Consider the following 57,671-nt stretch of genomic DNA (forward strand, 5'->3'; position numbering starts at 1 on the left):
AGCGGCATCTTTATCAAGATCACCTGCAGCAATGGCTTTTTTCAAACGTGTTAGTTCACTGCTTGACTGGGTTAAATCAACATAGATTGGGTCTAATTGAGTAATGGTTGCTAATGCAGTTGCTTGATTTGCACTCACAAGGGCACCGGCAGTGACATCTGATTTACCAATTTGGCCACTAATTGGCGCTAACACTTTGCTGTAGTTTAAATTGATTTCAGCGGTTTTAAGCTGCGCTTGAGCTGTCAGTAAGTCAGCTTTTGCACCTTTGTATGCTGCATCAGCTTCGTCGTAATCTTGTTGGCTTACTGCTTTGATGCTCAATAGCTCTTTATAGCGTTCTGCTTTTGCCTTGGCATTTGCAATACTTGCTTGAGCTTTAGTAATAGCGGCTTTACTAGTTGCTACTTCAGCTTCAAATGTAGATGGGTCAATCTGATATAAAGCTTGGCCTTTTTCAACCTCAGCACCTTCAACAAACATACGAGACTGAATAATACCGTTAACCTGCGGACGAATTTGCGCAATACGTGAAGCAGCCACACGACCTGGCAATTCTTTAGTTAGTGTAAGTGGTTTACTTTGCATCTCAATAACGCCAACAGGAACAGCTTGAGCTGCCTGCGTTTGCCCTTGAGCCGATTCTGATTGGCCGCAGCCTGATAATAAAACAGCACCAGCCAAAGCTGACACTGCAAAAAATGGAATGCGAGAGCGCTGCATGTGTAGTTCCTTAGTTTAGAGTGAACGATCATTCTAAACTAAAAAAGGCACAGATCAACCATCTTTAAAGAACTTTACATTAAATAAAATGCTTGCTTTAAAGCATGAATTTTGTGCAATAAATAAATTGCTAATTGAATTATTACGAACGTAACTGAGAAAGTTGTTTTAAAACTATTAGTTATGCGAATTGAAGTTATATCAATTCGCAGATTATTCGCCTAAACACATGCCCATTGCGCGGGCACTTGTTATTAAAGAATGTTCTAGAGGGATGACGCGATATTCAGAAGTAGCTTCTTTTAAACTGATTGGTTTAATTTCACCGTCTTTACTGACAGGAATAAAACCAAACTGACCTTGCTTTACTAGCTCGAATGCTTGCACCCCAAACTCTGCCGCAAGCACCCTATCAAACGCATTAGGTGTGCCTCCACGTTGAATATGCCCTAATACGGTTACTCTTACATCAAGATCAAGCGCCACACGTATTTGTGAAGCAAGCTGCTCAGCAATGCCACCAAGCACTGGGTTTTCGTAACCAAGTTCATTTGATTGTTTACTAACAACACCACCAGCAACAGGTTTTGCTCCTTCTGAAATGACAATGTTGGCAAATCCATGGCCTTTATCAAATCGTGATGTTAGTTTGGCTTTAATAGCTTCAATATCGTAAGGAATCTCTGGAATAAGTGCGACTTCTGCGCCAGCTGCAATAGCAGAGTGCAAACAAATCCAACCGGCATCGCGCCCCATTACTTCAGTCACAATCACTCGGTTATGACTTTGCGCTGTTGGTATTAAACGATCAATGGCTTCGGTGGCGGTATCGACAGCAGTCTGAAAACCAATTGTGTAATCAGTGCCATATAAGTCATTATCAATAGTTTTTGGCACGCCTACGATATTTAAGCCATGTTCAAATAAGTGCTGAGATACCCTATGTGAACCATCACCACCAATATTTATAACGGCATCAAAACCAAGTTGTTTAATAATACTGATTAACTCATCAGAGCGGTCTATAAACACTTGTTCACCCGCTATTTCAGCAGGAAATGCGGTAGGATTCCCTTTATTAACAGTTTCGAGAATTGTTCCACCACGAACATGAATACCCGCCACTACTTCACTGGTTAAGTGTATAATATCATTTGGCTTTTCAAGCACACCACAATATGCTCTTCGGCTACCATACACCTGCCAATTGCCATCATGTTCGGCTGCTTTAACCACCGCTCTGATCACCCCATTGAGCCCAGGGCAATCACCCCCACTTGTTAATAGCAGTAATTTTTTCATTGTGTTACCAACTTCGTTCACTGATTAATTACAGATTAGCTTATATGTTGAAGTTTCGCGTATGACTTACATCAACTAAAACTTGGTTTTTTATGCGTAGAAAAAAGCGCAACAAATAGCACTAGTAATACATACTTAGGCAAACTAGTCAGTAAAGTGTTGTTATCAATATTTGCAGAAAAGGTGTTAACAGCAAAATATAAATGGAGCGCTAAAAATGGTGTCAGCAATATAAAGTATGAATACGCTTTATCTTTAAGGTACAGGGACTTACTAATGAGTAAAAATACTAAGAGTAACGCTAATAAAGGAAGACCTAAAGTAACGATATCAACCATTGATAAAGCAAAGTTAGGTGACACGTCATAAAGGGTTGAAAGTACTTCGGTTGGAATCGCAATAGCCGAGCCATAACCTATGACTGGTATAGATAAATAGGCAAATAAACAGCCAAAAATAAATAAAAGTAGTACGTTATATTTCATAACCCCATTCCATGGTTTGTTCATTATTAGTCTTACGCTAACTAATAATGAACAAATAATCCACTACTTTTTCAGTACCTTACATCGTTAAAATGTCTTAACTTTAAAAGCTAAGTTTTCTACCGCACAGCCTGTACTACTGGTGTTTACACGGTAATAATGAGTATTGTCAGTGGCATTTAAGTCCAATAAAAACTCATCGTGCTGAGCGACTGCTTGTTGTTCTTGAGTTAAACACATAGCTTGTACAAGCGAACGTAATTTAGCATCTGAAAAAATAGTGCCAAAACGCTGCATTGGCAGTGGCGGAATTTTAATACTAGGGAGTGCATTATCAACAGTTCGTTTAGCTAGAGTAAAACCATCCTTTGTTACATCAATAACTGCACCAGCAGGCCAATAACTGATTGCTCCGTTGTTTTTAGCGTCAGATTTAACATGCACGACACCGCTTTTACCAATCACCGTCATTAGTGCGGTTTCACCAGCTCGAATTGATACAAGGGCGGTGGTCTCATCAATGCCAAAGCCATGCTGTTGCCCGGTATCTGCTAGTAATCTTGCCAAACGCATTGTTCTGTTGCGCTCGCTAAAGTGTGTATCAAGAACACCATAAGTAAAGCTGCCAAGCCCACCTTGTTTTTCATAGGTAAGACTATCAGCCGAAATCTTATCACCGCATTCATTTTCACAGCGCTCACTCGGCGCAGACACCGCAAACGAGCCTTCTCTCATTGCCGCTAAACTTGTACCATTTGAAATCATCGGCACTGTGCCGTAGGCATTTTTACCACCACTTTGCACCGCTGTACCTGCGCTTGTGCCAACAAGTAATGGTCTTTGTAAAATTGCGTGAGTCCAAGGATATTGCTTACCGTTATCATCAAACAGTACTTTTCTGGTTAAACTCTGATCGCCACCGTTAAACATAATCCCCGTGGCATTTACAATTAGCTCAACTAAATGATCGACCCCTTTATCACAAAGCGCTTTTTCGGCCTTAATTCGATCAGGGTAAATTGTCTCACGATTAAAAACGCCGATAGAGTCAGTGCGTAAAGAATCCAAACTCTCACATTGCTTACTGGTAATCGCTTTTGCTAAGGCGGGGGTTAGAGGTAACCAGCTTGATTCTACACCCTTAAAGTCTAATAGCCCTTCATAAAAGTCAGCTGATTCATATGGGTCTCTGCTTGAAGCCGTTACCGCTAAAATTGTTGGTGATTCTGTGGTTGTTTTTAATGAAGCAGCAACAAAGTCTAAAATATCATTGGCTGCACGTTCGTTATTATCACTTGTACTAACCTGCTCTTTTTGGCGGGTAGAATCTGTATTTAATACAGCGACTTCAAGTGAGTCTATGACAAAGTTGTATTCTGAATCAGTGAGTTTGTTTAGTAACTTGTTATCTAAATCACGCCATGCCCATAAAATATCACTTTTGGTGATCACGCCTGACTTTTCACGTGCAATCTGTGCTAATACCTTAAGCGTTTGCTGACGATTTTTTTTATTCTTTGTTGGCCAATTTGTCTTTATTGCAGATAAAGCATCATTATTTAATCGATATTGATTAGTTTGTTTACCACTAATCTGTTTATTAGAAAGACAGTTTTTAGGGCTCATACTTGAGCAGGTGGTCAAAGATCCGCCGACTAAGACCAACGTTTGCTGTTGATCATTTGCATAGACTTTGCTGCCAAATGATGCGAAAAATAAACCAAATACCAAAGAAAAAGCTGAAGTTTGATATTTAGTCTTTTGCTCCTTAAGGATGTTCATATTGTTACACTCTTGTAAAAAAATATTAGAAAATTGCTTGCGCAGCTTTTTGTTGCTTGCTATAAAAAAAAGGAACATTTAAAAACGCGAGTAAGCTAGCACTGTATAGCTAGCTTTGTCAAAAGACCTTACGGATTGGAATTATGTTGAAAAACGCATTATCGCTTTGCACATATTTCTACTCACCACACTACCTTTCGGAGTGGTTTGACGAGTAGCCACACCTCACTTCCTGTGAGGGGCTAGTTGTGTCTATAACCCACTGCCCTGTCTAAAAATTATAACAATTATTCAAAACGTCACGGTTTTGCCGTGTGTTTTTTAAGACAAAGGTAAATCAATATGTTTCGTCAGTTATCAATTGCTGTAGCAATCAGTGCTGTGCTGTGCCCAGTACAAACTGTGTATGCTCAAAACGACCAACAATCAGAAAAAATTGAACGAGTAGAAGTAACAGGATCACGAATTAAAGGGGTTGATTTAGAAGGAACCATACCGCTTACAGTGCTTGACCAAGATGCTATCAAGCGCTCAGGAGCGAACACTATTCATGAATTATTAAAAGATTTATCCGTTTTTAAAGGCGGATCCGGTACCTTTTCAACATCAGAAAGTGGTGGTACATCAACCTCAACGCCAGCGGGTCAATCCGCTGCAAGCTTAAGAGGTATGGGCCCCTCAGCCACATTAACACTCATTAATGGCCGCCGTGTTGCACCTAGCTCGTTCGCAGCAGGCACTGAAAACTTTGTTGATGTGAACTCAATTCCACTTGCTGCAATCGAGCGCATTGATATTTTAGCCACTGGCGCATCAGCAATTTATGGTGCTGATGCTGTCGCTGGTGTTATTAACTATATTCTCAAAGATGACTATCAAGGAGCCGAAGTAAACACTTCTTACACCAATAGTTTTGACAGTCATGACGAAGCTAAGAAGCAACTTAACTTAGTCTACGGAACCAATATCGGTGAAAGTAACTTAACGATATTTGCTGATATATACGACCGCAATGCCTTTAAAGCGACAGACAGAAGATATACCGCAACTCCTAATTTAGTGAATGGTTACTCATATTTACCGAAACTTGAGAACTCACCAAACATTTATTACTTCAGTAGCCGAGATGGCAATGAACTACCAGCGCCAAACTGTAAAACCGAGCTTGTCACGACTGAGTATGGTGAGCAAATTTGTGCTTACTATGCTAATCAAGATGATTACCTAGAAACCCCATTTGAAAGCCTTTCAACTGGCTTTATGTTTAACAGCAGCTTAGGTGATTTAGATTGGCATACCGATTTCTTCTATAGCCAAACTAAATCAAAAGCCTATTCATCACCTGCACCAATCAATCAAATAAACGACGATGATGGTCCTTATATCATAGAAGATGCGCTATTCATTTATGATAACGCTGATGGCAGTAACGACCTTATGGACCAGCTTTATATTGATCCATTTACCACTCAAGCAGGACGAGAAGTGTATGGCTTTGCATTTGATGCACGTTTTAATTCACCGCGTACAGTTGAAGTTGAAACTAAAAACTTTCGCTTAGTCAGCAGCCTAGCTGGTTACATTGGGGACTGGAGTTGGGAGTCAGGTGTAACATTTTCTCGTTCTAAGTCAGAGCAAGAAGCGATTGATGGAATTTACAACCGCTACCAATTTCATGCTGCAATCACTGGTGAATTATGCTCTGACGGATCATTAGCTACATACGATGGAACACAGCTCAATTGTGCGCTAGGTCAGTTAATGCCATTCTACAACCCTTTTTTACAGTGTGATGCTAATAATGATGCGGTGCTTGAACTTGCAAAAGCAAACCCAAGTAGAAGTGGTGAAAGTACAGTTTACGGATGGGATTTAAACTTTAATGGCGACTTATTTACATTTAATGAGTTACCCATTTATGCTGCATTTGGTATTGAGGCTCGCCGAGAAGAGTTAAAAGATATTCCGTCTTTAGACTCTCAAGCGCGTGCTGAAAATGGTTATTTAGTTGATGTTTTTGGTTTTGGCTCGAGCTTATCAGAAGCAGACCGTACGCAATACGCTGCATTTGTAGAGTTGAATATGCCAGTTACTGAGCAGCTAGAACTGCAAGTTGCTGGTCGTTACGATCATTACGATGACTTTGGTGGAACGTTTAACCCTAAAGTGGGTTTAAGCTACCGCCCTTCAGATTCTCTAATTATTAGGAGCTCTTGGTCAACGTCGTTTAGAGCACCTTCATTAACTCAAGCTGGCGTAAAATTACGTACCACACAATCAAGCTTTGATTGCGGCGCAAATCAGGCAGTTGCAGACTTATACTGTATGGGTGATGGTACAGAAGTCAGTGTTAACAGCCTTGAACTTGGGAATCAAGCACTCAAAGCCGAGGAATCTGAAGCGCTCAGCATTGGCTTTGCATGGAGTCCATCTGTAAATATCAATCTAACTGTCGATTATTGGCATTTTGATCATGAACAGGTCATCGATACCAATATGACTGCCGTGCTAGATAGAGCAATTACGGATGCTTCTCTTCGTCACTGTGGCTTAGTACCACAAGGGCAACAAGGTATTTCGTACGAGCAACAGCTGTGTGAAGTAACCGATAATGCTGGCCTTAATATCGAAAGTGATGGCGCTAATCTTTCAGAGATCCTAACAAACTACATTAGTGAGTTTAATCCGCGCGAAGATGAGCTATTCCTGCCACTTTTTAGAGACCATGTTATTCCACTGGAAAATACTGGCACACAAACCTTAGCGGGAATTGACTTTAAGTTCGATCATCGTTTTCTTTTTGCAAAAGGTAATTTAACACTCGCTTTCGATGGTACACACTATTTAGAGTTTGAGCGAAACAAACCTGGTTCAGATACAATCGAAAAGTTAATCGGCACTTATCGCTACCCTGAAAATGTAGGCAGATTCTCTATCGATTGGGATGCCGAGAGTTATTACATAAATCTAGGTGCCAATTATACCAGTAGCTATGAGGATGATATTGAAGGGCTTCGTGGCCGTGAAATAGACGAGCTAGCAGTACTTGGCGAGCTTAATGATGAGTTAAAACGCGATGTTGATGACTGGCTAGTATGGGATTTATCAGCCGGATATTTTATCAATGATTCATTATCAATCCGTGCTCGTATCGATAATATCTTCGATAAAGAACCGCCTAAACTATATGGTTCAAGCCGAGGTTTTGATTCTATAAACCATAATGCTTATGGCAGTCGCTATACGTTAAGTTTGAGCTATCGCTTTTAGCAAGGTATGGGCGGCTTAATAGTCGCCCACACTTTTGAGCTTACGTTATCTTAAACTAACGACTCTCAGTATTAATCTTTGTTAGCAAGGGCTACAATACCTTGCTTATCTTATAAACGTCGAAAGACCTTTAAGTGACTTTATGAAAAACAAACAGTTTGCGATGCCAGATGCGAGCATCATTTTGTTGTGCGTCGCAGTTATCGCCTATTTTGCCTGCCTATTTATAACCCCCGGTGTGTTTAATGCCGAAAAAGATAGCCGTAGCGTTGAACTATCACAATATCAAACAGCCTCAGATCATACCCCGCCAGCATTTTTTGCAGAAGGTGGTGAAATTGGCCTAGCTAATGTGTTATTTGAAGGGTTAGTGTCAGGTGATAAGTATGGCGCAGCGATTGGTGTAATGGCGTTTATTTTAATCACTGGCGGTGCGTTTGGGATTATCTTAAAAACCGGTGCAATCAATAACGGCATAATGGCACTGATCAACAAAACACAACATATTGAGTGGGTATTCATTCCTCTCTTGTTCGTGCTTTTCTCTTTAGGGGGTGCTGTTTTCGGCATGGGTGAAGAAGCCATCGCCTTTTGTATTGTGTTATTCCCGATTATGAAACAACTTGGTTATGACGCAAAAGTAACGGTATTAACAACCTATGTTGCTACACAAATTGGCTTTGCTACCTCATGGATGAATCCATTTAGCATTGCCATAGCTCAATCAATTGCTGAAATTCCCGTTTTTTCTGGCGCAGGGTTCAGAATGGTTGCTTGGCTTGTTTTTACTTCATTTGGCCTTGTATTCACCATTCGCTATGCCAATTCTATCAGAGCAACTAAACAACAATCTAACCAACACAAAGACAGTGCAATAAATTTAGATAACGCAGATAAACTAATCTTACTTACTTTTATTGCTGGCATTGTTTGGGTTATTTGGGGCGTGATGGCTCGGCAGTATTATATTCCTGAATTAGCAGCGCAATTCTTTTGCCTAGGTATTGCTTGCGCTGTAATAGCCAGCCTATTCAAAAAACAAACTGCCAATGAAAGCGCAAACGCATTTAAAGAAGGTGCCCAAGAGCTCTTACCTGCAGCGCTTTTGGTTGCTTTGGCAAAAGGCGTTATTTTAATACTTGGCGGTAGCGATTTAACGTCGCCTTCAACCCTTAATACCTTGCTGTATTATAGTGCCACCAGCATCTCAGTTGTGCCCGATTATATTGCTGCTTGGGGCATGCTATTATTTCAAAGTGTATTTAACTTCTTTGTTTCGTCAGGTTCAGGACAAGCAGCCATAACAATGCCGCTAATGTCGCCGCTCGGTGATTTGTTAAATATCTCACGTCAAATTGTGGTGTTGGCATTTCAGTTGGGTGATGGTTTAACGAATATTTTTATTCCTACTTCTGCTAGTCTCATTGGCTGTTTAGGTATTGTTAAATTAGATTGGAGTGAATGGGCACGTTTTATTTGGCGCTTCACTTTGGCTTTGTTTGGCCTTGCCAGTGGTTTTATTTTTCTCGCACACTTTATTAACTATCAGTAAAAGATTTAATTATGTTAACACTTATAAAAGGCGCAGACGTTTTCGCCCCCTCACCTTTAGGCATTCAAGATGTTCTTATTGCTGGCACAAAAATAGTTGATATACAGCCTGAAATAACTATCGATACCTATCAGGGGATTACCACGGTCGATGGCACTCATTGTATTTTGGCCCCGGGGTTTGTAGATTCACTCGTTCATATAACTGGCGGAGGCGGCGAAGCTGGCTTTGCAAGTAGAACACCAGAAATGAACCTGACTGATGCAACACTGCATGGTACAACAACCGTTATTGCAGCTCTTGGCACTGACTCAAGTAGCCGAACTCATAGTAATTTAATTGCTAAAGCAAAAGAGCTGAAAGAGCTTGGGCTCAACGTTTTTTGTCATTCGGGATCATATCATTTACCTGCGAAAACACTGACAGGCTCAATCACCAGCGACTTAATGTACATAGATGAGTTTATTGGCGTGGGAGAAGTTGCTATATCGGATCATCGTAGCAGCCAACCCACTGTGCAACAGCTGGCAGAGCTTGCCGCTGAGGCAAAAGTGGCTGGCATGTTAAGTGGTAAAAAAGGCACTGTCAGCATTCATGTTGGCCCTGTTGACACACATTTATCGTTATTACATGAGGTTGATAAGCTAACCGATATTTCACTGGCACAATTTTACCCAACTCACATGAATCGTAATATCGACTTACTTAATGCTGGGGTTGATTTTTGTAAAGCCGGTGGCACTATCGATTTTACTACAAGTACAACCGAGTATGACCTTGCTCATGGTGAATACTCTGCCGCACACGCACTAGCTTACTGCCTAGAGAATAAAGTCGACCCAACAAAACTAACCATGAGCTCAGATGGCCATGCAAGCCTTCCTATTTTTGACAAAAGCTTTAACCTGCTTGGCCTTGAAGTAGGTAAAGAGTCCACATTGCATAGCTCGTTTGTAGAAGCAGTGCAAAAATACAATGTTTCGATTGAACACGCTTTAATGGCTGTTACATCAAACCCTGCGCAGATACTGGGTATAAATAAAGGTGTAATTAAGCAAAATGCAGATGCCGACCTTGTGTTACTTAATAAAACAACGCTTGCGCCAACAGAATGCTGGTCAAAGGGTGTTCATATGGTAAGCAAAAGCAAAGCACTTGTTAAAAGCACCTTTGAATAAGGCCGCAATCGGCGGCCTAAACAGTATCCGAAATTCGAGTAACAAGTAGTTGCTCGACTTTCACCCCTTCAACATCAACAACCTCAAACTTATAGCCAGCATAGTTTATAAACTCGGCGCGTTTAGGCAGGCGTTTCATGGTGTAGATCAAAAACCCTGCGACTGTTTCGTAATGAGACTGTTCAGGGAACTCTTCAATTTCAAGTACCTTAGCAAGCTCAACCACAGGTGTTAAACCATCGACCAGCCAAGATGAATTATCACGTTGAATAATTAACTCTTCACCCTGGTGGCTAATTAAGTCGCCCATAAATCCTTTCATTAAATCTTTAACAGTAACAATACCTACCATTAGCGCGTACTCATTAACCACTACGGCAAACGGCTCTGCCGCTTTTTTAAAAGTATTTAGCGCCTCGGAAAGACTCAATGTTTCTGGCAAATAAAAAATATCTTGGCTTATTAATTCATTATCGATTTCGGCAGTTTGCCCTTTTAGCACCTTGCGTAGGATATCTTTTGATTCAACCGAGCCAATTAATTTATCTAAACTACCATCACAGACTAAAAAGTGATTATGAGGGTGCTCAATAATTTTGGTTGCAACTTCTTGAGCATCGGCTTTTACATCAAAAAACACAATTTGATCGCGAGGAGTCATCACACTCGATAAAAAACGTGCTTCTAAATCAAATACATTGCCAATTAGCTCATATTCTTGTTGCTGTAAGCTGCCGTATTCTGCCCCTGCATCCATCATCGCAACGATGTCTTCTGTGGTGACAATATCTTCTCGTTCAGCGGGTACTTTAAACGCGCGTAAAACCAAATTAGTTATACCATTAAAGAAAACAACAAAAGGAGTGAGCGCAAAAGTCACCCAGCGCATAATGGACACCACGTTTACCGCAACCGCCTCTGGCATAATCATGGCTAACCGTTTAGGTAATAAGTCAGCAAATAAAATAAACAAAGAGGTAATACTCAAAAACGAAATTAAAAAGCTGATTTGACTCAATAACGGGCCTTGATAAATCATGCCTAAGATTTGTTCTATGTAAGGAGATAATGCTTGCTCACCAACAATACCACCTAGAATGGCAATTGCGTTGAGGGCAATTTGTATCATGGCAAAAAATGCCCCAGGTTGCTCTTGCAAGCTAAGCACTGCTTGGGCTTTTTTGTTGCCTTCGTCCACCATCACTCGTAATTTGATCTTACGAGATGCCGCAATCGCAATTTCGCTCATTGCAAACAATGCACTGATCAAAATTAAAATCATGATAATGAGTAAATCACTCATTGTAGCTCCTAATAATTAAGCGCATTCAGAGTGTTGAATGCAAACAACTTTTTGCTCGTTTAGGCTACATAGAGTTTGGCGAGAATGGACAAAAAGCAGCTGATTATAGCCACTTTGTAGTAATCAACAAGTGCTATTTTTAATCGTTTGCAGCAAAGCCTTTATTTAATTTTTCAAGAGTCACAGGATTGATATTTTTATTGCAGGCAAAGTATAACTGAGGTGTGCCAACGGGCAGTTTAAATATCGGTTTTAAATCTTCAAGGGTGCTGTCGTTATCGCGCTCATATTTAAATTGCTCATCACTAAGGATAACTAAATCTATACTTGAGCGTCTGCTTTTCAGTACATCGTAAATGTTGTCAAAACTATCAAGTAAGATCAGCTGATTACGCTCATCAAAGCCGTTTTCTTTTAGGTAAATGTGTGAATAGTTATTTTTTAATACTGCAATTCGGTATTTCTTAGCTTCATCTATGTTAGCTATAGTTACTTCCTCAGATTTAAACGAATAAAATGACGCCGAAAAGCCACCAATTTTCGCTACCCAAGTGAACTTATCTTCGCGTGCCGGAAGCCTTGCCATAGAAAAGATGCAGGTATTGCTATCACGCAATGCAGCGTTATATGAAATTGACCAAGAATTTACTGACAGCTTATAATCTACGTCACTTTTTTCTAAACCTGATTTAACTTTATCAACCACAGTGCCAGTTAATACGCCATTTTCATCTAGGTATTGAAAATTAGGAAAGTTTTCAGTCACCACAGTGATCGCTGCAAAACAAGGTTGCAGAAAAAGCAGCAATGACAGGGTTAAAATTGTGCGCATGATGAGCGATACCAAATAAATTATAATTATTTTTTATAATAATATAGCTCGAAGTTGCAGATATTGAAATATTATTTAGTAAAAAGGAATGAGCGGAAACAGGGTGTTTCCGCTCTAGAGTCAATTACTTATTCATTGCATTAATCAAAAACGCTGAGATTTTAGCGCCTTCTCTTAGCGTTGTTTCAGAACTTGTCTGACCGATTAATGAGCTGTCTGTGAATGGTGCAATTTCCATCATGTCAGCACCAGTAATTGGGAACTCGTCAGCCAATGCAACTAGAATGTCTAATGCATGCTGAGGTGTTAAACCACCGGCTTCTGGTGTTCCTGTCGCTGAAGCAAAGCTTTCATCAAGTGCATCAATATCAAAGCTCACGTAAAGCTCATCAACATTATCTGCTTTAAGCTGTGCAATTACTTCTTCAGCAACTGCTTTAGCGCCACGTTCAATGATTTCATGTGCCCAATGTTGTTTAACACCAAACGTGTCTTCCCAATGTTGCTTAGGCTTACCACTAGAGCGGATACCAAATTGAATTAAGTTGCGTGGAGCTGGTAAGTACTCAAGAATATGTGTACACCATGAACCAAAGCATAAATCGATACCTAAACGTTCTACTAATAAGTCTGTATGAGCATCAAAATGAATGATTGCAGTGCGTTTACCCGCATCACGCTTTGCTTTTAAGTAAGCTTTTGTCAGCGGGTAGCTAATTGAATGGTCACCACCGATACCAAAAATCCCCTTATCTGGGTAATTGGCATAAAAGCCGTCACAGACATCTTCAGTGATAGACAAAGGCGATACATGATATTCGCTGTTTTCATCAGCATATAACGCTTTTTGACAGTTTGTAATGGTTGCATCGTTAAGGTATTTATCATGAAGTAAATGTGGGATCACACGAACATCACCTAAATCAAAGGCGCGCGCTTGTGGTTGTTGATCAATCAAGGTAGAGCGTAAAAATAATGGACCCCAGTTAGCACCACGTAAAATACCACCGCCACAGTCAGAGCTAATACCTAAAATTACTGCTTTGTGTTCAGACTCTGCCAGTGTTTCAAGTGACTCTTTCCAAAGCACATCAACATTATCTGTTTGGCCGTATAATTTAGTACGCAGCGCATCTTTACGTTCTTTTGCTGTATTAACTGTAAATACGCCATCGCCAGGAGGACAAAGACACTGACTTAGTTTTTCGTGGAAGGCTTTTTGTGTGTTACTCATCTCTACTCCGCTGATCTTTATCTGCATATTCATGCGTAATTAAAAAAGTTACGCAATTAAGTTTGTGTATAGTCTGGATTTTTGAGAGTCAACAATCACTTGCTCAACCAAACCTATAACTCACTGATATTAAATGGTTATAATTTTAATGCAGATGAATTTAAACTGCTCTAGTCAAATAAGAGCGCTGTATTTTGGCAGGTATAACATGCGCGAAAAGAAAGTCAAATTTTGCGGCAACCTAGGTGATTGCCGCTATAGATTTATATTCAAACGAAGTGAATACTCATTATTCATAGCCTCTTGGCTTCTTGGTTTTGATTACTGCAATGTAGGCATGCCAACTGGCATAGCTCAATAAAGGCATAATAACGATAAACCCAGCAGTGCCTGTAATAAAGCCGACAAACACTAAACACAAGATCAAGCCAGCCCAAACAACCATAGCACCAAAATTGGTTTTAACCGCGTTCATCGAAGAAATTACCGCAGTCATAATATCAACACGGCGTTCCATCATAATTTGCGGGGTAAATGCTGAAATCGCAAATACAGTGACCAGTAAAATACCACCAACAATACTACCTAGCGTTAAAAACGCAGATAACTGCTCAAAACTCGGGTTAACAACGTTCGGGTACAATGCATGAATAAGTGCAGCTAAGCGCATCCAAACAATCATAATTACCATTAATAACACCGCAAAGCCCCATTCACCTGCTGGGTTTCTAAACATCGATTTAAGGCTGTGCATTAAAGTGGGTTTGTGGCCTTTTTCAAGCTCCCATGCAACATCGTAAAGTCCGGCAGCAAAAGCAGGGCCAATTAATGCAAAGCCAACGACTGCAGGCAATATAACTAAGTGCGTATCAAACTGATAAACAAAATACATGATAGTCGCAGGTATCAAGGTAAATACTAATCCGTAGACTAGACTCAGTATGGGCGCATTAGCGATATCTTTAAATGCAAGTGCTAACCAATGAAAAGGCGCACCAATTGAAATTTTCGAGCTTTCTAAACAGCGTGCAAACTCATGGTGTTTACTCATAGAAGATGAAGCAGGCATAATATATCCTCTTTTATCGTTACTTCTTTAGGTTTAGGTTATCTGTGCAATTCTTGCAACATTGGTGATCTAATAGGACATCTGTCCTGTACTTTAAACACATATGATTAAAGTATTACGCTTTAGACAAAAATAAGGTTTAATAATGGAAAAGGTATTTCACTTAGGGCTTACTCGTCAGGACTTAAACGGCGCAACCCTTGCGATTGTCCCTGGCGATCCTGACCGCTCAGCACGCATTTCAACACTTCTCGATAACCCTGAATGCTTAGCGAAGACCCGTGAATTTCATGTATACCGAGGTGAGCTAAACGGGCACAGCGTTGTAGTTTGTTCTACCGGTATTGGCGGCCCATCTACATCAATTGCTGTTGAAGAGCTTGCTCAGCTAGGTATTGATACCTTTTTGCGTATTGGAACGACCGGTGCAATTCAGCCACACATTAACGAAGGCGACATTTTAATTAGCCAAGCTTCAGTTCGTTTAGATGGTGCTAGCCAGCATTTCGCACCACTAAGCTACCCTGCTGTGTCTGACTTCTTTGCAACACAAGCGATGGTAAATGCATGTGATAAGCTAGGAATTAATTTCCACATTGGTATTACTGCATCGAGTGATACTTTCTACCCGGGTCAAGAACGTTACGATACTTATTCTGGCTATGTTCCTCGCTCATTCCAAGGCAGCTGTGAAGAGTGGCAAAAACTAGGCGTGATGAATTATGAAATGGAATCAGCAACACTATTTACTATGTGTGCTGCCCTTGGCTTACGCGCAGCCTGTGTTGCAGGGGTATTAGTAAATCGTACTAAACAAGAAATTCCGAATGTTGACCACGGCGAGATTGAGAAAAAATCAGTCGCCGTCGTCATTGAAGCTGCAAAACTATTGCTAAACTAGTTTAGCAACACAATGCTCAAATGCTGGTGGGTTTGCAAAGCTTGCCAGCACACTTTTAGCCACCTCATATTGATTTTCTGCCCCTTGTGTTTCTAACAAGGTGATTGACTTAACTGTTTTATCATCAAAGGTTAAGCCCGCAAGATAAAACTGACTCAATGCACTTTGTAATGGCGAAAGGCTTGGGCTATAGGCTGCATTTTCAGCATAACTTCCGTAAAAGTCACCTTCATCAAAAGTCGTTAATTTAACCGCACTAAAGTTACCTGTGTAAGGCACGTATGCATTGAGTGCCAATTGAATAAGTTTATTATCAGCAATCGAAAGATCAGTAAACTGTTTATCGCTTTGCTTATTAGAAAATAAACAGGCTTCATTGCCTAGGTCTTTCGGGCCAAATGAATAAGGTAATAACTCATGAAGATTAAAATCGCGTTCTGGCAATAAAATCTCAAGTGAGTCTGCGGTGCTCAATTCATTCATAAATTGACGGCAGTAACCACAAGGTGCATCGCTAATAGCAATTTTTAACACTGCTTGCGCGCCATTAAGCCATGCATTATTAATGGCTGATTGCTCAGCATGAACGACCAAACTCAATGCTTGATGAGAAAACTCAACATTTGCGCCAAAATAGAAATTTGTCTCGCCTTGCTTGTTTAACCCTACAGCAATAGCGCCCACATAGAATTTAGAAATAGGCGCGACAGAAAATAAACTTGCGACGGCTACACAGGCTTTTAGTAACTCAAGTTGGCTAACTTGAAACTGCTGACAAAGAGAAGAAATATCAGATTGAGATAAGATGCCACGTTGCTGTTTAAGCTGGGCAAAAAGAGAATTTTTTTGTTGTTCATTGAAGCTAAACGGCTCTGAATTTTGAGCTAGTTTGCTTGCATCTATCCTAGTTGCTGTCATAACAAATTATAATTATTAATTGGCTAAACAGTTTAAAAGGTTACGTAATGAATTGCTAGGTTTTGGCGGTAAACATCAAGGTAAATCGCATAATAAAAGCTAAAAATTAGCGATATTTGTAAGCCCAGATATACACAACAAAATAGCGATGACTAGCTCGACCAATTATTGACGAACCAGCCAATTTTTTGCTTTGTTAAAACATTCAAAGTTTTCAGCTTGTAAGTTATAGCGCTTTGCTTTTTGCATAAATAAGTCGTGCATAAAACCATCAAAACTTACAACTATTGCTACAACAGTTTCTTTCAAAGAGTTTGCCACTTCCGGCATAATGGTGAATAAATCAGCAGGTGCGAAATTGTGCGTCATCTCAGACACATCAACGAGTATTTTCTCTGACCCATGTAATTCTGAATATTGTTGGGCAATTTGGTAAAAATTTATCACATCCTGTGCACTAGCAGTCCCTCTTAACGTCATCATCACGAGTGACGTCGATGCATCATAAGTGATGCAAGTAGACACGTTTGGCATAAGTTACTCTAAAAAAAGCGTGGAGGTTGATTTGGCTTAACGGTAGCTGAATCAAAAAGCTGGGCTATTTTATTAATATCGCCTCTCTAGTCAATACCTCGCAATAAAATAGGTATGACCAGTTGCAAAATTCAGATTTTAGGATTAGATCTACTTTAAAGAGTTGTTATGCAAATTCATATCTTATTTACTTTAGACACAAGTATGAGTTTTCCTTTCATAGAATCAGCTTTTTCAGATAAACCTATATTTAGTTAAAATTTATAATATTTAGCGTTATTTAGACAGCAAAATGGGTGAGCGTTTTTTAAGCTCACTTTTAAATGGATTGGTGTGTCATGAAAGCGCGATTGGTTATATTATTTGGCTTTACCTTGTTGATTTTATTAATTTCAACAACACCTAAAGCGATGCCCATTAAAGAATTTGAAAAGCTTAGAACCTCAATAAGGCAAAGCTACGCCAGTTCACCTCAAGAAGGGCTTGAGTTTGTAAATGCGCTAATTGAAACTACCGAACTAACACTAGAACAAAAGATTATAGTCACTAATTATAAAGCTTGGTTTTTGCTTGAGACTGACAAGCTAGAACAAGCCATGGAAACCATTGTTAAGTACATGAATATGGTTTCTCAATCTGATGAAAAAGACCTCATGTATGGCTATTTCAATATTTCTGGTGGGATTTATGCGCGTTTAGGTCTATATGAAGAAGCCTTAGTGTACTATCGCGATGCCATGCCATTTGCACAATCTCGAGATGAGCGTTTAATTTATCAAACCGAAAATAATATCGCTTTGGTAAAGCTACGTTTAAACCGTTATAAAGAAGCTGCAGACTCGTTCACATACTATCGAGATTATGCCCACAGAAAAAATCAAACTCTCAACGAATCATTTGCTAGCAATAACTTAGCGCTTGCTTTAATTGGATTAAAACAGTACTCAAATGCACTCAAGGTTATCAATGAAGCTATTGGGCTGCAAAGCCAACACAACTACACCACTCACCTTGCTTCAAGCCTTGTTCTAAAAGCCAAAGTATTACGTTTTCAAGGTTTTTTAGAAGACTCAGAAAAGGTACTCAACGAGGCTTCAACACTCATTGAAAATAAACAGCTTGAGAATGAGCAACTTAATATTATTTTATGTTTAGCAGAAACGTATGAAGCACAAGGACACACTGACAAAGCACTCAATACACTTGCATCCGTTGATACACACACTGTTAGCCATACTAATTTTGAAGCCCTATTATCGATTGCAAAATTAACTGCAGAGCTTTACGAGAAACAAAAAAATTATGTAAATGCACTCAGCGCTTATAAACAATATTCGTACATTAACGCCGCTATTTTAACCAGACAAGCCAAAGTGAATTTAGCAAAAGCACTTGCAGAAGCCGATGTTGCCGCAAAAGAAGTAAGAATTTCTAACCTAACTCGTGCTGAGCAAATAAAAGCCACTAAAGCGAATGCATTTAAAGATCTCACGATTGTAGTAAGCATTTGTTTAGTCGTTATTTTATTTGGCTCATTTATCGCAATCAACAGCATAGACAAACAAAAACAAAAATTAGCTAAAGCATTAGAGCAGTTAAAAGATACGCAAGATCATCTGATTGAAATTGAAAAAATAGCCTCTTTAACAGCACTGGTATCTGGTATGGCGCATCAACTTAATACCCCTATTGGCACAATAGTGACCGCAAGTTCATTAATCGATGATTACATGGAAGGTTTAGAAGAAAAATTTAAAGCCCGAGAGCTCTCTAGCAAGCATTTTCATAAGTTCATCACTGATACCAATAGCGCTAAAGAGCTGGTGATTAGTAGCATTAATCGACTTGCTGGAATTGTCGAAGAATTCAAAGCGCTCAATGTGTCGATACACCTTGATAAACCGATGAGCAAAATACAGCTGCCAAGCTTTCTTAATCATCGTTTATGCCCTTTGAGCAAACATCTTGGTAAACAAATTGAGTTTAAAATTCATGGTGATGAGGCAGTTATTACGTCATATCCAACTATCTTAAGTGATGTATTAAAAACCTTGGTTATAAATTCCTGCGAGCATGGCTTTGTTAATTCTGATCAAGGTGTTGTCGAGGTAACAGTTAAAGCCTATACACATGTGGTTGAAATTACCTATCAAGATAACGGTGTCGGTATCAATGATGAGATCCTACATGAAATATTTACGCCTTTTTATACAACAAATCTAGGTGGAAACCATCTAGGGCTTGGCTTAAACGTAGTATTTAATGCGGTAAAATATAATCTTAGAGGGAAAATAAGCGCCGAGTCATGTAACCACGGCGCACGATTTGTTATTAGCCTACCAATCGATGCTCGATTGGTTGATGACACCAGCTATTAACCGGTATTACGCATACCTGCAGCGATACCTGTCATAGTGATCATCAAGGCATTATCAATATCGCCTTCAGAGCCCTCGTCAGCTTCGCGTGAACGACGCAGTAACTCGACTTGTAATAAGTTAAGTGGATCTGTGTACGGGTTACGAAGTGCGATTGACTCTTTGATCCAAGGTTGGTCTGCAAGCAGGCTCTTTTGTGGGCTAAGCGATTGAACAAGTTCAATAGCTTCGCTCAATTCTTGACGTAGCTTCACGCCTAATGGCTTATATTGCTCAGTTACTAATGCATCATCGTAATGCGCACTTAACCATGTATCTGCTTTACTAAATACCATTTCTAGCATCTCTAAACGAGCACGGAAGAATGGCCATTTTAAGCTCATTTCATGAAGTGTCTCGATGCCATACTTATCTAAAGCAGCTTTAAGGCCTGTTAATGCACCCAACCAAGCTGGCAGCATTAAACGGTTTTGGCTCCATGCAAAAATCCATGGAATAGCACGAAGGCTTTCTACCCCACCGTTCGGGTTACGCTTCGCAGGGCGAGAACCAAGTGGTAATTTAGAAAGCTCTTGCTCTGGGGTTGCCATTCTAAAATAAGGCACAAAGTTTTCATCATGGCGCACAACTTGACGGTAATGCTCACAAGAATCTGCACTAATAAGCTCCATAACATCACGCCATTCGCTCTTAGGCTCTGGCGGTGGCAGCAGGTTACTTTCAAGAACAGCACCGGCATAAATATTTAAGCTTTGTAGCGCTACAGCAGGCAAACCAAACTTAAAGCGGATCATTTCACCTTGCTCTGTTACACGTAGGCCACCTTTTAATGAACCTGGAGGCTGTGAGCGAAGTGCTTGGGCAGCTGGCGCGCCACCGCGACCAACAGTACCACCACGGCCGTGGAATAAAATAAGTTCAATACCGCGATTTTCGGCTAATTGAACAAGTTTATCCATAGCTTCATATTGTGCCCAACCGGCAGCCATCATACCTGCATCTTTTGCTGAGTCAGAGTAGCCGATCATGACATTTTGTTGGTTTTGAATATGACCACGGTACCAGGTGTTATCAAGTAAACATTCGATAACCTCTTTACCATTATTTAAGTCGTCTAACGTTTCAAATAATGGCGCAACCGGTAAGTTAAACTTACAACCACTTTCTTTAAGCAGTAACTGTACTGCCAGCACATCAGATGCGGTACGTGCCATCGAGATAATATACAAGCCAAATGTTTGAGCATCTTGCGCTGCGATTACATCGAATGTATCTAGCACCTCTTGTACTTCTGGACTTGGTTGCCAATGTTTTGGAATTAGCGGACGTCGAGAGTTTAGCTCAGCAAGTAAAAACGCTTGTTTGTCTTCTTCTTGCCATTGATGGTAATCACCTAAACCTAAATAACGTGTTAGCTCCGAGAAAACATCACCATGACGCGATGAATCCTGACGTACATCAAGTTTTGCAAGGCGCAGACCAAAGCTATTAATACGGCGCAGAACATCAAGCAGCAAGCCATCGGCAACTACTTTCATGTTGGTTTTAATAAGCGAGCGATAACACACTTCGATTGGGTGCTTAATTTGCGCGATATCGGTAATTAAATCTTCAGAATCAGTGCGCTTTTTCTTTATTTTAGCGCCCAAATGCGTCACCGTTTCAGCAATTTGATTCTTTAATTTTTTAAGTACCGCACGATAAGGTTCAAAGTCTTGGCCGGCAAGCTCAATAAGCTCATCACTTGCATCCGACATAGATAGCTCATTGCTTAGCGTTTCGATATCACGCGAATACAAATCAAGTGCCATCCAGCGGCCATGATCAAGTACTTGCTGTGTGACTTCAGCAGTTACAAACGGGTTACCATCACGGTCGCCGCCCATCCATGAAGTAAATTCAATTGGGCTGAAATCAATAGGTAGCTCTAGATCAAGCTCTGCTTTTACGTCTTCGCCAAACTCACGTAAGAAACGCGGAACAGCGTGCCATAAGCTATTTTCAATAACCGCAAAACCCCATTTAGCTTCATCAATTGGCGTTGGGCGTGAACGACGAATATCGTCGGTATGCCACGCTTGGCTAATAAGTTGGGCAATACGATTTAATAAATCTGCACGTTCACTAGGTAGGTTATCTTTACGCTCTAAAGAGGCAAGACAATCACTTAATTCAACGTGTTTATTAATCATTGTACGGCGTGTCACCTCAGTTGGGTGAGCCGTCAGTACTAAATTGATGTGGAGTTTTGAGAGTGTTTGTGCCAAGTGATTAGGATCAACTTGACCTTGCTTTGATGCTGTTGCTAACGCTTTTAATGTTTGAGTGAGAGGGTTTAGTTGGCAAAAACCAACATCATTAAAGCGCGATACGGTATGAAATTGTTCAGCAACATTAGCAAGATTCAAAAAATGATTAAATGAGCGTGCAACCGGTAATAGTTCTTCATCTGTGAGAGCGTGTAGTACTTCGATAAGCGCTTGTCTGTCGGCTTCGTTACCACTACGTGACGATTTAGATAAAGCGCGAATCTCTTCTACCTTATCTAAAATGGCTTGTCCTTGTGCATCTTTAATGGTTTGACCCAGCATTTGTCCAAGCATACTAACATTACCGCGAAGTGCAGCGTATTGTTCACTCATTCTCATACTCCTTTCTTTAACTAAGTTGAAAGTACTTACTGCACAGTATTTAGCCAAGCACGAACGCAGCTAGATACTGATCCCTTTTATTAATATCATTGTCAGCGTTAATTTAATAGATCGAATTTTCTAACATACTCGTAAAAAAGAATAACCAATCTATAAACATAAAAGTGTAATAAATACGCAGCTTAGTCAGCTGCAAAGCGTTAAAGCCAGCTCAATTGGTAAAATGGACTTACCAATTAAAAAGATAAAATCCCCGTAAATTAAGGCATCCTTAATGTTTGCATGGTCAAATCTTTACCCGCCTTTTTTTATGTGTTTGTACGGTTAGATCAAGACAAACAGAGCTACTATCATTTTATTAGTTGGTGATATTTTGAGCGAAAAAATTTTCAAATATTTTTAGAACAGGTCAAAAATGCAACTCTATATTTTGTGCGGTGCAAGCAGTGAAATTGCAAATGCCTATTTCACTACTCTTCATAAACGAATAAACACGGGTCATATCGTAACCATCAGCCGAGGTGAATTTAAGGCAAGTTTTAATGAATCTGTAAGCAATGAGATAAGCCACCAGCATTTTATTACTGACTACTCAGAGCAAAGCTTGAGTGGCATTGCGAAAGAACTTGCCGGTGGCCACTATGATTTGGCCCAGTTGATGATATTTAACGGCTTATTGCATGATCCAGATAATGCGCCTGAACGTAAACTTGAACAAATATCTGAGCAGCACTTTATAAATAGCATGACCACAAACGCTCTACTACCAATTCGCTGTGTGGGTTTATTCTCAACGCTTTTGAAGCCACAAGTTTCAACTGTGGTGTGTGCCCTTAGTGCACGTGTTGGTAGCATTAGTGATAACAAGTTAGGCGGTTGGTATAGCTATCGGGCATCGAAGGCGGCATTAAATATGTTATTTAAATCTGCAGCAATTGAACTTAGCAGACGCTATAAAAAATGCCACTGCGTGTTATTTCACCCAGGTACTACTGATACGCCATTATCAAAACCCTTTCAGGCAAATGTACCCGAAGGAAAGCTATTTACCCCTGAGTTTGTAGCCGAGCAATTGTATTCATTGATAAGTGATGCTGACTTTTTACAACAATCACAAAATCCTGCCTACTTTGACTGGCAAGGAAAACCCATAGACTGGTAACAGGAAATTTATGCATTTAACAAAACAAGCCATTGCTGATTTAGAAAACCGCTATCGCGCTCATTTAATTAATAGTTTGTCGGGGTTTAAAAGTGCCAACTTAGTCGGCACTCAAGATAGCAACGGCCAAACTAACTTAGCGATTGTAAGTTCAGTATTTCATCTTGGCGCACATCCCCCTTTAGTGGGTATGATAATTAGGCCCCATTCAGTGCCTCGCCATACCCTAGAGAACTTATTAGCCACTAAACAGTACACGATTAACCACGTAAACAAAGACATTTATAATAAAGCACATCAAACATCGGCACGCTACGACAAGGACGAGTCTGAATTTGATGCAACAGGGCTCAGTACTGAATACCTAAATGACTTTACAGCGCCTTTTGTTAAAGAAAGTAAGCTTAAATATGCGCTTGAGCTGAGAGAACACCACCACCTTGCCATCAATGGCACTGAGCTGATCATAGGTGAAATAACCGACATTTATTTAGATGAGGCGTGTTTGCAAGAAGATGGCTTTGTCGATATTGAATCCATTGGTACAGTCGCAGTGAGCGGGCTTGATAGTTACCATGTAACTGAACGTTTAGCCCGCTTAGCGTATGCTAAAAAGTAACCTTTAATTTAAGCACTAGATTATAAATGGCTTAGGCGCATGGGTTAACACCTCAAAGCCAGATTCGGTGACAACTATGTCATCTTCTAGGCGCACACCACCGTAGCCTGGTATATAAATGCCAGGCTCAATAGTGATCACATTACCAACTTCAAGGTTGTAGTCTGTCAATGTGTTAATAAATGGCACTTCATGTAAAAATAGCCCTAAACCATGGCCCAGGCCTTTACCTGCGTACTCACCAAAGCCCGCCTCAGCAATCACCTTGTTTGACATGGCATTTAAATCTAAACAGTTAACACCTGGTTTAACCATTTCAAGTGCCGCATTTTGTGCATCGAGTACAGTATTATAAATACGGGTTTGTTTTTCTGACGCTTCGCCAATGATGTAACTGCGAGTCATATCAGAGCGATAGCCATTTACAACAGCACCAAAGTCAAGGGTTACAAAGTCACCTTGCTTTAAAACCTGATCTGACGGGTTACCATGCGGTAAGGCAGAGCGTTCTGCAAATAGCATGATAGTGGCAAACGACATTCCTTCTGAACCAAGCTTTTGCATTCTAAATTCAAGCTCTAAGGCAAGGTCTCGCTCAGTTACACCCGGTTTAAAATAAGGTAGCGTTTGTGCTAATGCTTCATCAGCGATGGCCGCAGCAGCTTTAATTTGTGCAACTTCCCAGTTGTCTTTAACGCGTCTTAGTTTTTCAATTAAACCGTTTACCGCAGTTAATGTGTGGCCGCTTAGCTCATCTGCCACACCTTGCCAAATTGCTACCGTGACATAGCTTGCATCAAATGCGACATGGCTGTTTGGGTTAAGGTGCTTGTTTATACAATGGCCAAGGGTTTCGTTGTCTCTGTCTCGACAAACAACTTCAAACCCTGTTGTTTCTGCAATTGCACGTTGGTGGTATCGGTAATCAGTGATCAACACACACGCATTTTGAGTAATTAATGCATAAGCAGCATTACCGCTAAAACCACTTAAGTAACGAATATTTTCATGACCAAGTACTAACATGGCGCTGTAACCTTGTTGTTCTAGCAAGGCTTTAAATTCAGCTTGTCTTTTTAAGTAATTAACTTGCATTGTCGCTCCTTATTTTTTGCGCATGCTAACAGTTATAGCCATAAATACGAATATTATGCGATTAGTCGCAGTGAGTTTGCATCAACTGTTTACTCAAGCCACAATGCACAAAAAACCAAGGAGTACACAATGACAACATATGGTATTGGCACACAAACGCCAGAGCAGGCGCTTGACTCTTTGTCAGATATGACAACAGATTTAACCCCTATTCAAAATGACGAATTTCATGCGCGTATCGCAAAAGCACAAGCGTATATGCAAGCAAACAATATTGATGCAATTTACTTAAATGCAGGCACTAACCTAGCCTACTTTACAGGGATGCGTTGGTACGCAAGTGAGCGTTTAGTTGGCGCTATTTTACCTGCTAAAGGTGATGTGCAATACATAGCGCCGTTTTTTGAAATCGGCAGCTTAAACGATTTTATGGTGATTGATGGCCCAATTCGTGGCTGGCAAGAGCACGAAAACCCTTATCAACTGTGTGTAGATGTTCTTACAGAAATGGGCATTAGCAAAAATGGCACCCTTGGTATTGATGAAAGCGCACAATTTTTTATCTACGACGGTATTAATAAAGCGAACGGCGATTACAACATTGTTAACGCACAGTGCGTAACAGCTCACTGCCGCATGCATAAATCAGCCAGCGAACTTGCCTTAATGCAACGTGCAATGGACATGACTTTAGAAGTACACAAAGCGACGGCAAGTATGCTTTATGAAGGTATCACCACCACTGAAGTTGAAGCCTTTATTAAAAAAGCGCACCAAAAAGTCGGCGCACCGGGTAACTATTTTTGTATTGTGTTATTTGGTGTTGCGTCGTCTTTCCCGCATGGCGTTAAAAACCCGCAAACCCTTAAAAAAGGTGATGTGGTACTGATTGATACTGGCTGTAAAGTACATGATTACCTCTCTGACATTACCCGTACTTATGTATTTGGTGAAGCAACCGATCGCCAACGTACGTTTTGGCAACACGAGAAAAATGCCCAACTTGCTGCTTTTGCTGCCGCAAAAAATGGTGAGCCATGTGGCAAAGTAGACGATGCTGCAAGGCAGTACCTAGCCGAAAATGGCATGGGTCCAGAGTATCAAACACCAGGCTGTCCACACAGAACAGGCCATGGCATTGGTTTAGATATTCATGAATGGCCATACCTAGTTGGTGGTAACCCTACCCCACTCGCACCAGGTATGTGTTTTAGTAACGAACCCATGTTAGTAATACCGGATGAGTTTGGTATTCGCTTAGAAGATCATTTTTATATGACAGACGAAGGTCCGCGCTGGTTTACCGAGCCTGCTCACAGCATTGATGACCCATTTGGGTTAGCTAAATAAAATTCAAATAAACTTTATAAGGCCAGTTTTCTGGCCTTTTTTGTATCTGAATTATTACAATCATTAACAGTGTGGGCATTTTAGAGACAACCTATCAGCTTTTATCATGTTATGATTTCAAGAATTTAACCTAACATAATTACGGAGAATAAATGGGTTTACGTTTTAAAGTTCCACATACCCTGATACTGCTGCTGGGCATGATGGTTGTTGCGCTTATTGCTACCTGGTTAGTACCACAAGGTTTTTTCACTACTACATTAAGTGAATCAGGCCGAGAAATGGTTGTTGCGGGCACCTATCAAACAGTTGCTGAGCGCCATTACTTAACTCCATGGGATTTATTACAAGCCATACCTCGCGCTTTTGCTGCTGCTCAAGATGTTATTTTCTTTGTGTTAATTGTTGGCGGTGTATTAGCTGTTGCACGTGCCACAGGCACTGTTGATGCTCTCATTGGTAGGCTTTTAGAGCGACACGGTAAAAAACCACAACGATTAATCTTTATGGTGGTGTTTTGCTTTGCCTTAGCATCAAGCAGTATTGGTACCGCCGGCGAATATATTCCTTTTGTTATTATTCTTGTAGCGCTTTGTAAGGCAATGCGCCTAGATGCAATGACTGCCGTAGGTATGATAGTTGCAGGTTATGGTATTGGTTATGGGGTTTCGGCATTTAACCCATTTACGGTATTAATCGCGCAACAAATTGCAGGTATTCCTGTTTACTCTGGCCTATGGTTACGTTTAGCTATATTTATTCCATTTGTGCTCATTGGTTTTCATCATGTTTGGCAATACACCAAAAAGGTAGCGAACGATCCGTCTAAATCGATGATGATTGGCGTGCCTTGCCCACTGGAAAATCAAACAGCAACAAGTTACCCAGCACTTGCCCTGCGCCATAAACTAGTTTTAGGCAGCTTTATTATTACCCTTGCAATTGCAGTATGGGGCATCGCAACGAAGGGCTGGTACTTATACGAGCTAGGTGGTGTTTTTATTGCTTGGGGTGTGGTTGTCGCCATTTTAGGCAAACTTTCTGCTGATGAAGCCGCAAACAAATTTATAGAAGGCGTATCTGATCTTGTGACCACCGCAGTGTTAATTGGTGTTGCACGGGGTATCGCACTTATTTTAGAAGACGGCCAAATCCTGCATAGCCTTGTACATGGCATGTCGTTACCGCTTTCTTATGTATCAGCTGAAATATCAGCAATTGGCATGCTGGTTATTCAAACCCTACTGAATACCTTTATTCCTTCAGGTTCAGGGCAAGCTTATGTCACCATGCCACTGATGGCGCCACTAGGTGATTTAGTGGGTGTACCAAGGCAAGTCGCCGTGCTTGCTTATCAATTTGGTGATGGCTTTTCAAATATGATCATTCCTACCAATGCTGTACTTATGGGCATTTTAGGCATGGCTGGTGTGCCTTACGGACATTGGTTTAGATTCTGTTTACCACTGCTAATTAAACTAATGGTCGCAGCATCGGTTGTATTGGTATTAGCTGTAATGTTTGGGTATGGCTTAGATGTGCAGCCCACACTAAATTAAGTTAGTTGAGTGAGCTAATTGGCTCCAAAGTTAATGATGCACGCTAACACCTGTGTGTTAGCGTGGCTCTGTGCATTACATGCCACGAAATATTGTCAGATGAAAAGCTAATTATAAAAACTTCTGTACGAAAGCTTTTAACTCGTCTTTCTCAGCTTCACTAGCAAATGAATTTGCCGGAATGATCAATGCTGACAATTTATCGACAAAGATATAAACGTTACCTATGTGTTCTTCAATTACTTCTACTGCTTCCCACTTATAGAAGCAATGTCCTAGACTATTTATTTCAGTTATTCCGTCAGCTTGAAACTCTAAGCTTTTCTTTCCAATCACTAAACCATTATCATTTGGAATTGATAGTCTTTTGAATTTATTAATGTTGTATAGAAAAACAATAAGTAATATCGAAAAAGGAATTGCTGTGATCAGCGCAGATTGCCAATGAAAATCATTAAAACGAATAGACTTTAATTGGAACACAGACATAAAAGTTACAGCCAATACAAACCAGATGATCATATTCTTAAGAAAACTAGAGCTTGCTTTACTTTTTGCATTACACAGCCTACTCACCGCAAATTTGGAGTACTCTAAGTAATCTTGCTTTGTAATAGTTATGTTTTTAATCATGAATTGAAAATGTCCTTATGATAAAGAGTCCATAAATACAAAGTTCCTTGGTACAAAGCAACTAATTGAAGTGTGAACACTCAACAGCCTAACCTGTAGAGTGGATTAAAAATATACGTTATGAGTTCTTTAAATAATTTGTGATGTACGTAGTGAAGTTTCTTGAGCAGAAAACAAAGGTTTTACAGATTTAGCTTCTTCTTGATAACGATTTCTCGTATCCCATAAATCTACAGAGTGCTGGATATTAAGCCAAAACTCGGGTGTATTCCCTAAGGCAGCAGCCAGTTTAATTGCAAGTGGCGCTGTTAAGCTACCGCCATTGATCAAGTTACTAACCGTATTTCTATGCACACCCATAGCTTCAGCTAAAGTTTTTGATGTAATGTTCATAGGCTCTAAAAACTCTAGCTTCAGCATTTCACCTACACTCACAGGACGACGCTTTGTTATACGCATAACTCTTACCTCAATACTTATGAGGGTCTAAATAGGTGTTTTCTGCTACACCATCAACCCACTTAAAAATCAATCGATACTGTTTGTTCACTCGTATTGAACACCAATCTTTCAAGTTACCTTCAAGATGTTCAAACCGGTTACCTGGTGGTACTCTTAAGTCAGATTCAGCCTTTGCTGCATCTAATATTTCTAGCTTACGATATAAAGCATTCTCAATAACCTTAGGGATTAATCGATGCCGCTTATCCTCTTCATAGAATGCTTCGAGCCACCCATCCTTAAAATTTACAGCCATATCCTTGCACTGTCCTATTGTGCATCAGTATAGAAATAATAGCGCACAGTAACAATGTGCACAACATATACGTTTAAAAAACACTCTGGGCACTTTTCCGTGTATAAACTTATTCGTAGAAAACCATTTTTGGATATAAATGGGTTGGTGCTGAAGGACAGTTCTGTGCCAAAATCAGAACATAAGCCTTACCTTGATTATGCCCCATAACGAGTTTAACACCACGCCGTCAATCGAATGCTCTTGTGCCTTGTTGGCTAAATTTTAGTAGTGACGCACAGTGTCCATTGAATGAGGTTCACTCCAATCTATCGAGCTCAGGATTGCATTGAACCGATACATCATCCTGTTCGCATTGTGCTGAGGCAGTATTTACTTTACTGTATGATTTACGATAATTTTTTGAGTCTTACTAGTGTGTCTGTACATGCTTGACCTTCTACCTTACAAGGTAGCGTACCTTGCAAGATCTCACTAATAAGCTGTTATGCCTAAAGGAAACTCATGCAAGCAATTTATGAATTAGTCCAAGAATCACCAGAGTTCTATACTTGGGCATTTTCAATCTTAACTACTTTGTCATTAGTGTTTGCGTACTTTAATAAGAAAACACACGATAGAGAACTCAAAGAACTTGAACAAAATCTTCGGTTTGATGCTGACCGAAGGTTGAGGATATTTGATTTAAAGGCCACCGAATACAGTCGCTATGTAACTCATCTCGATGAATTTGGTAAAAGAAACCACACTGAACTTTTAGAACGAATGCAACCGATCGTTGATCAGTATATGAGTAGTTATCTCAAAGCTGCTGAAGCAGGAAATAAAGATGGTGAAATTGCAGCTATTACGCTTTTTGGTTCTCAAATCTCATCTGTAACTCAAGATGGTATGAAAGAAGTTATGCAACTTCGCCACGAATCAAACCGAATAAAATTAATAGCCACTCAAGAAATGCTTAGCACTTTAAATGCTCTTGAGTCACTTACCGACCAAGCTATGAAGCATTCAAATGAATTTATGAATAACTTCGTCAAAGTCGTTTCTGGAAACAGGCAAGATTTAGTTGCTAGTTACCAAAAGGGCGCTCTAGCCTTGGGTGTTGAAATCAAAAGCAACACAGATAAATTAATGGAGCAAATGAGGCGTGAAATCGGCGCAATTTAGGGATAACAAACGCATTAAATCGCTCACAAGCTCGCTGGGACAGAAGCACATAGAAATATTAATCTGAAACTCCAATCTATAGGATAAAGTTCTAAAGCGAAAATGTCCAAAAATGAGTTAAAACCTAGCGCTTTAACTCACTGAGATGAAAAGTATAAGACTAACAACATGTCTTACACTATTTAGGCAGGTTTTGGCTTTACGTTCTGTATAGCACTTTAATTACATGCCAACCAAAGCGCGTTTTCACTAAGTGTGGCTCTAAGATTTCGCCGCTGAATGCTACTTTGTCAAACTGTGGCACCATTTGACCGCGTCTGAATTCCCCCAAATCGCCGCCTTTTTTACCCGACGGACAGGTTGAATATTTTTTAGCTAGAGTCTGAAACTTAGCACCCTTTTTGAGTTGCTTGATAATGTCTTCAGCTTGTTCTTTGTGCTTAACAAGGATGTGCAGTGCGTGCGCTGTATTTGCCATGAAAAATCTCGAAAATTAAAACGCGCATATTTTATCACGGCAATCACCACTGAGCCACTGCGGCTATTTATGTTTACTTGTTGCCTGCAAAAATCCTGTCACCAAACAAAATTGCGCAATGTAATACGTTATCATTATTGCGATATCTGCATGCACTATTTCTAAATAAAAACGGTTAAGGCCAAGGATAGAGTCTGATATAACAAACACGGCCCCACCTAACACTAAAAAGCCGTTCGATTTATCCGTCATCCAAGTAAAACTTGCCATTATGGTGAGTACCAACATATAGAAAAGTACCGGAATGAGCATGTCATTCAGGTTTGGATAAAATAAGCAAAAAACAATGATGGCCAAAAATAGATAAAGGAGTACAACGTCTAGCCGCCAGTTTTTAATTGGCAACATGGTAATGATATAAAAAGCGTGGCTTACAAAAAATGCCGCTAAACCGCCTATAAACAGTTGCCCCGTATCAAGGGCTAGCAACACATCACCTAGTGCTGAAAAACTAAGAGCAAATAATAAAGTAATAAAAGTGCGATTTTGTAACTGACTGCGCCCTTTTAGCACCATCACAATCAAAAAGCAGATTGGGGATATTTTAAATAGCGCCATAAAAGGCTGAGGCAATGCTGGCTGTAATAGCAGTAAAGCAATGTAGGCCGAACTAAAGATTAGAAAGAGGATGTTCATATTCTTATTATTGTGAGTTGTTCCCAATAACGAGAATAGCAAGCTTTACTTAAAATGTTTATAAAAAGTGCTGCTTTTGTTCTTCGGTCAGTAACTTACACTGTGTCTGTTTGCCAAAAAACCGATAACGATTACGACCAACCCAATCATACATACGATCGCGAAAACCTTTTGGCAGTAGCTTGAACACCTTAGTTAAAGAGAAAGGAAAACCTAATTGTGTCGCGATAAATAACACAGCGTCACTTTGTTTATATAGCTGGTTTTTATCAATGACTACCATTGAGGATAGTGGATCTTTAACTTTGTAAGCCTTTAATAAACGCTCACCTTTATCGCTTTGCATTGGGCATAACTTAAAGGTTATTTGCTTATCAAAGCGAATAATAAACCGCACACAAAAATGGCACAGATTACACTGACCATCAAACAGTATGACTGGGCAGTGAGTTTGCAAGATTAACCGCTTACCTGCACAACTTGTTTTCCGGTAAAACCACCAGCAAGTTGTTTATTTAAAGCGGCTGAAACAGCTTCTGGGGTAAAATCAACGGCATGAATTTGTGGCAGTTTGATCTCGCCACGGGCTGCATTATCGAGTAATAAGTTACCCATAAAGCTTAGCTTTTGCTGCGCACATAAGCTATTTGCAAGCCACGCTCCGCCTAAGGATACAATGCCAATATTTGGTGCGCGTCTAAACATAAGTTCTTGCTCAAACTTAGGTAATTCATTTAAACAAGCAATACGGCCACAAAAGCGCATTAGCTCAACATTGCGAATGGTGGTATCGCCACCAATACAATCAAGCACCGCATCAAAACCTTGCGGACCTAATTCACGGCGAATTTTATCTTCAAGTTTTGGGTCTTTGTAATCAAACACCACATCAGCACCTAATTGCTTAAGTAACTTATGATTGTGTTTGCTGGCAGTGGTAAACACGGTTGCACCACGTTGCTTAGCAAATTGAATAGCGAATTGGCCAACGCCGCCTGCACCTGCATCAATAAACAGTGAATCCCCTTCGCTTAGCTGTAACTTATCAAGGGCAATTAATGCCGTCATACCTGAACAAGGTAAGGTTGCAGCGTCTGCCGGTGATACGTTATCTGGCACAACCGATACCGCATAGTTTGGTACCGTTGTGTATTCAGATAACACACCTTGGTCACCAAGGCTGGCGTGCCAAACAACACGTGCACCCACACCAGGGAATACACCTTTATTTGCTTGAACAACCACCCCAACAGCATCATGGCCTAATACATGGGGGTAATGCCATTTGCAAAAACCTTGTTTTGCAAAGTTGGCATCACCATGATTTAAGCCCACATATTCAACTTTAATCAAGAGCTCATTGCCTTCAGGGCTCGGTACTGGCACAGACAGCTCAGATAACGCAATCGCGTCATTTGGCTCAAGCAGTGCAAGCGCGCGCATTGTTGACGGAAGATCTGTAGTTTGTTGAATATGTGACATTGAATACTCTGGGTTAAAGGTTGTTTAGTTCAAAGCTCCAACGACCATTAAACGCTTGATAAGCACTTACTTTGGCCTGTAATGAAGCAATTGTTGAATCAACAGCGTTCTCTTGCGCTATTAAAACATCCTGTCTCGCATCTAACAACTCTAAGTAAGGAATTTGTCCTTCTTGATACATTGCTTGAGCTTGACCAAATGCTTTATTCGCATAATTAAAACGCTGATCAGCATAACTTAACTGTTGCTGTTGTTTGACTAGTCTTTGTAAAGTAAGTTCACTATCGCTAATGGCTTTTAATACTTTACTTTGATAGTCACTGTAAGCGGCTTCACTTAAAAACTGCTGTGCATCACGCTGAGCTAATAATGCAGGATAGCTGAGCAATGACCATTCAACTTTTGGTGTTACTTGCCATTGTTGCACAGTATCTTCTAAGTCATTACTGGTTAAGCTCACCACACCTGCAAACCCTGCCAAACTAATATCTGGCAGAAGTGCTTTTGAGGCGGCAACACTTAGCGAATAAGCCTGACTAAACTGATACAAAGCACTGGTGATATCTGGTCTGAGTGCCATTGCTTCACTGGCTTTATTAAACGACACGCTAAATTCGTGGCTTAATAACTCAGGCTCTTCTATCAAGGTTATGTCGCTTGCAAGTCGACCAGTTAGTACCGCAAGGGTTGCGAGGTCACGATATTGCAAATAACTAAGCTCAGGAATAAGCGCTTGTTGCTGCTTTAACTGCGCAAGAGTACGGTTAAGATCAAGCTCATTCGCAACCCCCTCTTCTACTCGCGCTTTGAGCACATCAATACTTTGCTCAAGCGCCTCGATTTGCATCTCAATGATAGCTTGCTTTTGCACATTACCTTGATAGCTCACATAGCCTTGCACTACGGCTGAAACCACTTCAACCTGTAATGCTCTTAGCTGCTCTGCTTGGTTTAATGCACCCGCATTAGCTGCATCCACCAGCGCTGTAATACGACCAAACAAATCAAGCTGCCAATTAACATTAACACCAGCGTTTGATTGGCGCGTAATTGCGCCATCTAAGCTGCTGCGCTCTGCGCCTACGCTTAGGCTGCCCTGCGGATAATAATCCGCGCGGGCTGCACCTAAACGGGCAATGGCTGCATCAAGTTGAAGTTGACTGGTTTTTAGGTCGTGATTCATTGCTAATGCATCAGTCACTAAATTGTTTAACTGCGGCGAATCTAAACGGCGCCACCAATTATTCTCGCTCGCACCTTCGTTTTGTTCACCAATTTGTGTATCGCTAACAAATTGTGTCAGGCTCACTTGCTGCTCTTTCATATCGACGCTTTGTGCGCAGCCTGCCAGTGCTCCGGCTAACAGCATTGCACTAACTAGTTTGCCGTGTTTAAAGATTGCATGAAGAGGCTTATGCATCATGTTGCTCCTTCTGCGATTTTTTAGTTACTAACATATAAAACACCGGGGTGAACAATAAGCCAAACACGGTTACACCAATCATGCCTGAGAATACCGCGTTACCCATGGCATGACGCATCTCTGCACCTGCACCAGTTGCTAAAACAAGGGGTACAACACCTGCTGTAAAGGCAATTGACGTCATTAAAATTGGGCGAAGTCTTAAGCGACACGCTTTAATAATGGCTTCAAGGTGAGACAGCCCCGTTTTATGCTGATCTCGTGCAAATTCAACCATCAAGATGGCGTTTTTGCTTGCCAGTGCAACCAGTACGATTAATGCGATTTGCGTGAAGATGTTGTTGTCATCACCAACAAGCCACACACCTAACAAGGCCGAGAAAATCGTCATAGGCACAATCAAAATAATGGCCAGTGGTAATCTTAAGCTCTCGTATTGCGCAGCAAGTACCATGAACACAAGTAATACAACCAGTGGGAAAACATACACCATGGTATTACCCGCTAATATTTGCTGATACGTTACTTCTGTCCATTCAAACTCGATACCATTTGGTAATGTATCGGCAAGGATTACTTCAATCGCATGCTGTGCTTGGTCTGAGCTATAACCTGGCGCAGGGCTACCATTTAGTTCAGCTGTTGGATAACCGTTATAGTGCATTACACGATCTGGGCCTGTTGTTGGTGTGACAGTTAATACAGAGCCTAATGGCACCATCTCACCCATACGGTTACGTACCTTAAGATTCAAGATTTGATCTGGATCTTGACGGTAATCTGCATCAGCTTGCGCATTGATCTGATAAGTACGACCAAACAAGTTAAAGTCATTCACGTACACAGAACCTAAGTACACTTGTAAGGCATTAAATACTTCATCAAGTGGAATACCTTGAATAAGCGCTTGCTCACGGTCAATGTCGATATCCATTTGTGGTACTTGAATTCTAAAGGTTGAGTATAGGCCCATTAACGCAGGGTCTTGCTGTGCTTTAGCAATGGTTGCTTGTAAGCTATTAAAGAGTGCCTCAAAGCCTTTGTTAGCACGGTCTTCAATTTGTAGTTTAAAGCCACCTGTTGTTCCTAAACCTTGAATTGGTGGTGGTGGGAATACCGCAACAAACGCTTCATCAATAGTCGCAAACCTTTGATTTAACTGAGCCGCAATTGCCATTGCTGACATACTCGGATCTTGGCGTTCTTCAAAAGGGGCAAGTGGAGTAAACATAATGCCGCTATTTGGGCTATTTGTGAAACCATTCACCGATAAACCAGGAAACGATACTGTGTTTGCAACACCCGGTACTTGTAATGCAATTTGTTCCATTTCTTGCACAACTTCTTGGGTTCTGTCTAAGCTTGCCGCATCAGGCAACTGTGCTACAGCCACTAAATATTGCTTATCTTGCTGTGGAATAAAACCACCCGGTACAGCATCAAACAATTTAACTGTGCCACCAACAAGTGCAACATAAGCAACTAATACAATTACACTCATACGAATTAGTTTTTGTACCAGCTTTTCGTAGCCATTAGCGCCTTTATCAAACAAGCGGTTAAAAGGTTTAAACAGCCAATTACCGAATACACGGTTTAATAACTTAGTTAAGCGGTCTGGTTTTGCATCATGACCTTTTAATAGTAACGCCGATAACGCAGGTGATAATGTTAACGAGTTAAACGCTGAGATAACCGTTGAAATAGTAATGGTTAATGCAAATTGCTTATAAAATTGACCAGATAAACCCGTAATAAAAGCCGTAGGAATAAATACCGCACACAGTACAAGTGCAATGGCGATAATCGGCCCTGTTACTTCGGTCATCGCAACTCTTGTTGCTTCAAGTGGTGATAAACCTTGCTCGATATTACGCTCAACGTTTTCAACCACCACGATGGCATCATCAACAACAATACCAATGGCAAGTACCAAGCCGAATAACGATAAGGTATTAATCGATACACCTAACCATTGCATAACCGCAAACGTACCAATCAAAGACACTGGTACTGCAATCAGTGGGATTACCGATGCACGCCATGTCTGTAGAAACACCACGACAACGATTACCACTAACGCGATTGCCTCTAGTAGCGTTTTAATAACAGCATCAATTGAGCCGCGTACGAATACAGTTGGGTCATAAACAATGTCGTATTCAACACCTGCCGGAAAGTCTTTTGATAATACTTTCATGGTTTCACGCACTTGATCAGAAAGCTCTATCGCATTAGAACCAGGGCGTTGGAAAACAGGCATAGCAAGTGCTGGTTGACCATCTAACATCGCTCTTAGTGCATAAGTGTCTTGGCCTAATTCAAGGCGTGCGACATCACTTAAACGTGTAAGCTGACCTTGCTCACCTACTTTGATGATCACATTTTCAAATTCTTCTTTTGAGCTTAAGCGCCCTTTTACATTCATCAGAATTTGAAATTGATTACTTTTCGAAGTTGGTTGTGCACCTAAACTACCCGCAGCAACCTGCTGGTTTTGCGCGCGTAATGCATTTACTACGTCCATGGCTGTTAAGTCACGTGCAGAGAGTGCATCAGGGTTAAGCCAAACACGCATTGAGTACTGACCACCGCCAAACATACGAACATCACCCACACCAGGAAGACGGGCAATATGGTCTTTGATATACAAATCAGCATAGTTCGCTAAGTAAGTTGTATCATGCGTTTTTTCTGGCGAATATAAATGCACCACCATGGTTAAATCTGGTGATGATTTTTCGGCGACAACACCTAAACGCTGAACTTCTTGCGGTAAGCGTGGAAGCGCACTGTTAACACGGTTTTGCACTTGTACTTGCGCACGGTCTAAATCAGTTCCTAATGCAAAGGTAACTGTTAAAGTCATACGGCCATCACTGGTCGCTTGCGAAAACATATACAACATGTTTTCAGTACCATTGATTTCTTGTTCAAGCGGCGTCGCTACCGTTTCGGCAATCACCGTTGGGTTTGCACCCGGGTAACTTGCCGTCACAACAACAGTTGGTGGCACTACCTCTGGGTACTCACTCACTGGCAATTGAAATAACGAGATTGCCCCTGCAATGAGAAAGATAAGCGACAGCATCGCTGCAAAGATGGGTCGCTGGATAAAAAAGTGTGAAAATTTCATTTTGACCTACTGTTTAGCAACCAAATCTGAGTGATTATTTGAAAGAGTGAATGCAATTCCATCGCTATTAATAGTGACTGTGTTTGGTGAAATAGGCATACCAGGACCAACACGCGCCGGGCCATTTACAGCAATCACATCATTTTCGTTTAGACCCGATGTAATCGCTCGTAAGCTGCCGTAACGCTCACCAACATTCACTAATTTATATTCAAGAACATTGCCTTCACCTACGGTAAGTACAAAGCGATTCTTTAAATCAGTACCAATTGCACGTTCTGGCACGATGACTTTTTCGCTCACTTTATTGGCAGCAAGTTTGATACGAGCAAATGAACCTGCACGTAATTGTTGTTCATCGTTTTCAAACACTGCACGTACACGAAGAGTGCCGGTGGTTTCGTTGATTTGGTTATCAATGAAGTTGATTTTGCCATTGTAGTTAAAGCTGGTTTGACCCACTTTTTGCATCACAACAGCTTGTTCACTTTGCGCTGTCACATCAGCAAATGACCGATTCCACGTACGCTCATCAATATCAAAATAAGCATACATTTGCTGGTTTGAAACAATGCTTGTTAATACGCTTTGACCTGCAAGAACATTGTTACCTTTGGTGATATTCGCGCGAGATACAACGCCATCAATTGGCGAACGCACTTGCGTAAATGCTAAATCAAGCTCAGCGGCAGTAAGCTCAGCTTGTAGTGCTAGCAATTGTGCTTCGCGTTGTCTTAGTGTTGATTTACGAGACTCAGCTTGCTCCGTTGAAATCGCTTTTCGCTCTGTTAAGCGATCTGCGCGTTTTGCTTCACTTTTAGCTTGCTCAAGTGCTGCCTTAGCACTTTCGATTTGTGCCTTTAAGCTATCTACTACGGCAGCAAATGGACGAGCATCAAGGGTGAAAAGCAAATCACCTTCTTTAACGCTGTCACCTTCTTTAAAGTTAATTTTATCGATAACACCCGAAACTCGCGGCATAAGTGCAACTTCTTGTGGCGCTTCTAAGCGCGTTGTATAGGTGTGCCAATTTTGTACTGGCTTAACAAGCACTTGTGCTACATCGATTGGTTGTAAATGTTGTTGCTGCGCTGCTTGATTGGCTTCTGTGCCACATCCTGCAAGCGTTAAGCTCGCAATGGTCACTGCCACTGCAAGAATAGATTTGTTCATCACGACTCTCCTGTTAATAGATTGGAGACAATGTTACGGAACTAATTAGCGGATAAAAATAATGGATTTTTAAATTCATTAATGCCAAAATGGCACCAATAAAGTTTAAGGAACTGCTATGGATACCACCAGCCGCTTATTAATGTTGCTTGAAGTGATTGAACGAGGCTCATTTGCCAAGGCCGCAGAGTCTAGAAATATAGACCGCTCAGTCATTTCAAAACAAATTAGCCGTCTTGAAGATGAATTAGGAGTGCGTTTACTTAATCGAACTACGCGCTCTTTTTCGTTGACTGCCGCTGGCGCTGAAATGGTAAAAAAAGCATCTGAACTCAGAGATTTGCTATCAGATACCGTAAGACTTGCAGAGAATTACCACCAAGAACCCCGTGGTACGTTAAAAATTACCTCATCAAGTATTATCGGTAAGCGTTATATTCAGCCAGTCATTAACGACTTTCAAAAACGTTTTCCGCAAGTTGAAGTAGAGCTTCGTTTAGACGACAGACTAATTGATTTAGTATCAGAGGGCTATGATTTAGCTTTTCGTGTTGGAGAGCCAAAAGACTCATCATTTATTGCCCGTAAAATAGCCCGCAACCGCATGTTACTTTTAGCCTCACCTGAGTTCATCGAAACTTACGGTATGCCAAAGCAAGTTGAAGACTTAAAAGATCTACCTGCAGCTAGCTATTCAAGCCCAAGTAAACGCATTGGCGGTATTCGTTATCGTAATGCTGATGGCGATATTATTGAGCAAAATATCAAAAGCGTCTTTCGTGCGAACGATGCCGAAGTACTCTTAATGAAGGCTATTTCAGGCAATGCTTATGTGCTAGCACCGGCATTTATTCTTGACGATGAAGTTAAACGTGGCGATCTCGTGCCTATTTTAACCGATATTGAATTACTCGATTACAGCGCAGTGTATGCGGTTTACCCACACAGAGACTTACCAGTAAGAACACGTTTATTCTTTGATGCCATGCGTGAATACATAGGCAAAGATATTCCAGTATGGGAAGCAAACATTCCTGACTTTGATACTATGTACAAAGGTTAACTTTAAAGCACTAACTCGCTTTATTTTGTTGGCTTAATTCATACGCCGTTACTACTCTATTTCGGCCTTGCTGTTTTGCTTGGTATAGCGCATCGTCAGCACGTTTAATAAAGTTTTTCAGGGTTTGATTTGGCATGTAGCAAGCAACACCAATACTAATGGTCAAATTAATGGCTTGCTCATCAATGTTGTGGATGGTTGTTGCTAAGTGCTCGCGCAGCATATCTGCAAATTCATAGGCACTTTGCGGGTCGCTGTCAGGTAAGAAGATAGCAAACTCCTCACCGCCGATACGAAATACGTAGCCTTTACTAATGCGTTGCCTAAAGAAACTGGTGACTTCAATGAGAATGCGGTCGCCCACATCGTGGCCATACTGATCATTAATATTCTTAAAGTAATCAAGGTCGAGCATTAAAATAAACAAGCCGTTTTTGTTTTTTAGTTCAACTTCAAAATAATGGGTCATCGCCAAGCGGTTACCTGCCCCGGTTAAAGGATCAAGTAAGGCTAAGTTTTCGAGCCGCTTACCATATTCTGCACGGCTATTCTCAAAAGTATGCGATACCGCCCAGATACTGATGTAGGTAAACGAAAAATTAAGTAAAAAGTTAACACTATTGAGAGGTTCAAGACTTGATTTGGTTAATAGAATAACACCTTGTAGCACAGCCACTATCAGCGACAAAACTTTGCCGTATTGTTTACCTAATAACAGATAAAACAGGACCGGTAGTGAGCAAGTCCAAATAAACAACAAACTTTTAATGTCGCTGAGATACGTGCCTAACGTGATGAGTAGCGATAAGAAAACGCACAATGTGAGTGATTGCCAAAGATGACCATTGCGTCTTCGAGTATAAAAAAAGATATAAAAACAAAACGATGCAAAAACGACTTCTAATGCCCCAAGAACAAAAAAGTCATTAATAAAAAGATTAAAACCAGCGAATATTCCTGCCAATACACCCAAACAAAAGCCCATCCATTTAAGAACGTTATTTCGTAAAGCTTGAGTGCCTCTTAGCGCCCCAATATCCATCAGGTTTCTCGTTATTGTTGTCGTTGCTTAATTTTAACGCGAAACAACAAATTTAGGAACAAGTTATTAAGTAAACTTGCATAGAAATGCAAACGTTTACATAAACGCCAGAAAAACTAATACTTTTTAACTTTTATTTTCAAATGAGAAAATGTGCTATAAGGTACAAGATGCTAACAAGCAGCGATTTTACTGCGCGTCCAAGCACAACGAGCACCTAGCAGCTAATCATTAATCAAGTCACTGACCTCTTCAATTAACTCATCAAACTCATCGCGTACGTTACGACGCTGTTTATCGGTTAATGTAGGTTTTAGCTCCAATAGTAAGTTAACGTAGTTATCGAGATTTTTATCATCGGCGGCAACTAACTCATCGCTCATAAATGCAAAACGGTCATTAATGATAACAGCGAGTTGACTATCAAAATCTGCTGGTTTTTGCTTTTGCATAAATAGCGCTTTTAATGCATCTAAACGCTTTTGCTTGTACTGCATCCACAGTAAAAATGTACTGACTCGCGTATTTGATGAGTTCTCTATCAGTGTTTGTTGCTGTGCAGATAGCTTGGTACCGAACCACTCTTTATAGTTTTCAAGGTTTTCTTCTAAACGTTCTTTTCTATGTTGCTCTGGCGTTTTCTCTTCGTGCTCTTGGTATTCATCGTTAATGTTTTCTTGCAGTGCTGCAACAAACTCAACACGCTGTTCATAAGAAAGAGCGTTTGCTAAATCGATAAGTTCAGGCTCGATTTTATCAACCAGCGTTTGCCAATGCTGCTTTGCTTGTACAAAGTGTGCTTTAAGTTCGTTATGGTCAACTTGCTTATCTAACATGGCCTTTAAACTTTCAAGATCACGTTTGTATAAAGGAAGTTGTGTTTCTCGATGCCAATCGCGGCTGGTTTTGACGATATGCTTAAATTTATCAGCTTGGTCACTGTTGAGGTCAACATAATCATCAATCCAAAACCCTGATAACCAACCTAAGTTATTGTAAGTGAAGCTAGGAGAACACCCCGCTACTGTAAACAATAAACTAAATACGATTAGATACTTTGATAGCTTTTTCATTGTAGTTTTTTCAAATCCTGTTTCAAAACAAATTAAACATACCACCGAGAACAAATATTCAGCAATAGCAATTAAATGAAATTAATTATCATTTAAGTATTGACGAACAGTTAAACCTAAGTAATAATCGTTATCAACAACTTGGTTCGCTAAACTATTCTCACAGCAACATCATACTGTTAAAGGCTTTGATGCTGTTTTGCCAAGTTAGTTCAAGACGTAACTCTTGATTGTCGTCTGTTTCCTCGACCCAAACATAGACATAAAACGTTACACTTTACTTGCTACATTGCTCATATCGGTGACGGTAGATATGACACGAAAAAGCCCGCTACGGGCTTTTTTTATTTCTTTAATTTTTCTGTAAAATCTGTATCTTAAGCCTACTTGTTAATTGCAAAGCTTGCCGCTGTCTATAAATTGGGCATTTGCAGCTGTTAGGGCTAAACTAAAAGTGATGTTTTGCTCAGTGGCTGTTTGGCAATGCATTTTATCAATAGCTCAATGCTTTGCTGTTGATACCTAACACACATTTGGAGGCAGACTATGATCAAGCCTAATTTTAAAACACTATTGCTCGCTAGCACGTTAATCTTGTCACCTTTAGCAAATGCCAGTCTTGAAGATGCCCAATTAGCGGCGAATGAAGGTCGTTTTGAAGAAGCACTTCATGAATTTAATTACCTTGCAGACAGAGGTTATGCCCCTGCAATGTATGAGCTTGCTAAAATGTACGAAGGTGGCTTTGGTGTACAACGCAACTACCAAAAAGCGGCAGAGTTGTACGAAAAGGCAGTTAAAAAAGTACATGCTGATTCAATGTTTGCATTGGGTGTGCTTTATCAAGAAGGTAAAGGTGTCAAACTTGATAAAGAAAAAGCAATTTCATTATATGAAATGGCATCACAAAAAAATCACCCAGCAGCGCAGTTTAATTTAGGGGTTATGTACGCCAATGGCGAAGGGGTAATTCAAGATTACCGTACAGCGCTTAGCTGGTACCAAAAAGCGGCAGCAAATAACTTTACTCTTGCTCAGTTTAATATGGCATTGATGTATTACGAGGGTTTAGGAGTTCCTAAGAACCTCGAGAAATCATACATTTGGAATACCATTGCGGAATACAACGGGAACATGGATGCAAGCCATAGTCGTAAGCTTGATGAGCGTAATATGATGCCAGCAGAAATTGAAGCAGCGAAAGAAAAAGCAGACGCGATTTATGCAAAAATTCAGGCTGGTTTATACGCACCTGATGGGCGTTTATAAATACGCATAGTACTTGCGCTTAACGGCGCAAGTACATCCATTTTAATAATTTGATCAGCAACTTATTTTGCTTTAGCAACAAGCCGGTACGTGGATTAAACTTACCTGATACTAAGGTATTTCTTGCATGGCTAAAGGTTTTAAAGCCCTCAATACCATGATAGTGCCCCATCCCTGACTCACCAATACCACCAAATGGTAGTTGATCTGCTGTTACCTGCATTAGTACATCGTTAATTGCCAATGTTCCACTTCTGATTGATGAACTTAACTTGCTGATTTTCTCTTTATCATGGCCGAAAAGATACAAGGCAAGAGGTGATGAGTCGGCGTTGATAGTGTCAATCACCTGTTGCAGTGATTCATAACTCATAATTGGCAGTAAAGGGCCAAAGATCTCTTCTTGCATTACCCGCATATCATCATTAACTTGCGTTAAAATATGCAAACCCATGCGATGTTTGAGTTCATCAACTTGATGCCCTTCTATTGGCTCGAATACTTGAGCCCCTTTGTCTTTTGCATCATTAAGTGTCGCAATTAAGCGTTGATATTGCCTATCAGAGACAATCGAGGTGAGGTTCTTACCTTCAACACCTTGTTTAAAGTGCTTTTTATACAGCTCACTGAGTTGCAGAACTAACTGATGCTCAAGCTTTTGGGGCACAAACACATAATCAGGCGCAACACATATTTGCCCTGCGTTGTTTAACTTGCCAAATAACAGAGTTTTTGCAGCCTCTTTGATATTCATATCGTCAAGAATCACAACCGGTGATTTACCGCCTAACTCAAGGGTCACTGGGGTGAGGTTTTTACTGGCCGCTTGCATCACTTTACGCCCTACTGAAGTTGAGCCAGTAAATAGTAAATGAGCAAAAGGTAAATCACAAAAAGAGGCGGCAGTGTCGGCTTCGCCTTCAACAATAATGCAGTGCTCAGCAACGTCACTGTCCATTATTTGCTTAATAACAGCATTAGTATGTGGGGTAAATTCGCTTAGTTTTAACATCACGCGATTACCCGCTGCTAATGCGCTAAGAGCCGGTACTAATGCTAATTGAATGGGGTAATTCCACGGCGCGATAACACCCACGACCCCTTTAGGTTGGTAATGAATGTGTGCCGATGAAGGCCATAAACTGATACCCACACTGCGTGATTCGTTTCGTGACCATTTAGGTAAGCGCTTTATGGTGTCGGTTAATGATTTTACCGTTGGCAGTAAATCACCGAGTACCGTATCGAACTCGGTACGGTAACCAAAGTCTTTACTTGTTGCTGCAACTAAGGCTTGCTCATTTTCAATTAGGCGGGATTTAATCGTTTTTAAAAGCTTTATACGCTTATCAATAGCTAAATAAGGCTCGGCCATAAAAGCATCGTTGAGTTTTATAAATTCACTCTGTAATTGTGCGTGTATATCAGTCAAAACATCATCTCTTGATAAACGATTTTAGCCACTATAACTAGCTATATTTATCTGAGCAACTTAATAAATGTAAAAACAGCGCTCATAGTGAGCGCTGTTATTGGTTGGAATAGGTTGAAAACTTAAAGGCTTAACTAAAAACCAAATACCACTGCGGCAATAGTCATCGTAACTACCGTGATCATCGCAATAGCAATTATGTTCAGTGCAAAGCCAGAGCGGATCATATCGCGCATTTGGATTTGCCCAGAGCCGAACACTATCGCATTAGGCGGTGTCGCAACTGGCATCATGAACGCACAGCTACACGCAATAGCCGCAGGAATTACCCATACCAGCGGTGTACCAAATACTGACTCAGCAACAGGGCCTAATAGTGGTAAGAAACCTGCCGCTGTAGCTGTGTTACTAGTGATCTCAGTTAAGAAAGTGATTAAGGTTGCCACTGCTAGAACACTTAATACCAATGGAATTGCACTCGCCCCTTCAATCATGTGAGCAATGTATTCAGCAAGACCAGATGATTTAATTTGCGCAGCCAGTGTTAAGCCACCACCGAATAGTAGTAACACGCCCCACGGTACTTTAGCTGCACTTTCCCAATCAAGAATACGCTCACCATCACCTTTGTTTGCTGGTAACACGAACAATAATAATGCTGCAGCAATAGCAATACCCGTATCAGAGATTTTTAAGCCTGAAAAATCAGCCAGTAGAGGTCTGAAGATCCAGCATACTGCCGCTAAAACAAACACGGCTGCTACGCCTTTTTCAGCGCGCTGCATTGCACCAAGCTCTTGTAACTGCGATAAGAATAACGATTTAGTATCTTTACTTGCTGCTTTGGCACAATCGGTATCTACTTTATAAGCAAACTTAGTTAACCAAACCCAACATAAAGCCAGCATAACAGTTGCAAGTGGTACACCTACTTTCATCCACTCAGCAAAGCCAATATCAATTTTGTAGCTGTCTGATAAATACGCAGCCATAAGTGCATTAGGTGGGGTACCAATTAAAGTAGCAATACCACCGATACTTGCACCATAAGCGATTGATAATAACAACGCTTTACCAAATTGATCATTTTCAGGGTTAGACTGTTTAACCAACATAGTAATCGACATAGCAATTGGTAGCATCATCACAGCAGTTGCTGTATTTGACATCCACATTGATAAAAATGCCGTTACTAACATCATGGCTAAAATTTGTAGGCTTGGCTTAGTACCAGCACGAAGCATGGTATTAAGAGCAATACGCTTATGTAAACCCCAACGCTCCATCGCGATTGAGATCAAAAAGCCGCCTAAGAATAAAAAGATCAAAGGGTGTGCATAAGGTGACGCGACCCCTTTGATTGCTGCAATGCCAGCAAGAGGTGATATAACCAGTGGCAATAATGAAGTAGCAGGAATTGGCACAACTTCGCTTACCCACCAAGAAGCCATCCAAAATGCAAGGCCTGCGGTACGTAGTGCTGATACACTCATACCCGCTGGTGGATCGATTAAGCAAGTTAATAACATTACTAATGGGCCCAGCAGTAGCATTACTGTGCTCATTAATGGGCGTGGCTGTGAGCCATCTTTTGTTTGATTTACTAATGACATACCGACTCCTTAGAACTTGTATTTAAGGCCAATTGCAACGCTGTTATCTGATTCAAGTTCTAAATCTAAATCAGTATAGAATAAGTATGCTGTGGTTTGTTTATCAAAAACATAGTCAACACCTGCTGTCCATTGTTTACCTTCTTCAGCATGGCGAATCTTTGAGTCATCTTTAACGTATTGCAGTTTCGGTACCCATTTATCGATTGCGTAGCTTGCACTAATTGCATAGCCATTGCCTTCTTTCGTACCGTCGGTAGATTCACTGCGTTGGAATAAACCTGCTAACTGTAGGTTTTCATGTTTCCATGCGGCAACCACACGGCTTGCTGTTAACTTATTTAGTGCATCAACATGGCTGATAGCGACATAGTAGTCTTTAGATTTTAATGCACGGTCACCATAAATAACCGTTGCAGCATAACCAGATTCATCATTGCTGCTATCATCTTTTGGTGCATAAGTTAGCGCAAGTGATGCGCCACCATACGTTTTTGAGCTGTAAGTAATGGTATCGCCGATACGGTCTTGACCGGGGATCAGCTGAGCGATATCAGCTTGGGTTTCGTTAAAACCGTCTACTTTACCTTCAGAATATTTAAAACGGGTGTCGTTACGACCGACAACCACTTCACCAAAATCGCCTGCAAGGCCTAAGTAAGTATTACGAGCTGAAAATGGCTCGCTGGTATCGTCATGTTCAAAGCCTTTTACTTGAACTTCGTATTTGAATACTGCTTTTAGCGACTCAGTTAGTTTGTGGCTACCTTTAATACCAATACGAGAAAAAGGTGCTTCGATTTGCGTACCTTCATCTGCATAGCGCATAACGCCTGTATCTGTGTTTGCTATTTGAACTTCTGCTTTACCGTATACCGCGTAGTCTGCTGCCATTGCTGAGCCAGCTGTGCTCGCTAAAATCACAGCCGCTGCTACGCGTGTTTTTGTATGAGTGAATATTGTTGTCATTATGCGCCCCTTATTAGGTTCAAATTGTTGTTCCTAACTATTAAGGCAAGTTGGTTGCCAACTTAGTTAATTTTAAAAAAGCTGTTAAATAACAGCAAATTAACTCTATTGACGTAAAAGAGGCTGTTTTTTATGGGTGGATATCCACACATTTTTAAAAATGTGCTGTCACCAGTTCCACCCATTGTGAAGAGTTTAATGTGAGAGGGTTGCTTAGTCTTTGAACATTTCGCGATTAATACCGTACTTGGTCATCTTGTCGTAAAGGGTTTTACGAGCAATTTGTAATGTAGCCATAGTCTCTTTTATGCTGCCATTGTTACGCTCGAGCGCTTCTTCGATAAGTGATTGCTCATAAAAACTAATTTTCTCGGCAAGGCTTAAGTCTTGAGCAAGTTCGTTGTCACTGTTTGCATCGCTGTACGAGGCAAAGGCCAGATCAGAGCCTAGCAATACCGCACGTTCGGCCTGATTTCTAAGCTCTCGCACATTACCCGGCCAATCGTAGGCAAGAAGTCGCTGCTTTGCTTCACTACTGAGTGGTGCAGGTGGTTTATGAAAACGTGTCGCCGCTATCGAGCTAAAATGTTTAAACAACAGTGGAATATCAGCCTTTCTGTCTCGTAATGCCGGAATACTCACTTTAACTAAGTTTAAGCGGTAATATAAATCGGCTCTAAACTCCCCTGCTTCGACCAGTGTCATTAAGTCTACTTTGGTCGCTGCAACTATACGCACGTCTAAATCAATGGCGTGGTTATCACCTACAGGCGTTACTTTACGCTCTTCAAGCACCCTTAATAACTTTACTTGTAAACTTGCAGGCGTTGACTCTATCTCATCTAAAAAGACAGTACCGCCTTTAGCAAATTCAAACTTACCTTGGCGAGATTGCGTAGCACCTGTATATGCGCCACTGGCTGCACCAAATAGCTCACTTTCAATCAGTTGCTCGGGGATTGCGCCGCAGTTTATGGCAACAAAGTTAGCCGCTGATCTGTTACTTTGATCATGTAAGTAACGGGCAACTAATTCTTTACCAGTTCCAGTTTCACCTTCTATTAAAACATCAGCGGGAGTATCGATAACTGCATTGAGTAAATGCATCATTTGTTGCATTTGCTCAGTTTCACCTAAAATTCGCACACCCGGCGCAGAGGTTTTCTCTACTGCGATTTTTAAGGCGCGGTTTTCCATCACTAAAGCACGTTTTTCTGAAGCGCGCGCGATACAATCTAGCAATTGCTCTGTTAATGGTTTTTCGAATAAATCATAAGCGCCAAGCTGCATGGCTTTAACGGCAACAGATACATCGGCAAAGCCAGTCAGGAAAATAACCGGAAGTTCACTATCAAAGGCTTTCACTTGTTCTAAAAATGCCAAACCGTCCATTTTTGGCATGTTTATGTCACTTAAAACGATCCCTTCAAAACGACGACTCAATTTTGAAAGTGCCGCCGTTGGCTCACTAAAACACTGAACTTGATAACCTTCAATCTCAAGGAGTTGCTTTAATGAATCGCGGATCACCGCTTCGTCATCAATAACGATTACCTGATTACAGGTCGCTGCAACTACACTCATGATGGTTCCTTATTTGTTTGTAAGGTTATTATAAATTGTGCGCCGCCTTCAGGGCGGTTATGCGCCGATAATCGACCGTTAAATGAGTCGATAATTTGCCGTGAAATAGATAAACCTAAACCCAAACCGTTACTTGTTTTAGTACTGTAAAATGGCTCAAAGATATTACCCAATGCATGTTGATCAATACCTGGGCCTGTATCAAGAATAGAGAGTTTTACGCGGTCATCAAATAGTTCGAGGTCAAAACTCAATTCACGCTTTTCAGATTCACTCATAGCTTGGCTGGCATTGGTGATCACGTTGACCAATACTTGTTCAAACTTAACGCTATCGACCCACACCGTTATGTTTGCATCAATATCAGCAGCTTTTACCTCGATATCATCTTGCTTTAACTGGGCGCTGGCGATCATTAACGCATTTTTTAACATGCTCGCTAAGCTTTGCTGCCTAAGTTGGGTTTGTGCGGGTTTACTAAAATGCTTAAGCTGAGCGACAATTTTGTGAACACGCTCTATTAGAGATTGCACCAGCACTAAATTTTCGCTGGCTTGCTCAATATTGCCTTTAATAAGCAGCCTCTTTGCACTTACTAAATAAGTGTTCATGGCACTTAAGGGCTGATTGATTTCATGGTTAATGCCCGCACTTAATTGACCTATCGTTGCAAGCTTAGCTGTTTGGATCAGTGCTTTTTGCGCTTTTTCGAGCGCTTGGGTTCGTTCAATTACTTCTTGCTCAAGGCTATGTCGTGAAAACAAAAGCTTTTTGTAGCCCGCAAAGCGCACCATCGCCATATGAATAAGCACAACAGCAATAGCATAAAAAACACTAAACCAAAGCAGCCGAGGTATTTGCGCAAGCTCCACATTAGTTACATCCACCAGCACACTGGCTTTGGCGTTTATAATGTCTATTGTTTCTGTGGCACTAATAAAGCGCGCTTGCTTGCCATTAAGCTGAATATTTTGCTGTGCGGTTTGTTCACTTAAAGACTTATGATTATGATTAAGTAAACTCGGTTTATGAGACAAGTAGCGGCGCGACTTAACCAAAGCAGCCATTTGTTCGTCGTTAAGCGATTCAAGTGACTTTAATCGCCAGTCCTCAACGTCTGACATCACAATAACGCTATCTTCTAATGCGATATAGAAGTGGGTGCTGTCTGATGCATTAAGTAGCTGGCGGTCTTGTTCAAACTTTTTCGCATTCACTTTTAAGGTAACAACGGCAATAACTTTACCTTTATCAATAACCGGCTCTGAAAAGTAAATGCCCCGCTCACTTGAGCGCATACCTAAAGCAAAATAAGCTACTTTTTCACCCTGCTTGGCTAAATAAAAATAAGGCCGAAAAGCAAAATTACTGCCCAAAAAGGTGTAATCAACCTGCCAGTTACTACTTGCCACGACCGAGCCTGTTAAATCCATTAAATAGACATCTGATGCACCACTGGCACGTTGAATATCTTCTAAATAATAATTAACAGCCTGCTCGCCTATACCTTGCTTAACCACAAAAGATTTAACTAAATCATTGGCACTGACTAAGGTCGGAATTGTTTTAAATCGTGCTAATTCGCTTGAAAAATAACGACTTAACTGAGTAGCTTGAACACGGCTTTGTTGCTCTGCTTGTTGATAGTCGTGAGCGCGTCCAACGTAAAAAACTAATACAAGCAACAATAAAAGCATTGCACCTGCAATAACTAACTTTTTACTTAATGACGACATTCAAACCTTTGCGAGCAGCGCAACTAGAAATTGAACTGGTAGTGTAACGATAAATCTTCTGTTGTACCAGCGACAGCGCCATTGTCCATACGTGGATCAAACACATTATATTTTTTGCCTAACAGGTTTTCTGCTTTAAGCATTAGTTGACTGTTTGCGTTTAACTGCCATTTCAAGCTGCCACCTAATAAGCTATAGGCAGACTGTTTAAAGTGAGCACCGGTAACTGAACTTACTTCTACTTTATCACGCCACAATAGGTTTAAACTCACTTGCCAGCTGTCAGATAAATTATAACTACTCACTAAGCTTGCAAAACGCTTAAAGCTCGCATTAATTGGGTCTTCAAAGTACTGCGTATAGGTACCTGTTACAGAGAACTCTTTACTTGATTGCCAAGTACCATCAAGCTCAATACCACTGTTTTGAGTATTAAATGAGTTTGTAAAAGTAAACAAGGCATCATTAGATTGGGTTGGCTCAATATTTATAAAATCATTGAGTTCATTATAAAAAAGCACCGCATTAGCTTGTAATTCTGAGGTTTGATAATGCCAAACAAACTCAGTGGTTTTTACCGACTCAGAGCGAAGCGATGGGTTACCTACTGTGACATCATCATTTGAAAAAAGCTCATTCGTAACCGGGGTTCTGAACGATTCGCCATATTGCAGTTTAACGGTATGCTCTGGGTTTATTACATAAACACCCGCAAGGCGAGGCGAAAGTTTACTGTCGATGTCTTTTACATCGTCATAGCGTGCCCCTACAAATAAAGTAAGTGCATCTGAATAAGGTATTTTTAACTGCCCGTAGGCGCTATATGTTTCGAAGGTATATTTAAGTGATGCAAATTCAGGAAAGTCCATCACCGTCACAATACCTTGCTGATAATAAGCGGGGTCAATAATCACTAACATCGACTCATCATCATAGTAATTAGTACGCACCCCAGCTTCGACTTGTTTCGCCTCTGCGTATTCTATACCTGCCGCAAGCTGCCATTGATTTTCAAATTGATAACTCAGTTCAGTCTCAAATTTGCTATCGGTTGTTTGCCAAGCAGGGCCAAGTAAAAAGTCAGGTATATCGTCAAACGCAGCGATTAATCCAGCACTTGAGATATTATGTTTAGTGTACGAGTAACTAGAATCTAGCTTTAACTTGTCGTTATTAATCCAGTTATATTTAACGCCAACAAAAGTGTTATCACTGGTGTGTTGGTTTTGCGTTGAATAGCCGGCAAGGTTTAAAAATTCATCAAGGGATGTTTCGTTGTAACGAGCACGTAATTGTAACTTTTTGTAATCAACACCTGCTTCTAGGTAAAGCGCTTCAAGAGGATCTTTTACTCCTTGCGGGTAGCTTTCGCCGTCTTTTTGATCATAAGAAAAACTCGCAAAGAGTTCGGTATCATCACTTAAAGAGGTATTGAACTGCCCTGTTGCCCCAAAGCGACCATTATTGCCAACCACAAGTTGCAATGCATTTCGCTCTTTAGAGGTAACAATATTCATCACCCCTAAAAACGCATTACTGCCATACAGCGCCGAGCCTGGACCACGAATAAACTCTATTTTTTCAATGATTTCAATAGGAATATAAGGCATGTAAACAGAGGCTTTACCAAATGATGATTCATTGACACGCTCACCATTGATCATCACCAGTACATTGCCACTATCAAGGTATACACCTCGAGCATGATCTTTAGGCACAGCACCCACCCAATCGCCACGGGTTGATTGCATACCTGGCACAAAATTCATTACCTCATAGGCGTTATCAACACCAAGCGCTTGAATTTGTTTACGACTAAAGACACTCATTGTCGAGGGAACAGAAGACAGGGTTTCGCTGGTTTTACTAGCAATATCGACTTGCACATTAAGCAAGTCTTCAAAACTTAAAGAGAATAAGTCTTGCTCGTCAGTCGCATTTGCAACCATTGGAATGGTTGAGGCAACTGCAATTGAAAAAAGTGCTGAACATCTTAAAAGCTTCACGCTGCGAGATACCTGTACTAATAGCCCATGCTGCAAAAGCAACACCTTGTTTACACTATTAATACAAAAGATTGGCAAGCTTGCAATGTTTTTATAGTTTTAGTTGATGAGTTCTCGGAAGTAGATACAAAAAAACCCACTTTCAGCTAAAAATGGGTTTTAATTTTATTGAGCCAAGCTTAATTAAGCTGTTTCAACATTACCAGTACGCTTTGCCTTGATGTACTTATATAAACCAATAAGTGACGCCGCTATCCAAAATATTTCGATAACAAAACTAGCAAGGTTAAAGTTATAACAAAGACTAATCAGTAACAGAATTGCACCTGTTAAGTTCATCATGTTATACACAAGGCCGGTTGGCGATGCTTTATTCAGTTGTAATAAAAAGAAAGCACCAACCACTAAGAATGTGCCTGTCATGCCAATAATATCAAATAAAAGTGCTATCACGTGCGTGAGTCCATTTTGTTCATGTGTTTATACCCATACAACTGGCCCAATCCATGGGGAGGGTTGTTTTCATTCATTGAAACAGCAAACCGGTCAATAGTATCAGAGCATGAGGGATAATCGAGGATAAATGTCCGTATTTTAATCTACTTATGCGTTACCTTACCACCGATGATTTTTAGAGCAGGTGCGCCGCGGATCATGGTTTCGCGGGCGAATTGACGTTGGCAGTCAGGGCAGATACCTGTTTCATTGGTAAAGTCTTGACTAATACGTTCAACAAAACATTTAACCAACGCTCCTTTTCCACCTTTGCGGTATTTAAATAATTGGGTTTTACATTGTGAGCAAAAAATATCGACTGTTTTGGTCGGGCCTTTTTTGTTTGGTTTTGCCATTACAACTACATTGCTAAAATAAAACCTTACCTTAACATGTTAGGGCCAGAGCCCCAAAACTAAGCCGATAACAGAAAACTGTAATATTGAATAACTTGCATTAACTAAGAACAATTTTAATGGGCGTTGTTCAAAAATATAGCCAATACCTAAGGCACAGCTAACCCAGCACAAGCCAATAATAAACCCTGTGCCAACAGCTACTCCCACATTGACATTTGCGCCAATAAATAACGATAAACTAAATGCAATTAAACAACATAAAACAAAGCTGCCGCCAAACACCATAACAGGGTTAATACTCTGTAGGTCAAGTTCAGTTAAACCACAGCTTTCCATCCAAATACGTTTAAAAAGCAGAGGAGAATACCACACAGCCCCTAATAGAAAAGATGCAAGGGCAGCAAAAAAAATCGCGAAGAAATTAAGTTCAGAAAAATGCATACACCAGACTCATACAACTAACAGGGTTAATTTGACTTTAGTTAAGGATCAGCGATGCAGCAAATCAAAAAGGCTGAGATTTGTACCCATTTATAATTAAACCATACTTTTGCATTAAACCTTGCATTATTTCAGTTTAATAAACAATCAATTTAGTGTTGTACGGGTTTTTTCTGTAATTTACGTTGTAGGGTTCTTCTGTGCATATTCAGTTGGCGCGCAGTTTCAGAGATATTACCATTGTTGCTATGCAATACATGTTGAATATGCTCCCACTCAAGACGCTCTGGCGACATTATTTGGCTTGGCTCTGGGTTTACCGATGAGGCACCAGCTTCAACATCACCCAAGATTGTTTTTAATAATGAATTGAAATCGACAGGCTTTGGTAAGTAGTCATCAGCACCTAAACGTATCGCTTCTACTGCACTGGCAATACTGGCAAACCCCGTGAGCAATATGATACGAGCTGAAGGAAATTGTTCTCTTAAAGGTTTAATTAGCGCAAGGCCGTTATCATCCCCAAGTTTTAAATCCACCAGAAAGTGGCTTGCCTCAAAAGTGGTTGTTTTTTGTAAAGCTTGCTCAGCGTTATGAGCAAGTGAACATGTGAAGCCTTGTTTTGTAAAGCGCCTCGCAAGCGTACTGGCTAGGTTTACATCGTCTTCAATAATTAAAAGTTTCATACAATTTTTAAACTAACCATCGCAATCGCGCCTTGCTGTGGGTGATTACTTAGTGTTAATGAGCCATTTAAGCGCTCTAAGGTTACATTAGAAAGCATAACTGCCATTCCCATTCCATCGCTACTTGGCATGAGCTGACCGCCTAATGATGCCATTTGTTGCTCGCTAAATCCTTGACCGAAATCACGTAACGACAATGAAAGTATTTGCTCATCGATTTGCCATTTAGCTTCGATGTTGTGTTGCTGATTATGGTTATTTGCCGATACGGCGTTTTGCAACAAGTTTAAAATAGCCGGTAACAGCATAGCATCACTTAAAATCGAACAATCAGGAGCGTCATTTAGCCACTGTAAGCTTTGCTCAGGAAAATGCAGAGTCATCGCATCTTGAATGGTGTTTTGTAGTGTTTTAGCACTAATCACTTGTTGTGTTTCACCGGTTCTTAGTGCATTTGAAAGTGACCTAAAATGAGCAAGTTGCTCTTTACACTGAGCTAATGGCTTGGCCATTTCTTGCACAATGGGGTCATCAGCTTGTTGCTCTTTAAGCTCTTCAAATAATAGCTGTAAGTTTGCTATCGGCGTTGCAAGTTGATGCGTTACTTGTGCGGCAGCGCCATCAAGCGTTAATAATTGCTCATGCCTTAATTGTTGCTCGCGGGTACGGGAAATAGTAGCTTCTCTGGCTCTTAACGTACTATTTAATGTGCCAATTACAAAGGCAATAACGATGGCGCTTATAACAAAGTTAATCCACATACCAATAAAATGATGAGTCATCTGCATTTGGTGCATGGTGTGTTCGGGCATTTTTATCAGTAAAAAACTATAAGCGGCGATTGCCAGCACAGCTGTGTAAGCAAGCCCTTTCGCATTAACAGTCACCGCCGCTATCATTATCGGTAACAGTAATAACGAAACAAATGCATTTGTTGCTCCACCACTTAAGGAGAGCAAAATAGTTAAAAACAATAAGTCGGCTGTCAACTGCATCAACAAAGCTGCTGGCTTGGCTTTCGTGACATTTCGGTAAGCGAATATACTTAACAGCTGAAAGATTGCTTCAATACAAATTACAGCAAGTAAAGGTAATAATGGAATTTGGTATTCAAACAGAAAATACACCGCAATCACAGCTACAAACTGCACGGCGATTGCGGCGCTTCTTAAAATTAGTAGGCGACTGATCGCCGGATCGGTTTGCATAACGGACTCTTTAAGCTTAATCATCGTCCATTGAAATTGTAAAAACAGCACAAGGCGTTCCTTGATGAAACACCATTTGCCATTGTTTACCATTAAAACGCCACAGTGACATACGCACTGAGTAGTTAAACTCTGAGCGAGCTGAACGTCTAAAGGCCGCTTGATAGCTTAGCTGTGCAATATCATCACTAAGCATTCGGCCTTTAAAATGTTGATTATAAAACTGCGGTACCACCTCAGTTGGCAGGCGGGTTAAAACTTGGAACTTATTAAATGACGTGCCATCAGCGGCTATTTCAATAAAATCATCATCAAGTAATGCATCAAGCGCTTCAGCAGATTGCCGTACCTCTGGCTCAAGGAGCTGTCGCTCTGCATCAATTAAATGATTAAATAACGTCTCTTTAATTTTACCGCCCATAGTAACCCTTACTGTTTGAGCACTTTACCGCCCTTCATAACAAACTGAACCTGACTAAGTTCGCTAATGTTATCAAGTACATTCATATTCACGCTGATAATATCTGCTTGTTTACCAACACTCAAGTCACCGAGGTTATCACTTTGACCTAATAGTTTAGCAGCTTCAACGGTGGCAGATTTAATAGCTTGCTTTGGCGTCATGCCATACTTTACCAATAACTCAAACTCTTTAGCATTATCACCATGCTTAGATACGCCTGAATCTGTACCAAAGGCTATTTTAACCTTGTTTTTTAATGCTAATTTAAACGATGCTTCCATTTTTGGCGCAACTACTTCAACTTTATCAGCAATTGCTTTTGGCATATTAGGGTTATTTAGCACTTCTTCTTTTACTGTTGCGCCAGCGAGTAACGTTGGAACTAAATACGCGTCTTGCTTTTTAAAAAGCTTAACCGTGTCTTTATCTAAAAAAGAGCCATGCTCGATTGAATCAACACCCGCTCTAAGTGCTGCTTTTATACCTTCTGTGCCATGAGCATGAGCGGTCACTTTGCGGCCTAAATGATGGGCTGTGTTTACAATGGCACTGAGTTCTTCATCAGTAAATTGCTGATTAACCCCTGCCGCTGTATTACTTAATACACCACCTGTCGCGGTAATTTTAATTACATCGGCACCGCTTTTAATTACATCGCGTACTGCACGAGTGCAATCGGCAGCGCCATCACACACCCCTAAGCCCCCCCCTTCTGTCGCTTTGGTGATATCACGGCGATAGCCATGCATATCACCGTGACCACCGGTCGGTGTGATCATATCCCCTGCTGCAAAAATGCGCGGGCCAACAATGTCGCCACGTTCAACTGCTCGCTTTAATGGGAAGATAACTTGATAACTGCTACCTAGGTCGCGCACCGAGGTAAAACCTGCATCAACCGTACGTTGTAAGTACTTTAAAGAACGAAGAGCGTAATCGGCTTCGTATTCAGTTGCCCATTGGTGTGGGTTACGTTTTGCATCTCGCTCAAAGGTAACATGAACGTGCATATCAATCAGACCCGGCAATACCATCTGATTTTTTAAATCAATAACATCTGCATCACTAAGGTTTAATTGCTGCTTTGTTAGAAAACCAGCTTTTATTGCGGCAATTTTATTGTCTTCAATAACCAGCGTTTGCTGCTCTTTGACATCTTGATCAGTGCCTACCAGCATCTTTCCAGCATGAATAATGGTGGTTTGTGCATTAACAGCAAACGTAGATAATAAAGACAGTACCGATAATGTGCTTATTTTTAGGTTTATTTTTTTCATAATCGCCTCTTTTTTATACTAGGTTTAACTTAAATACTGAGTAAATGCCATTATTTACGACATAGCGCAGCAATGAACTAGTGTTAACAAGTGAATTTTGATATAACTTCGGA

General features: G+C 40.7%; 49 protein-coding genes (1 of these 49 cut by a window edge). 12 read left to right on the top strand and 37 right to left on the bottom strand.

Annotation, left to right across the window (positions count from 1 at the left end):
• The 4 genes from HUS61_RS05565 to HUS61_RS05580 all read right to left on the bottom strand — a co-directional run.
• A protein-coding gene (locus HUS61_RS05565) for an efflux RND transporter periplasmic adaptor subunit (RefSeq protein WP_063529955.1) crosses the window boundary here: on the bottom strand, positions 1 to 723 show its 5' portion. 441 nt of this gene lie to the left of the window's left edge; 723 of the gene's 1,164 nt are visible here — the first part of the coding sequence; the start codon lies at positions 721 to 723; its stop codon lies beyond the left edge, outside the window.
• 213 nt (positions 724 to 936) lie between these two features.
• Positions 937 to 2,025 (bottom strand): 6-phosphofructokinase, encoded by a 1,089-nt coding sequence (locus tag HUS61_RS05570; protein WP_175081452.1) that lies wholly within the window; start codon positions 2,023 to 2,025, stop codon positions 937 to 939.
• A 71-nt stretch (positions 2,026 to 2,096) separates the two neighbouring features.
• On the bottom strand, positions 2,097 to 2,510 hold the full coding sequence (locus tag HUS61_RS05575; RefSeq protein WP_175081453.1) for a hypothetical protein: 414 nt from the start codon (positions 2,508 to 2,510) through the stop codon (positions 2,097 to 2,099).
• 87 nt (positions 2,511 to 2,597) lie between these two features.
• Positions 2,598 to 4,292 (bottom strand): cyanophycinase, encoded by a 1,695-nt coding sequence (locus HUS61_RS05580; protein ID WP_175081454.1) that lies wholly within the window; start codon positions 4,290 to 4,292, stop codon positions 2,598 to 2,600.
• Positions 4,293 to 4,634: 342 nt separating this feature from the next.
• Between HUS61_RS05580 and HUS61_RS05585 the strand changes: the two genes are divergently transcribed.
• The 3 genes from HUS61_RS05585 (at position 4,635) to iadA (ending at position 10,292) form a co-directional block, all read left to right on the top strand.
• Entirely contained in the window at positions 4,635 to 7,562 is a 2,928-nt protein-coding gene (locus tag HUS61_RS05585; RefSeq protein WP_175081455.1) for a TonB-dependent receptor domain-containing protein, read from the top strand.
• A 142-nt stretch (positions 7,563 to 7,704) separates the two neighbouring features.
• Positions 7,705 to 9,114: a putative basic amino acid antiporter YfcC gene (gene yfcC, locus HUS61_RS05590; RefSeq protein WP_175081456.1), complete on the top strand. Its 1,410-nt coding sequence runs from the start codon at positions 7,705 to 7,707 to the stop codon at positions 9,112 to 9,114.
• An 11-nt stretch (positions 9,115 to 9,125) separates the two neighbouring features.
• Entirely contained in the window at positions 9,126 to 10,292 is a 1,167-nt protein-coding gene (iadA, locus tag HUS61_RS05595; RefSeq protein ID WP_175081457.1) for a beta-aspartyl-peptidase, read from the top strand.
• A 16-nt stretch (positions 10,293 to 10,308) separates the two neighbouring features.
• On the opposite strand, the gene HUS61_RS05600 is transcribed toward iadA, so the two are convergent.
• The 4 genes from HUS61_RS05600 to HUS61_RS05615 form a co-directional block, all read right to left on the bottom strand.
• Positions 10,309 to 11,595, bottom strand: coding sequence for a hemolysin family protein (locus HUS61_RS05600; RefSeq protein ID WP_175081458.1), 1,287 nt, complete (start codon positions 11,593 to 11,595; stop codon positions 10,309 to 10,311).
• A 139-nt stretch (positions 11,596 to 11,734) separates the two neighbouring features.
• The gene (locus HUS61_RS05605) at positions 11,735 to 12,427 is read right to left on the bottom strand and encodes an ABC transporter substrate-binding protein (RefSeq protein ID WP_175081459.1); all 693 of its coding nucleotides are present in this window, start codon (positions 12,425 to 12,427) and stop codon (positions 11,735 to 11,737) included.
• A 124-nt stretch (positions 12,428 to 12,551) separates the two neighbouring features.
• Positions 12,552 to 13,661, bottom strand: coding sequence for an arginase family protein (locus HUS61_RS05610; RefSeq protein ID WP_062565515.1), 1,110 nt, complete (start codon positions 13,659 to 13,661; stop codon positions 12,552 to 12,554).
• A gap of 289 nt (positions 13,662 to 13,950) precedes the next feature.
• The gene (locus HUS61_RS05615) at positions 13,951 to 14,730 is read right to left on the bottom strand and encodes a DUF2189 domain-containing protein (RefSeq protein WP_054564098.1); all 780 of its coding nucleotides are present in this window, start codon (positions 14,728 to 14,730) and stop codon (positions 13,951 to 13,953) included.
• Between the two features lie 145 nt (positions 14,731 to 14,875).
• Here HUS61_RS05615 and udp point away from each other — a divergent pair, with 145 nt between their 5' ends.
• Positions 14,876 to 15,631, top strand: coding sequence for a uridine phosphorylase (gene udp / locus HUS61_RS05620; protein WP_058584290.1), 756 nt, complete (start codon positions 14,876 to 14,878; stop codon positions 15,629 to 15,631).
• Here the strand turns inward: udp and cdd are convergent.
• Both cdd and HUS61_RS05630 read right to left on the bottom strand, forming a co-directional pair.
• Entirely contained in the window at positions 15,623 to 16,549 is a 927-nt protein-coding gene (gene cdd, locus HUS61_RS05625) for a cytidine deaminase (RefSeq protein ID WP_175081460.1), read from the bottom strand. The two genes, udp and cdd, sit on opposite strands and share 9 nt — an antisense overlap.
• Before the next feature lie 165 nt (positions 16,550 to 16,714).
• Positions 16,715 to 17,083 (bottom strand): hypothetical protein, encoded by a 369-nt coding sequence (locus HUS61_RS05630; protein ID WP_175081461.1) that lies wholly within the window; start codon positions 17,081 to 17,083, stop codon positions 16,715 to 16,717.
• Positions 17,084 to 17,421: 338 nt separating this feature from the next.
• Between HUS61_RS05630 and HUS61_RS05635 the strand changes: the two genes are divergently transcribed.
• Positions 17,422 to 19,461, top strand: coding sequence for an ATP-binding protein (locus HUS61_RS05635; protein ID WP_175081462.1), 2,040 nt, complete (start codon positions 17,422 to 17,424; stop codon positions 19,459 to 19,461).
• Here the strand turns inward: HUS61_RS05635 and ppc are convergent.
• Positions 19,458 to 22,103 carry a phosphoenolpyruvate carboxylase gene (gene ppc, locus HUS61_RS05640; protein WP_062565520.1) on the bottom strand — a complete coding sequence of 882 codons (2,646 nt, stop codon included), beginning with the start codon at positions 22,101 to 22,103 and terminating at the stop codon, positions 19,458 to 19,460. The genes HUS61_RS05635 and ppc overlap by 4 nt on opposite strands.
• 424 nt (positions 22,104 to 22,527) lie before the next feature.
• On the opposite strand from ppc, the gene HUS61_RS05645 reads away from it, so the two are divergent.
• Together HUS61_RS05645 and HUS61_RS05650 are read left to right on the top strand one after the other, a co-directional pair.
• Positions 22,528 to 23,274 carry an SDR family NAD(P)-dependent oxidoreductase gene (locus HUS61_RS05645; RefSeq protein ID WP_175081463.1) on the top strand — a complete coding sequence of 249 codons (747 nt, stop codon included), beginning with the start codon at positions 22,528 to 22,530 and terminating at the stop codon, positions 23,272 to 23,274.
• Between the two features lie 10 nt (positions 23,275 to 23,284).
• A complete protein-coding gene (locus HUS61_RS05650) occupies positions 23,285 to 23,893 on the top strand; it encodes a flavin reductase family protein (protein WP_175081464.1) in 609 nt (202 codons plus the stop codon).
• A 15-nt stretch (positions 23,894 to 23,908) separates the two neighbouring features.
• Here HUS61_RS05650 and HUS61_RS05655 read toward each other — a convergent pair whose 3' ends face one another.
• The gene (locus tag HUS61_RS05655; protein ID WP_175081465.1) at positions 23,909 to 24,988 is read right to left on the bottom strand and encodes a Xaa-Pro peptidase family protein; all 1,080 of its coding nucleotides are present in this window, start codon (positions 24,986 to 24,988) and stop codon (positions 23,909 to 23,911) included.
• Between the two features lie 129 nt (positions 24,989 to 25,117).
• On the opposite strand from HUS61_RS05655, the gene HUS61_RS05660 reads away from it, so the two are divergent.
• On the top strand, positions 25,118 to 26,338 hold the full coding sequence (locus HUS61_RS05660; RefSeq protein WP_175081466.1) for a Xaa-Pro peptidase family protein: 1,221 nt from the start codon (positions 25,118 to 25,120) through the stop codon (positions 26,336 to 26,338).
• Positions 26,339 to 26,490: 152 nt separating this feature from the next.
• Positions 26,491 to 27,897, top strand: a complete 1,407-nt coding sequence (locus HUS61_RS05665; protein WP_175080086.1) for a YfcC family protein — start codon at positions 26,491 to 26,493, stop codon at positions 27,895 to 27,897.
• 111 nt (positions 27,898 to 28,008) lie between these two features.
• Here the strand turns inward: HUS61_RS05665 and HUS61_RS05670 are convergent, their stop codons facing one another.
• From HUS61_RS05670 to HUS61_RS05680, 3 genes are all read right to left on the bottom strand, one after another.
• Positions 28,009 to 28,530, bottom strand: a complete 522-nt coding sequence (locus HUS61_RS05670) for a YcxB family protein (protein WP_175081467.1) — start codon at positions 28,528 to 28,530, stop codon at positions 28,009 to 28,011.
• Positions 28,531 to 28,659: 129 nt separating this feature from the next.
• Positions 28,660 to 28,989 (bottom strand): HigA family addiction module antitoxin, encoded by a 330-nt coding sequence (locus tag HUS61_RS05675; protein ID WP_175081468.1) that lies wholly within the window; start codon positions 28,987 to 28,989, stop codon positions 28,660 to 28,662.
• A gap of 10 nt (positions 28,990 to 28,999) precedes the next feature.
• Positions 29,000 to 29,287, bottom strand: a complete 288-nt coding sequence (locus HUS61_RS05680; protein WP_175081469.1) for a type II toxin-antitoxin system RelE/ParE family toxin — start codon at positions 29,285 to 29,287, stop codon at positions 29,000 to 29,002.
• 504 nt (positions 29,288 to 29,791) lie between these two features.
• On the opposite strand from HUS61_RS05680, the gene HUS61_RS05685 reads away from it, so the two are divergent.
• On the top strand, positions 29,792 to 30,454 hold the full coding sequence (locus HUS61_RS05685; RefSeq protein ID WP_175081470.1) for a hypothetical protein: 663 nt from the start codon (positions 29,792 to 29,794) through the stop codon (positions 30,452 to 30,454).
• Positions 30,455 to 30,653: 199 nt separating this feature from the next.
• Here the strand turns inward: HUS61_RS05685 and ppiC are convergent, their stop codons facing one another.
• The 7 genes from ppiC to HUS61_RS05720 all read right to left on the bottom strand — a co-directional run bounded on the left by ppiC (position 30,654) and on the right by HUS61_RS05720 (position 38,842).
• On the bottom strand, positions 30,654 to 30,932 hold the full coding sequence (ppiC, locus tag HUS61_RS05690; protein ID WP_054552145.1) for a peptidylprolyl isomerase PpiC: 279 nt from the start codon (positions 30,930 to 30,932) through the stop codon (positions 30,654 to 30,656).
• 63 nt (positions 30,933 to 30,995) lie between these two features.
• Positions 30,996 to 31,628: a lysoplasmalogenase gene (locus tag HUS61_RS05695; protein ID WP_175081471.1), complete on the bottom strand. Its 633-nt coding sequence runs from the start codon at positions 31,626 to 31,628 to the stop codon at positions 30,996 to 30,998.
• Positions 31,629 to 31,686: 58 nt separating this feature from the next.
• Positions 31,687 to 32,085, bottom strand: a complete 399-nt coding sequence (locus HUS61_RS05700) for a thiol-disulfide oxidoreductase DCC family protein (protein WP_258535938.1) — start codon at positions 32,083 to 32,085, stop codon at positions 31,687 to 31,689.
• A gap of 2 nt (positions 32,086 to 32,087) precedes the next feature.
• A complete protein-coding gene (locus HUS61_RS05705) occupies positions 32,088 to 33,110 on the bottom strand; it encodes a zinc-binding dehydrogenase (RefSeq protein ID WP_175080092.1) in 1,023 nt (340 codons plus the stop codon).
• 13 nt (positions 33,111 to 33,123) lie between these two features.
• Complete coding sequence (locus HUS61_RS05710; protein WP_175081714.1) at positions 33,124 to 34,530, bottom strand: TolC family protein; 1,407 nt, start codon at positions 34,528 to 34,530, stop codon at positions 33,124 to 33,126.
• On the bottom strand, positions 34,523 to 37,669 hold the full coding sequence (locus HUS61_RS05715) for an efflux RND transporter permease subunit (protein WP_175081473.1): 3,147 nt from the start codon (positions 37,667 to 37,669) through the stop codon (positions 34,523 to 34,525). Before HUS61_RS05715 ends, HUS61_RS05710 begins: the two co-directional genes overlap by 8 nt.
• 6 nt (positions 37,670 to 37,675) lie before the next feature.
• Positions 37,676 to 38,842: an efflux RND transporter periplasmic adaptor subunit gene (locus HUS61_RS05720; RefSeq protein WP_175081474.1), complete on the bottom strand. Its 1,167-nt coding sequence runs from the start codon at positions 38,840 to 38,842 to the stop codon at positions 37,676 to 37,678.
• A 118-nt stretch (positions 38,843 to 38,960) separates the two neighbouring features.
• On the opposite strand from HUS61_RS05720, the gene HUS61_RS05725 reads away from it, so the two are divergent.
• Entirely contained in the window at positions 38,961 to 39,905 is a 945-nt protein-coding gene (locus HUS61_RS05725) for a LysR family transcriptional regulator (RefSeq protein WP_175081475.1), read from the top strand.
• A 10-nt stretch (positions 39,906 to 39,915) separates the two neighbouring features.
• Here the strand turns inward: HUS61_RS05725 and HUS61_RS05730 are convergent, their stop codons facing one another.
• Both HUS61_RS05730 and HUS61_RS05735 read right to left on the bottom strand, forming a co-directional pair.
• Positions 39,916 to 40,947, bottom strand: coding sequence for a GGDEF domain-containing protein (locus HUS61_RS05730; protein ID WP_175081476.1), 1,032 nt, complete (start codon positions 40,945 to 40,947; stop codon positions 39,916 to 39,918).
• 224 nt (positions 40,948 to 41,171) lie between these two features.
• The gene (locus HUS61_RS05735; RefSeq protein ID WP_175081477.1) at positions 41,172 to 42,020 is read right to left on the bottom strand and encodes a DUF6279 family lipoprotein; all 849 of its coding nucleotides are present in this window, start codon (positions 42,018 to 42,020) and stop codon (positions 41,172 to 41,174) included.
• A 546-nt stretch (positions 42,021 to 42,566) separates the two neighbouring features.
• Here HUS61_RS05735 and HUS61_RS05740 point away from each other — a divergent pair.
• Positions 42,567 to 43,289 (top strand): tetratricopeptide repeat protein, encoded by a 723-nt coding sequence (locus HUS61_RS05740; RefSeq protein WP_175080098.1) that lies wholly within the window; start codon positions 42,567 to 42,569, stop codon positions 43,287 to 43,289.
• 19 nt (positions 43,290 to 43,308) lie between these two features.
• Here the strand turns inward: HUS61_RS05740 and HUS61_RS05745 are convergent, their stop codons facing one another.
• The 13 genes from HUS61_RS05745 to HUS61_RS05805 form a co-directional block, all read right to left on the bottom strand.
• Positions 43,309 to 44,664: a coniferyl aldehyde dehydrogenase gene (locus tag HUS61_RS05745; protein ID WP_175081715.1), complete on the bottom strand. Its 1,356-nt coding sequence runs from the start codon at positions 44,662 to 44,664 to the stop codon at positions 43,309 to 43,311.
• A gap of 191 nt (positions 44,665 to 44,855) precedes the next feature.
• Positions 44,856 to 46,286, bottom strand: a complete 1,431-nt coding sequence (locus HUS61_RS05750; protein WP_251604343.1) for an SLC13 family permease — start codon at positions 46,284 to 46,286, stop codon at positions 44,856 to 44,858.
• Between the two features lie 57 nt (positions 46,287 to 46,343).
• A complete protein-coding gene (locus tag HUS61_RS05755; RefSeq protein ID WP_175081478.1) occupies positions 46,344 to 47,303 on the bottom strand; it encodes a porin in 960 nt (319 codons plus the stop codon).
• A gap of 213 nt (positions 47,304 to 47,516) precedes the next feature.
• Entirely contained in the window at positions 47,517 to 48,887 is a 1,371-nt protein-coding gene (locus tag HUS61_RS05760; protein WP_058584268.1) for a sigma-54 dependent transcriptional regulator, read from the bottom strand.
• On the bottom strand, positions 48,884 to 50,623 hold the full coding sequence (locus HUS61_RS05765) for an ATP-binding protein (RefSeq protein ID WP_175081479.1): 1,740 nt from the start codon (positions 50,621 to 50,623) through the stop codon (positions 48,884 to 48,886). The genes HUS61_RS05760 and HUS61_RS05765 overlap by 4 nt, the downstream gene beginning before the upstream one ends.
• Before the next feature lie 23 nt (positions 50,624 to 50,646).
• Entirely contained in the window at positions 50,647 to 52,629 is a 1,983-nt protein-coding gene (locus tag HUS61_RS05770; RefSeq protein ID WP_282658756.1) for a TonB-dependent siderophore receptor, read from the bottom strand.
• A 183-nt stretch (positions 52,630 to 52,812) separates the two neighbouring features.
• On the bottom strand, positions 52,813 to 53,082 hold the full coding sequence (locus tag HUS61_RS05775; protein WP_054552127.1) for a hypothetical protein: 270 nt from the start codon (positions 53,080 to 53,082) through the stop codon (positions 52,813 to 52,815).
• A 146-nt stretch (positions 53,083 to 53,228) separates the two neighbouring features.
• A complete protein-coding gene (locus HUS61_RS05780) occupies positions 53,229 to 53,480 on the bottom strand; it encodes a hypothetical protein (protein WP_054563976.1) in 252 nt (83 codons plus the stop codon).
• Positions 53,481 to 53,519: 39 nt separating this feature from the next.
• Positions 53,520 to 53,924, bottom strand: coding sequence for a DUF1761 domain-containing protein (locus HUS61_RS05785; RefSeq protein ID WP_175081480.1), 405 nt, complete (start codon positions 53,922 to 53,924; stop codon positions 53,520 to 53,522).
• Positions 53,925 to 54,076: 152 nt separating this feature from the next.
• Positions 54,077 to 54,610, bottom strand: coding sequence for a response regulator transcription factor (locus tag HUS61_RS05790; protein ID WP_175081481.1), 534 nt, complete (start codon positions 54,608 to 54,610; stop codon positions 54,077 to 54,079).
• Complete coding sequence (locus tag HUS61_RS05795) at positions 54,607 to 55,818, bottom strand: HAMP domain-containing sensor histidine kinase (protein WP_175081482.1); 1,212 nt, start codon at positions 55,816 to 55,818, stop codon at positions 54,607 to 54,609. Before HUS61_RS05795 ends, HUS61_RS05790 begins: the two co-directional genes overlap by 4 nt.
• Before the next feature lie 16 nt (positions 55,819 to 55,834).
• On the bottom strand, positions 55,835 to 56,239 hold the full coding sequence (locus HUS61_RS05800; protein ID WP_054563972.1) for a DUF4440 domain-containing protein: 405 nt from the start codon (positions 56,237 to 56,239) through the stop codon (positions 55,835 to 55,837).
• 8 nt (positions 56,240 to 56,247) lie between these two features.
• A complete protein-coding gene (locus HUS61_RS05805) occupies positions 56,248 to 57,558 on the bottom strand; it encodes an amidohydrolase family protein (RefSeq protein WP_175081483.1) in 1,311 nt (436 codons plus the stop codon).
• Positions 57,559 to 57,671 lie beyond the last annotated feature (113 nt).

Origin of the sequence: Pseudoalteromonas sp. 0802 (genome assembly GCF_013350085.1) — a bacterium.
GTDB lineage: Bacteria > Pseudomonadota > Gammaproteobacteria > Enterobacterales > Alteromonadaceae > Pseudoalteromonas.

Bases quoted from the DNA above. Each gene is read 5' to 3' on its own strand.
- HUS61_RS05570 (WP_175081452.1), bottom strand. From the start codon at position 2,025: ATGAAAAAATTACTGCTATTAACAAGTGGGGGTGATTGCCCTGGGCTC.
- HUS61_RS05575 (WP_175081453.1), bottom strand. From the start codon at position 2,510: ATGAAATATAACGTACTACTTTTATTTATTTTTGGCTGTTTATTTGCC.
- HUS61_RS05580 (WP_175081454.1), bottom strand. From the start codon at position 4,292: ATGAACATCCTTAAGGAGCAAAAGACTAAATATCAAACTTCAGCTTTT.
- HUS61_RS05585 (WP_175081455.1), top strand. From the start codon at position 4,635: ATGTTTCGTCAGTTATCAATTGCTGTAGCAATCAGTGCTGTGCTGTGC.
- yfcC (WP_175081456.1), top strand. From the start codon at position 7,705: ATGAAAAACAAACAGTTTGCGATGCCAGATGCGAGCATCATTTTGTTG.
- iadA (WP_175081457.1), top strand. From the start codon at position 9,126: ATGTTAACACTTATAAAAGGCGCAGACGTTTTCGCCCCCTCACCTTTA.
- HUS61_RS05600 (WP_175081458.1), bottom strand. From the start codon at position 11,595: ATGAGTGATTTACTCATTATCATGATTTTAATTTTGATCAGTGCATTG.
- HUS61_RS05605 (WP_175081459.1), bottom strand. From the start codon at position 12,427: ATGCGCACAATTTTAACCCTGTCATTGCTGCTTTTTCTGCAACCTTGT.
- HUS61_RS05610 (WP_062565515.1), bottom strand. From the start codon at position 13,661: ATGAGTAACACACAAAAAGCCTTCCACGAAAAACTAAGTCAGTGTCTT.
- HUS61_RS05615 (WP_054564098.1), bottom strand. From the start codon at position 14,730: ATGCCTGCTTCATCTTCTATGAGTAAACACCATGAGTTTGCACGCTGT.
- udp (WP_058584290.1), top strand. From the start codon at position 14,876: ATGGAAAAGGTATTTCACTTAGGGCTTACTCGTCAGGACTTAAACGGC.
- cdd (WP_175081460.1), bottom strand. From the start codon at position 16,549: ATGACAGCAACTAGGATAGATGCAAGCAAACTAGCTCAAAATTCAGAG.
- HUS61_RS05630 (WP_175081461.1), bottom strand. From the start codon at position 17,083: ATGCCAAACGTGTCTACTTGCATCACTTATGATGCATCGACGTCACTC.
- HUS61_RS05635 (WP_175081462.1), top strand. From the start codon at position 17,422: ATGAAAGCGCGATTGGTTATATTATTTGGCTTTACCTTGTTGATTTTA.
- ppc (WP_062565520.1), bottom strand. From the start codon at position 22,103: ATGAGTGAACAATACGCTGCACTTCGCGGTAATGTTAGTATGCTTGGA.
- HUS61_RS05645 (WP_175081463.1), top strand. From the start codon at position 22,528: ATGCAACTCTATATTTTGTGCGGTGCAAGCAGTGAAATTGCAAATGCC.
- HUS61_RS05650 (WP_175081464.1), top strand. From the start codon at position 23,285: ATGCATTTAACAAAACAAGCCATTGCTGATTTAGAAAACCGCTATCGC.
- HUS61_RS05655 (WP_175081465.1), bottom strand. From the start codon at position 24,988: ATGCAAGTTAATTACTTAAAAAGACAAGCTGAATTTAAAGCCTTGCTA.
- HUS61_RS05660 (WP_175081466.1), top strand. From the start codon at position 25,118: ATGACAACATATGGTATTGGCACACAAACGCCAGAGCAGGCGCTTGAC.
- HUS61_RS05665 (WP_175080086.1), top strand. From the start codon at position 26,491: ATGGGTTTACGTTTTAAAGTTCCACATACCCTGATACTGCTGCTGGGC.
- HUS61_RS05670 (WP_175081467.1), bottom strand. From the start codon at position 28,530: ATGATTAAAAACATAACTATTACAAAGCAAGATTACTTAGAGTACTCC.
- HUS61_RS05675 (WP_175081468.1), bottom strand. From the start codon at position 28,989: ATGCGTATAACAAAGCGTCGTCCTGTGAGTGTAGGTGAAATGCTGAAG.
- HUS61_RS05680 (WP_175081469.1), bottom strand. From the start codon at position 29,287: ATGGCTGTAAATTTTAAGGATGGGTGGCTCGAAGCATTCTATGAAGAG.
- HUS61_RS05685 (WP_175081470.1), top strand. From the start codon at position 29,792: ATGCAAGCAATTTATGAATTAGTCCAAGAATCACCAGAGTTCTATACT.
- ppiC (WP_054552145.1), bottom strand. From the start codon at position 30,932: ATGGCAAATACAGCGCACGCACTGCACATCCTTGTTAAGCACAAAGAA.
- HUS61_RS05695 (WP_175081471.1), bottom strand. From the start codon at position 31,628: ATGAACATCCTCTTTCTAATCTTTAGTTCGGCCTACATTGCTTTACTG.
- HUS61_RS05705 (WP_175080092.1), bottom strand. From the start codon at position 33,110: ATGTCACATATTCAACAAACTACAGATCTTCCGTCAACAATGCGCGCG.
- HUS61_RS05710 (WP_175081714.1), bottom strand. From the start codon at position 34,530: ATGCATAAGCCTCTTCATGCAATCTTTAAACACGGCAAACTAGTTAGT.
- HUS61_RS05715 (WP_175081473.1), bottom strand. From the start codon at position 37,669: ATGAAATTTTCACACTTTTTTATCCAGCGACCCATCTTTGCAGCGATG.
- HUS61_RS05720 (WP_175081474.1), bottom strand. From the start codon at position 38,842: ATGAACAAATCTATTCTTGCAGTGGCAGTGACCATTGCGAGCTTAACG.
- HUS61_RS05725 (WP_175081475.1), top strand. From the start codon at position 38,961: ATGGATACCACCAGCCGCTTATTAATGTTGCTTGAAGTGATTGAACGA.
- HUS61_RS05730 (WP_175081476.1), bottom strand. From the start codon at position 40,947: ATGGATATTGGGGCGCTAAGAGGCACTCAAGCTTTACGAAATAACGTT.
- HUS61_RS05735 (WP_175081477.1), bottom strand. From the start codon at position 42,020: ATGAAAAAGCTATCAAAGTATCTAATCGTATTTAGTTTATTGTTTACA.
- HUS61_RS05740 (WP_175080098.1), top strand. From the start codon at position 42,567: ATGATCAAGCCTAATTTTAAAACACTATTGCTCGCTAGCACGTTAATC.
- HUS61_RS05745 (WP_175081715.1), bottom strand. From the start codon at position 44,664: ATGGCCGAGCCTTATTTAGCTATTGATAAGCGTATAAAGCTTTTAAAA.
- HUS61_RS05750 (WP_251604343.1), bottom strand. From the start codon at position 46,286: ATGAGCACAGTAATGCTACTGCTGGGCCCATTAGTAATGTTATTAACT.
- HUS61_RS05755 (WP_175081478.1), bottom strand. From the start codon at position 47,303: ATGACAACAATATTCACTCATACAAAAACACGCGTAGCAGCGGCTGTG.
- HUS61_RS05760 (WP_058584268.1), bottom strand. From the start codon at position 48,887: ATGAGTGTAGTTGCAGCGACCTGTAATCAGGTAATCGTTATTGATGAC.
- HUS61_RS05765 (WP_175081479.1), bottom strand. From the start codon at position 50,623: ATGTCGTCATTAAGTAAAAAGTTAGTTATTGCAGGTGCAATGCTTTTA.
- HUS61_RS05780 (WP_054563976.1), bottom strand. From the start codon at position 53,480: ATGGCAAAACCAAACAAAAAAGGCCCGACCAAAACAGTCGATATTTTT.
- HUS61_RS05785 (WP_175081480.1), bottom strand. From the start codon at position 53,924: ATGCATTTTTCTGAACTTAATTTCTTCGCGATTTTTTTTGCTGCCCTT.
- HUS61_RS05790 (WP_175081481.1), bottom strand. From the start codon at position 54,610: ATGAAACTTTTAATTATTGAAGACGATGTAAACCTAGCCAGTACGCTT.
- HUS61_RS05795 (WP_175081482.1), bottom strand. From the start codon at position 55,818: ATGCAAACCGATCCGGCGATCAGTCGCCTACTAATTTTAAGAAGCGCC.
- HUS61_RS05800 (WP_054563972.1), bottom strand. From the start codon at position 56,239: ATGGGCGGTAAAATTAAAGAGACGTTATTTAATCATTTAATTGATGCA.
- HUS61_RS05805 (WP_175081483.1), bottom strand. From the start codon at position 57,558: ATGAAAAAAATAAACCTAAAAATAAGCACATTATCGGTACTGTCTTTA.